Annotated in this window: 50 protein-coding genes (1 of these 50 only partly in view); 39 read left to right on the top strand and 11 right to left on the bottom strand. The window is 75.8% G+C overall.

Annotated features, from left to right (window positions below; genetic code table 11):
• The 9 genes in view from ACHZ99_RS08700 to ACHZ99_RS08660 are tightly spaced (at most 47 nt apart) and all read left to right on the top strand, a layout consistent with a single transcriptional unit that may run on beyond the window.
• On the top strand, positions 1-622 hold the 3' portion of the coding sequence (locus ACHZ99_RS08700; protein WP_420303818.1) for a glucose-1-phosphate cytidylyltransferase. It extends 209 nt beyond the left edge of the window; only the last 622 of its 831 coding nucleotides appear in the window; its start codon lies beyond the left edge, outside the window; its stop codon occupies positions 620-622.
• A complete protein-coding gene (locus ACHZ99_RS08695; RefSeq protein WP_420303817.1) occupies positions 619-1,266 on the top strand; it encodes a PIG-L deacetylase family protein in 648 nt (215 codons plus the stop codon). The genes ACHZ99_RS08700 and ACHZ99_RS08695 overlap by 4 nt, the downstream gene beginning before the upstream one ends.
• A 3-nt stretch (positions 1,267-1,269) precedes the next feature.
• Positions 1,270-2,295, top strand: coding sequence for an NAD-dependent epimerase/dehydratase family protein (locus ACHZ99_RS08690; RefSeq protein WP_420303816.1), 1,026 nt, complete (start codon positions 1,270-1,272; stop codon positions 2,293-2,295).
• Between the two features lie 47 nt (positions 2,296-2,342).
• Positions 2,343-3,596, top strand: coding sequence for a DUF4910 domain-containing protein (locus ACHZ99_RS08685; RefSeq protein ID WP_420304023.1), 1,254 nt, complete (start codon positions 2,343-2,345; stop codon positions 3,594-3,596).
• 5 nt (positions 3,597-3,601) lie between these two features.
• Positions 3,602-4,912, top strand: coding sequence for a hypothetical protein (locus ACHZ99_RS08680; protein ID WP_420303815.1), 1,311 nt, complete (start codon positions 3,602-3,604; stop codon positions 4,910-4,912).
• Positions 4,909-5,859, top strand: a complete 951-nt coding sequence (locus ACHZ99_RS08675; RefSeq protein ID WP_420303814.1) for a glycosyltransferase family 2 protein — start codon at positions 4,909-4,911, stop codon at positions 5,857-5,859. Before ACHZ99_RS08680 ends, ACHZ99_RS08675 begins: the two co-directional genes overlap by 4 nt.
• Positions 5,856-7,085 (top strand): polysaccharide pyruvyl transferase family protein, encoded by a 1,230-nt coding sequence (locus tag ACHZ99_RS08670; protein WP_420303813.1) that lies wholly within the window; start codon positions 5,856-5,858, stop codon positions 7,083-7,085. Before ACHZ99_RS08675 ends, ACHZ99_RS08670 begins: the two co-directional genes overlap by 4 nt.
• The gene (locus ACHZ99_RS08665) at positions 7,082-7,642 is read left to right on the top strand and encodes a dTDP-4-dehydrorhamnose 3,5-epimerase family protein (protein ID WP_420303812.1); all 561 of its coding nucleotides are present in this window, start codon (positions 7,082-7,084) and stop codon (positions 7,640-7,642) included. The genes ACHZ99_RS08670 and ACHZ99_RS08665 overlap by 4 nt, the downstream gene beginning before the upstream one ends.
• A gap of 6 nt (positions 7,643-7,648) precedes the next feature.
• Positions 7,649-8,974: a glutamate-1-semialdehyde 2,1-aminomutase gene (locus tag ACHZ99_RS08660; RefSeq protein WP_420303811.1), complete on the top strand. Its 1,326-nt coding sequence runs from the start codon at positions 7,649-7,651 to the stop codon at positions 8,972-8,974.
• 27 nt (positions 8,975-9,001) lie between these two features.
• On the opposite strand, the gene ACHZ99_RS08655 is transcribed toward ACHZ99_RS08660, so the two are convergent.
• Positions 9,002-9,697 carry a phosphatase PAP2 family protein gene (locus ACHZ99_RS08655; RefSeq protein ID WP_420303810.1) on the bottom strand — a complete coding sequence of 232 codons (696 nt, stop codon included), beginning with the start codon at positions 9,695-9,697 and terminating at the stop codon, positions 9,002-9,004.
• Positions 9,698-9,849: 152 nt separating this feature from the next.
• Between ACHZ99_RS08655 and ACHZ99_RS08650 the strand changes: the two genes are divergently transcribed.
• Positions 9,850-11,301 carry a WGR domain-containing protein gene (locus ACHZ99_RS08650; RefSeq protein ID WP_420303809.1) on the top strand — a complete coding sequence of 484 codons (1,452 nt, stop codon included), beginning with the start codon at positions 9,850-9,852 and terminating at the stop codon, positions 11,299-11,301.
• Between the two features lie 138 nt (positions 11,302-11,439).
• Here the strand turns inward: ACHZ99_RS08650 and ACHZ99_RS08645 are convergent, their stop codons facing one another.
• Positions 11,440-11,913 (bottom strand): hypothetical protein, encoded by a 474-nt coding sequence (locus tag ACHZ99_RS08645; protein WP_420303808.1) that lies wholly within the window; start codon positions 11,911-11,913, stop codon positions 11,440-11,442.
• 69 nt (positions 11,914-11,982) lie between these two features.
• Positions 11,983-12,843 carry a hypothetical protein gene (locus tag ACHZ99_RS08640; RefSeq protein WP_420304022.1) on the bottom strand — a complete coding sequence of 287 codons (861 nt, stop codon included), beginning with the start codon at positions 12,841-12,843 and terminating at the stop codon, positions 11,983-11,985.
• A gap of 325 nt (positions 12,844-13,168) precedes the next feature.
• Between ACHZ99_RS08640 and ACHZ99_RS08635 the strand changes: the two genes are divergently transcribed.
• The 13 genes from ACHZ99_RS08635 to ACHZ99_RS08575 all read left to right on the top strand — a co-directional run bounded on the left by ACHZ99_RS08635 (position 13,169) and on the right by ACHZ99_RS08575 (position 25,888).
• Positions 13,169-14,191, top strand: coding sequence for an ArsR/SmtB family transcription factor (locus ACHZ99_RS08635; RefSeq protein WP_420303807.1), 1,023 nt, complete (start codon positions 13,169-13,171; stop codon positions 14,189-14,191).
• Between the two features lie 123 nt (positions 14,192-14,314).
• Entirely contained in the window at positions 14,315-14,677 is a 363-nt protein-coding gene (locus tag ACHZ99_RS08630) for an NADH-quinone oxidoreductase subunit A (RefSeq protein WP_420303806.1), read from the top strand.
• Positions 14,668-16,176 carry a hypothetical protein gene (locus tag ACHZ99_RS08625; RefSeq protein WP_420303805.1) on the top strand — a complete coding sequence of 503 codons (1,509 nt, stop codon included), beginning with the start codon at positions 14,668-14,670 and terminating at the stop codon, positions 16,174-16,176. The genes ACHZ99_RS08630 and ACHZ99_RS08625 overlap by 10 nt, the downstream gene beginning before the upstream one ends.
• Positions 16,169-17,104 carry an NADH-quinone oxidoreductase subunit H gene (locus tag ACHZ99_RS08620; RefSeq protein WP_420303804.1) on the top strand — a complete coding sequence of 312 codons (936 nt, stop codon included), beginning with the start codon at positions 16,169-16,171 and terminating at the stop codon, positions 17,102-17,104. Before ACHZ99_RS08625 ends, ACHZ99_RS08620 begins: the two co-directional genes overlap by 8 nt.
• An 18-nt stretch (positions 17,105-17,122) precedes the next feature.
• On the top strand, positions 17,123-17,704 hold the full coding sequence (locus ACHZ99_RS08615; RefSeq protein ID WP_420303803.1) for an NADH-quinone oxidoreductase subunit J: 582 nt from the start codon (positions 17,123-17,125) through the stop codon (positions 17,702-17,704).
• Positions 17,701-18,006 (top strand): NADH-quinone oxidoreductase subunit NuoK, encoded by a 306-nt coding sequence (nuoK, locus tag ACHZ99_RS08610; protein ID WP_420303802.1) that lies wholly within the window; start codon positions 17,701-17,703, stop codon positions 18,004-18,006. Before ACHZ99_RS08615 ends, nuoK begins: the two co-directional genes overlap by 4 nt.
• Positions 18,003-20,078, top strand: a complete 2,076-nt coding sequence (locus ACHZ99_RS08605) for a proton-conducting transporter membrane subunit (protein WP_420303801.1) — start codon at positions 18,003-18,005, stop codon at positions 20,076-20,078. Before nuoK ends, ACHZ99_RS08605 begins: the two co-directional genes overlap by 4 nt.
• Before the next feature lie 8 nt (positions 20,079-20,086).
• Positions 20,087-21,595, top strand: a complete 1,509-nt coding sequence (locus ACHZ99_RS08600) for a complex I subunit 4 family protein (protein ID WP_420304021.1) — start codon at positions 20,087-20,089, stop codon at positions 21,593-21,595.
• Entirely contained in the window at positions 21,592-23,046 is a 1,455-nt protein-coding gene (locus tag ACHZ99_RS08595) for an NADH-quinone oxidoreductase subunit N (RefSeq protein WP_420303800.1), read from the top strand. The genes ACHZ99_RS08600 and ACHZ99_RS08595 overlap by 4 nt, the downstream gene beginning before the upstream one ends.
• A gap of 118 nt (positions 23,047-23,164) precedes the next feature.
• Positions 23,165-23,551: a hypothetical protein gene (locus tag ACHZ99_RS08590; RefSeq protein ID WP_420303799.1), complete on the top strand. Its 387-nt coding sequence runs from the start codon at positions 23,165-23,167 to the stop codon at positions 23,549-23,551.
• A gap of 167 nt (positions 23,552-23,718) precedes the next feature.
• Entirely contained in the window at positions 23,719-24,234 is a 516-nt protein-coding gene (locus tag ACHZ99_RS08585) for a hypothetical protein (RefSeq protein ID WP_420303798.1), read from the top strand.
• A 17-nt stretch (positions 24,235-24,251) separates the two neighbouring features.
• Positions 24,252-25,049 (top strand): DsbA family protein, encoded by a 798-nt coding sequence (locus ACHZ99_RS08580; protein WP_420303797.1) that lies wholly within the window; start codon positions 24,252-24,254, stop codon positions 25,047-25,049.
• Complete coding sequence (locus ACHZ99_RS08575; RefSeq protein WP_420303796.1) at positions 25,046-25,888, top strand: cytochrome c biogenesis CcdA family protein; 843 nt, start codon at positions 25,046-25,048, stop codon at positions 25,886-25,888. Before ACHZ99_RS08580 ends, ACHZ99_RS08575 begins: the two co-directional genes overlap by 4 nt.
• A gap of 125 nt (positions 25,889-26,013) precedes the next feature.
• Here the strand turns inward: ACHZ99_RS08575 and ACHZ99_RS08570 are convergent, their stop codons facing one another.
• A complete protein-coding gene (locus ACHZ99_RS08570) occupies positions 26,014-27,873 on the bottom strand; it encodes an alpha-L-fucosidase (RefSeq protein WP_420303795.1) in 1,860 nt (619 codons plus the stop codon).
• Positions 27,874-28,220: 347 nt separating this feature from the next.
• Positions 28,221-29,381 (bottom strand): ScyD/ScyE family protein, encoded by a 1,161-nt coding sequence (locus ACHZ99_RS08565; protein ID WP_420303794.1) that lies wholly within the window; start codon positions 29,379-29,381, stop codon positions 28,221-28,223.
• A gap of 682 nt (positions 29,382-30,063) precedes the next feature.
• Between ACHZ99_RS08565 and ACHZ99_RS08560 the strand changes: the two genes are divergently transcribed.
• Genes ACHZ99_RS08560 through ACHZ99_RS08550 form a run of 3 tightly spaced genes read left to right on the top strand, consistent with a single transcriptional unit; the run spans position 30,064 to position 32,266 of the window.
• Positions 30,064-30,684, top strand: coding sequence for a dihydrofolate reductase family protein (locus tag ACHZ99_RS08560; protein ID WP_420303793.1), 621 nt, complete (start codon positions 30,064-30,066; stop codon positions 30,682-30,684).
• Positions 30,685-30,713: 29 nt separating this feature from the next.
• Positions 30,714-31,037 (top strand): YciI family protein, encoded by a 324-nt coding sequence (locus tag ACHZ99_RS08555; protein ID WP_420303792.1) that lies wholly within the window; start codon positions 30,714-30,716, stop codon positions 31,035-31,037.
• A complete protein-coding gene (locus ACHZ99_RS08550) occupies positions 31,034-32,266 on the top strand; it encodes an RNA polymerase sigma factor (protein WP_420303791.1) in 1,233 nt (410 codons plus the stop codon). Before ACHZ99_RS08555 ends, ACHZ99_RS08550 begins: the two co-directional genes overlap by 4 nt.
• A gap of 34 nt (positions 32,267-32,300) precedes the next feature.
• Here ACHZ99_RS08550 and ACHZ99_RS08545 read toward each other — a convergent pair whose 3' ends face one another.
• The 3 genes from ACHZ99_RS08545 to ACHZ99_RS08535 form a co-directional block, all read right to left on the bottom strand.
• Positions 32,301-32,837 carry a hypothetical protein gene (locus tag ACHZ99_RS08545; RefSeq protein WP_420303790.1) on the bottom strand — a complete coding sequence of 179 codons (537 nt, stop codon included), beginning with the start codon at positions 32,835-32,837 and terminating at the stop codon, positions 32,301-32,303.
• A gap of 117 nt (positions 32,838-32,954) precedes the next feature.
• Positions 32,955-33,521, bottom strand: coding sequence for a hypothetical protein (locus tag ACHZ99_RS08540; RefSeq protein WP_420303789.1), 567 nt, complete (start codon positions 33,519-33,521; stop codon positions 32,955-32,957).
• Positions 33,509-33,970 carry a hypothetical protein gene (locus tag ACHZ99_RS08535; RefSeq protein WP_420303788.1) on the bottom strand — a complete coding sequence of 154 codons (462 nt, stop codon included), beginning with the start codon at positions 33,968-33,970 and terminating at the stop codon, positions 33,509-33,511. The genes ACHZ99_RS08540 and ACHZ99_RS08535 overlap by 13 nt, the downstream gene beginning before the upstream one ends.
• Positions 33,971-34,297: 327 nt before the next feature.
• On the opposite strand from ACHZ99_RS08535, the gene ACHZ99_RS08530 reads away from it, so the two are divergent.
• The 4 genes from ACHZ99_RS08530 to ACHZ99_RS08515 all read left to right on the top strand — a co-directional run bounded on the left by ACHZ99_RS08530 (position 34,298) and on the right by ACHZ99_RS08515 (position 46,281).
• Positions 34,298-42,007 (top strand): amino acid adenylation domain-containing protein, encoded by a 7,710-nt coding sequence (locus tag ACHZ99_RS08530; protein WP_420303787.1) that lies wholly within the window; start codon positions 34,298-34,300, stop codon positions 42,005-42,007.
• Positions 42,008-42,085: 78 nt separating this feature from the next.
• Entirely contained in the window at positions 42,086-44,551 is a 2,466-nt protein-coding gene (locus ACHZ99_RS08525; protein WP_420303786.1) for an ATP-binding cassette domain-containing protein, read from the top strand.
• A gap of 96 nt (positions 44,552-44,647) precedes the next feature.
• Positions 44,648-44,872 carry an MbtH family protein gene (locus ACHZ99_RS08520; protein ID WP_420303785.1) on the top strand — a complete coding sequence of 75 codons (225 nt, stop codon included), beginning with the start codon at positions 44,648-44,650 and terminating at the stop codon, positions 44,870-44,872.
• Positions 44,869-46,281, top strand: coding sequence for an acyl-CoA dehydrogenase family protein (locus ACHZ99_RS08515; protein WP_420303784.1), 1,413 nt, complete (start codon positions 44,869-44,871; stop codon positions 46,279-46,281). The genes ACHZ99_RS08520 and ACHZ99_RS08515 overlap by 4 nt, the downstream gene beginning before the upstream one ends.
• Before the next feature lie 7 nt (positions 46,282-46,288).
• Here the strand turns inward: ACHZ99_RS08515 and ACHZ99_RS08510 are convergent, their stop codons facing one another.
• Positions 46,289-46,474 carry a hypothetical protein gene (locus ACHZ99_RS08510; RefSeq protein WP_420303783.1) on the bottom strand — a complete coding sequence of 62 codons (186 nt, stop codon included), beginning with the start codon at positions 46,472-46,474 and terminating at the stop codon, positions 46,289-46,291.
• A 226-nt stretch (positions 46,475-46,700) separates the two neighbouring features.
• On the opposite strand from ACHZ99_RS08510, the gene ACHZ99_RS08505 reads away from it, so the two are divergent.
• The 7 genes from ACHZ99_RS08505 (at position 46,701) to ACHZ99_RS08475 (ending at position 53,453) form a co-directional block, all read left to right on the top strand.
• Positions 46,701-46,913, top strand: a complete 213-nt coding sequence (locus tag ACHZ99_RS08505) for a DUF5132 domain-containing protein (RefSeq protein WP_420303782.1) — start codon at positions 46,701-46,703, stop codon at positions 46,911-46,913.
• 312 nt (positions 46,914-47,225) lie between these two features.
• Positions 47,226-48,389, top strand: coding sequence for a sensor histidine kinase (locus ACHZ99_RS08500; protein WP_420303781.1), 1,164 nt, complete (start codon positions 47,226-47,228; stop codon positions 48,387-48,389).
• Entirely contained in the window at positions 48,386-49,039 is a 654-nt protein-coding gene (locus ACHZ99_RS08495) for a response regulator (RefSeq protein ID WP_420303780.1), read from the top strand. The genes ACHZ99_RS08500 and ACHZ99_RS08495 overlap by 4 nt, the downstream gene beginning before the upstream one ends.
• 205 nt (positions 49,040-49,244) lie before the next feature.
• Positions 49,245-50,753, top strand: coding sequence for a DUF6851 domain-containing protein (locus tag ACHZ99_RS08490; RefSeq protein ID WP_420303779.1), 1,509 nt, complete (start codon positions 49,245-49,247; stop codon positions 50,751-50,753).
• Between the two features lie 185 nt (positions 50,754-50,938).
• Positions 50,939-51,913, top strand: coding sequence for an ABC transporter ATP-binding protein (locus tag ACHZ99_RS08485; RefSeq protein WP_420303778.1), 975 nt, complete (start codon positions 50,939-50,941; stop codon positions 51,911-51,913).
• Entirely contained in the window at positions 51,910-52,710 is an 801-nt protein-coding gene (locus ACHZ99_RS08480; protein WP_420303777.1) for an ABC transporter permease, read from the top strand. Before ACHZ99_RS08485 ends, ACHZ99_RS08480 begins: the two co-directional genes overlap by 4 nt.
• Positions 52,707-53,453 carry a DUF2306 domain-containing protein gene (locus ACHZ99_RS08475; protein ID WP_420303776.1) on the top strand — a complete coding sequence of 249 codons (747 nt, stop codon included), beginning with the start codon at positions 52,707-52,709 and terminating at the stop codon, positions 53,451-53,453. Before ACHZ99_RS08480 ends, ACHZ99_RS08475 begins: the two co-directional genes overlap by 4 nt.
• On the opposite strand, the gene bla is transcribed toward ACHZ99_RS08475, so the two are convergent.
• On the bottom strand, positions 53,356-54,321 hold the full coding sequence (gene bla, locus ACHZ99_RS08470; protein ID WP_420303775.1) for a class A beta-lactamase: 966 nt from the start codon (positions 54,319-54,321) through the stop codon (positions 53,356-53,358). The genes ACHZ99_RS08475 and bla overlap by 98 nt on opposite strands.
• A 70-nt stretch (positions 54,322-54,391) precedes the next feature.
• Positions 54,392-55,276, bottom strand: a complete 885-nt coding sequence (locus ACHZ99_RS08465) for an EamA family transporter (RefSeq protein ID WP_420303774.1) — start codon at positions 55,274-55,276, stop codon at positions 54,392-54,394.
• A gap of 98 nt (positions 55,277-55,374) precedes the next feature.
• Between ACHZ99_RS08465 and ACHZ99_RS08460 the strand changes: the two genes are divergently transcribed.
• Together ACHZ99_RS08460 and ACHZ99_RS08455 are read left to right on the top strand one after the other, a co-directional pair.
• Positions 55,375-55,818, top strand: coding sequence for a MarR family winged helix-turn-helix transcriptional regulator (locus ACHZ99_RS08460; RefSeq protein ID WP_420303773.1), 444 nt, complete (start codon positions 55,375-55,377; stop codon positions 55,816-55,818).
• A gap of 101 nt (positions 55,819-55,919) precedes the next feature.
• Positions 55,920-56,831 carry an NAD(P)H-binding protein gene (locus ACHZ99_RS08455; protein ID WP_420303772.1) on the top strand — a complete coding sequence of 304 codons (912 nt, stop codon included), beginning with the start codon at positions 55,920-55,922 and terminating at the stop codon, positions 56,829-56,831.
• Positions 56,832-56,843: the final 12 nt, after the last annotated feature.

The raw sequence follows: 56,843 nt of genomic DNA, 5'->3' as shown, positions 1-56,843 counted from the left end.
GACGGCGTCCAACGACTTCGTGCTGCGCAACGGGCGGGCCGAGCTGCTGTCCAGCGACATCTCCTCCTGGACGATCACGTTCGCGCAGACCGGCGTCGAGTCGCCCATCGGGGAGCGGCTGCGCCGGGTGCGGCACCACCTGGACGGCGACGAGATGTTCCTCGCCAACTACGCCGACGTGCTCACCGACGCCCCGCTGCCGGAGATGATCGACCGGTTCGCCCGGCGCGACGCCGGCGCGTCCCTGATGGTGGTGCCGCCGCAGTCCTCGTTTCACTGCGTGGACCTGGGCGAGGACGGCCTGGCGGGCGGCATCACCGCGGTGAGCGAACTGCCGCTGTGGGAGAACGGCGGCTACTTCGTGCTCCGCCAGGAGGTCTTCGACCACATCCCGGAGAACGGCGACCTGGTCGCGGACGGCTGCGCCCGGCTGGCCAAGCGCGGCCGGCTGGTGGCGTACCGGCACCGCGGCTTCTGGAAGCCGACCGACACCGTCAAGGAGCGGGCCGCGCTCGACGCCGCCTACAGCCGCGGCGACCGCCCGTGGGCCCTGTGGGAACGGGATGTCACCGGCACCGCCGCCGGCGGCGGTGGGGTCGGCGCCGGGGCGGGGACCGCGTGATCCGGCTCGGGGCCGGGCCCCTGGACCGGATCGCCGCCCTGGGCGCGCACTGCGACGACATCGCCATCGGCGCCGGCGGCACCCTGCTGACGCTGTGTCGGGCCCGGCCGGGCCTGACCGTCGACGCCCTGGTGCTCTCCGGCGGCGGCGGCGAGCGGGAGCGGGAGGAGCGCGCCGCGCTCGCCGCCTTCTGCCCCGGCGCCGACCTGCGGCTGACCGTGGCGGAACTGCCGGACGGCCGGCTGCCCGCGCACTGGGCACAGGCCAAGGCCGCGGTCGAGGAGCTGCGCGCGCGGAGTGAGCCGGAGCTGGTGCTGGCGCCGCGCACCGACGACGCGCACCAGGACCACCGCGGCCTCGCACGGCTGGTCACCACCGCCTTCCGCGACCACCTCGTGCTCGGCTACGAGATCGTCAAGTGGGACGGCGACCTCGGCCGCCCGGTCGCGTACGGGCCGCTGACCCCCGGCGTCGCCGAGCGGAAGGCCCGGCTGCTCGCCGAGCACTACCCCTCGCAGCGGCACCGGCCCTGGTACGACCGCGAGGCGTTCCTCGGCCTCGCGCGGATCCGCGGCATCGAATGCCACGCGCGCTACGCCGAGGCGTTCGCCGTCACCAAACTCACTCTCGACCTGGGGGGTTGAACCGTGCGCGTACTGCTCACCGGACACCAGGGCTATCTGGGCAGCGTCATGGCCCCGGTGCTCGGCTCCGCCGGACACGAGGTCACCGGCCTCGACGCCGGCCTGTTCGCCGACCGCGTGCTCGGCCCGGCCCCCGCGGACCCGCCGGGGCACCGGGTGGACCTGCGGGACGTCACCTCCGAGCACGTGGCCGGGGCGGACGCCGTGATCCACCTGGCCGCGCTCTCCAACGACCCGCTGGGGTCGCTGGCGCCGGAGCTGACCTACGACATCAACCACCGCGCCGCCGTACGCCTCGCCCGGCTGGCCCGCGACGCCGGGGTGCGGCGCTTTCTGTACGCCTCGACCTGCTCGGTCTACGGCGCCGCCGGCGGGGGCGACCTGGTGACGGAGGACGCGCCGCTGCGGCCGGTGACGCCGTACGCGGAGTCCAAGGTGCGGGTGGAGGACGACCTGCACGCGCTGGCCGACGGCGACTTCAGCCCGGTGTACCTGCGCAACGCCACCGCCTTCGGCTTCTCCCCCCGGCTGCGCGCCGACATCGTGCTGAACAACCTGGTGGGCCACGCGCTCCTGAGCGGCGAGGTGCTGGTCCTCTCCGACGGCACCCCCTGGCGCCCGCTGGTGCACGCCGCCGACATCGCCCGGGCCTTCACGGCCGCGCTGACCGCGCCGCGGGCCGCCGTGCACGACCGGGCGTTCAACATCGGCGACGAGGCGAACAACGTCACGGTCGCCGAGATCGCCGGGCAGGTCGCGGAGGCGGTGGCCGGCGCGAAGGTGGTGATCACCGGCGAGACGGGGGCCGACCCGCGCTCGTACCGGGTGGACTTCTCCCGGTTCCGCGCGGCCGTCCCCGGCTTCGGGTGCGAGTGGACGGTGAAGCGGGGCGCGCTCGAACTCGCCGACGCCTACCGGAGGTTCGGCCTGACCCGGGAGGACTTCGACGAGCGCTTCACCCGCCTGGCCGTGCTCCGCGCGGCGGTCGGCTCCGGCGCCGTCGACGGCACGCTGCGGCGGCGCCGGTGACCGGGGCGGGGGCCGGGACCGCGGCCGGGGCCGGGGTGGGGGAGGAGATGTACGCGCTGGTGGAGCGGCTGTACCCGCTGTGCCGGAGCATCACCGGCGACGGGGTGCGCGCCACCCTGGACATCGTCGGCGAGTACGTTCCGCTCCAGGTGCACGAGGTGCCGACCGGGACGCGGGTGCTCGACTGGACGGTGCCGCAGGAGTGGAACATCCGGGACGCGTACGTCGCCGACGCCGCCGGGCGCCGCGTCGTCGACTTCCGCGCGTCCAGCCTGCACGTGCTCGGCTACAGCGTGCCGGTGTCGGCGACCCTGCCGCTGGCCGAACTCCGCGCGCACCTGCACACCCTGCCGGACCACCCGTCGTGGGTGCCGTACCGCACCAGCTACTACCGGCCGGAGTGGGGCTTCTGCCTGGCCCAGGAGACCCTGGACGCGCTGCCGGACGGCGACTACGAGGTGCGCATCGACTCCACCCTCGCGGACGGCCACCTCACCTACGCCGAGCACGTGGTCCCCGGGCGGGTCGCCGACGAGGTGCTCGTCTCCAGCCACGTCTGCCACCCGTCGCTGGCCAACGACAACCTCGCCGGCATCGCGGTCGCGACGTTCCTGGCCCGGGCGCTGGCGGAGCGGCGGCCGCACCACACCTACCGGTTCCTCTTCGCGCCCGGCACCATCGGCGCGATCACCTGGCTGGCCCGCAACGCCGAGCGGACGGCACGGGTCAAGCACGGGCTGGTGCTCGCGTGCGCCGGCGACCCGGGCGGGCTGACGTACAAGCGCAGCCGGCGCGGCGACGCCGAGATCGACCGGGTGCTGCGGCACGTGCTGGCCGCCTCCGAGCGCCCGCACCGCGTCGTCGAGTTCACCCCGTACGGCTACGACGAGCGGCAGTTCTGCTCGCCCGGGTTCGACCTCGGCGTCGGCTCGCTCACCCGGACCCCGTACGCCGGCTACCCCGAGTACCACACCTCGGCGGACGATCTGGACTTCGTCTCCGCGGCGGCGATGGCGGACACGCTCGCCGTCTGCCGCGAGGCGTTCGCCGTGCTGGACGGGAACCGGCGCTACGTCAACCTCAGCCCCTACGGCGAACCGCAGTTGGGCCGGCGCGGGCTGTACGGCTCACTCGGCGGCCGCAGCGACGCCGAGCAGGCCCAGCTGGCCATGCTCTGGGTGCTCAACCTCGCCGACGGCGGGCACAGCCTGCTGGACGTCGCCGAACGGGCCGGGCTGCCGTTCGCCACCGTCGCCGCCGCGGCCGCCGCCCTGGCGGACGCCGGGCTGGTCCGGGAGTGACGCCGATGGCCGCCGGGGGAGAGGGGACGACGGCCCCGCCGGGCCGGGACCGGCCCGCCCGGCCGGGCGCCGGGCGTGCCCTGGCCGGCCGGCTGTCCTGGGGGCTGGCCGACCAGGCGGCCTCCAGCGCGTCCAACTTCCTGGTGGGGATGTACGCGGCGCGCTCGCTGGGGCCGGCCGCGTTCGGCGTGTTCAGCCTGGCGTGGGTGACGTACGGCGTGGTGCTCGGCGTCTCCCGCGGGCTGGCCACCGACCCGCTCGTGGTGCGCTTCAGCGGCGCCCCGGAGACGGCCTGGCGCGCGGCGACGGCCCGGGCGTCGGGCACCGCGCTCGGCGTCGGCGCCGTCTGCGGCGCCGCGTGCCTGGCGGTCGGGCCGGCGATCGGCGGGCGGACGGGAACCGCGTTCGCCTGCCTCGGCGTGGTGCTGCCGGGGCTGCTGCTCCAGGACGCCTGGCGGTTCGCGTTCTTCGCCGCCGGCCGCGGGCGGAAGGCGTTCGTCAACGACGTCGTCTGGGGCGCCGGGTGCGTCCCGGCGCTGGTGCTGGCGGCCCGCGCGGGCAGCGTGGCCGGCTTCGTGCTCGCCTGGGGCGGCTCGGCGGCGGTGGCCGCGGCGTACGGCTGCCTGCAGTCCGGCATCCGGCCCCGGCCGGGCGGAGCGCGCGCGTGGCTGCGCGGCCACCGCGACCTCGGCTACCGGTACCTGGTCGAGAACGTCGGCGTCAGCGGCGCGGCGCAGCTGCGGATGTACGGTCTCGGCGCGCTCGCCGGGCTCGGCGCGGTGGGCGTGGTCCGGGGCGCCGAGCTGCTGCTCGGCCCGTTCCTCGCGGTGCTCATGGGCCTGTCGCTGGTCACCGTCGCGGAGGCGGCGCGGCTGCTGCGGCAGGCGCCGCACCGGCTGGCCCGGTTCTGCCTGCTGCTCGGCACCGGGCAGGCCGCCGCCGCGCTGCTCTGGGGCGCGGCGCTGCTGCTGGTCCCCGACCACGCCGGCGAACACGTGCTCGGCTCCGTCTGGTACGCCGCCGCGGAGCTGATCGTCCCGGCCACCCTCGGCGTCGCGGGCGCCGGGCTCGGCGCCGGCGCGGCCGCCGGGCTGCGCGCGCTCGCCGCGGCCCGGCGCAGCCTGCGCGCCCAGCTGTTCGCCTCCGCCTGCTACGCGGGCGGCGGGCTCGGCGGGGCCGCCGCGGCCGGCGCGGTCGGCTCGGCCTGGGGCGTCGCCGCCGCCACCACCGCCGCCTCGGCCGTGTGGTGGCTGCACCTGCGCGCCGCGCTGCGCGAGCGCCGCCACCACCGAATCCCCGAAGTGAGGACACCATGACCGCCCGACCCCGGCTGAGCATCGGCCTGCCCGTCTTCAACGGCGAGGAGTACCTCTCCGAGTCGTTCGACGCCCTGCTCGGCCAGACCTACGAGGACTTCGAACTGGTCGTCTCCGACAACGCCTCGACCGACGCGACCGAGGACATCTGCCGCCGCTACGCCGCACAGGACCCGCGCGTCCGGTACCACCGGCTGCCCCGGAACATCGGCGCCGCGCCGAACCACAACCACGTCTTCACCCGGTGCCGCGGCGAGCTGTTCAAGTGGGCCTCGCACGACGACCTGTACGCCCGGGACCTGCTGCGCCGCTGCGTGGCGGCGCTGGACGAGCGGCCCGAGGTGATCCTCGCGCACGCCGGCCAGGCGGTCGTCGACGAGGCCGGGCAGGTGAAGGTCCCGTACGAGTACACCCTCGCCACCGACTCGCCGCACCCGCCGGTGCGCTTCCGCAGCCTGCTCTTCGAGCCCGGCGGCGACGACTTCTACGGCGTGATGCGCGCCGACGTGCTGCGCCGGGTGAAGCCGCACGACAGCTACCACCACGCCGACCGCACCTTCGTCGCCGAGATCGGCCTGCACGGGCCCTTCCACCAGGTGCCGGAGCTGCTGTACTTCCGCCGCGACCACCCCACCCGCGCCGAGCGCGCCCACCCCTCCAAGCGCTCCCGGTGCGTCAACCTGGACCCCCGCCGGGCGGGCGCGCTGCACCCGACGCCCCGGCTGCTCGCCGAGTACGTCGCCGGCTACGTCGCGGCGATCCGGCGGGCGCCGCTGTCCGCGGCCGACCGGCGCGCGTGCTACCGCCACCTGGCCGCCTGGCTGGCCAGCCGGGCGCGGCCGGGCGGCGCGGGCGAGCGCGTCGAGGACCGGGCCCCGGCCGGCGCGGAGGGGCCGGCCGTCCGTGTGGACGACCTCGTCGCCGGGCGGGCGGGGCGGCGCCCGTGAGGCCCGCGCCCGGATCCCCGCCGCGCGTCGGGCTGTTCGGCCTGCTCGGCTCCGGCAACCTCGGCAACGACGGGTCGCTGGAGGCCGTCCTCGGATACCTCCGCGCCGCGCATCCGGAGGCCGTCGTGGACGCGCGGTGCGCCGGCCCCGGGACCGTCGCGACCCGGTACGGGATCCCCGCCACCCGGCTGCACTGGTACCGCGGCGAGTACCGCACCGCGGCGCGCCCGGGCACGATCGCGGCGAAGGGCCTCGGCAAGCTCGTCGACGCCGCCCGCACCGCCGCCTGGGTACGCCGGCACGACGTGGTGATCGTGCCCGGCATGGGCGTGCTGGAGGCCACGCTGCCGCTGCGGCCGTGGGGCTTCCCGTACGCGCTGTTCCTGCTCTGCGCCGGCGGGCGGCTGGCCGGCACCCGGGTCGCGCTCGTCGGTGTCGGCGCGGACGTGATCGGCGACCGGCCGACCCGGGCCCTGGTGCGCTGGTCGGCGCGGCTGGCCGCGTACCGCTCGTACCGGGACGGGCTGTCCCGCGACGCGCTGCGCTCGATGGGCGTGGACACCGCGCGCGACGAGGTCTACGACGACCTCGCGTTCGCCCTGCCGGCCCCGCCGCCGGGCGGCCCGCCGGGCGGACCGCCCGGCCCCGTCTGCGTCGGCGTCATGGACTTCCACGGGGGCAACGACGACCGCGCCCGGGCCGGGGCGATCCACCGGCGCTACGTCGACGGCACGACCCGCTTCGTCCGCGCGCTGGCCGCCGAGGGCCGCGGCGTCCGGCTGCTCACCGGCGACGCCGCCGACGCGCCGGTGGCCGCCGCGATCGCCGGCGCCGTCGACTCGCCGCTGGTCACCGTCGCCGAAGCGGCCTCGCTGACCGCCCTGATGAAGGAGACCGCGGCCGCCGACGCCGTCGTGGCGACCCGCTACCACAACCTCGTCTGCGCGCTCAGGACCGGCACCCCCACCCTCGCCCTCGGATACGCGGCCAAGAGCGCCGCGCTCATGGACCGGATGGGCCTGGGCGCGTTCTGCCACCCCGCCCGCGAGGTCGACCCCGGCCTGCTGCTGGAGCAGTTCCGGGCGCTGGAGCGGCGGTCCGCGGAGCTGCGGCGGACCCTCGCGGAACGGAACGCGGCCGTCGACCGGCGCCTCGCCGACCAGTTCACGGCCCTGACCGCGGCCCTGTTCCCGAAGCCCGGACACGCCCCGCGGGAGGACTCATGAAAGCGACCGAGGTCCCGGAGATCGCGGGCGCCTACCTGTTCGAGCCGACGCCGCACGCCGACGAGCGCGGCTTCTTCTGCCGCACCTTCGACGCCGGCGTGGCCCGCTCGGTGGGCCTGGACCCGGACGCCTTCGTCCAGGACAGCCTGTCCCGGTCCGCCCGGGGCGTGCTGCGCGGGCTGCACCTGCGCGCGGGCGCCGGCGAGGCCAAGCTGGTGCGCTGCTCGTACGGGCGGGTCTTCGACGCCGTCGTGGACCTGCGCCCGCACTCGCGCACCCGTCTGGGCCGGGCCTTCTTCGAGCTGTCCGGGGAGACGCAGGCGACCCTGTACGTCCCCGCCGGATGCGCGCACGGCTTCCAGGCGCTGACCGCGACCGCGGACGTCTCGTACCGGATCGACCGCCCGCACGACCCGGCCGAGGACGTGACGATCGCCTACGACGACCCGGAGCTGGCCGTCCCCTGGCCGCTGCCGGTCACGGCGATGTCCCGGCGGGACCGGGAGGCGCCGGGCCTCGCCGAGGCCGTGGCGGCCATGACGCGGCGGGAGGGGTGAGCCCGCGTGGACGGCGAGGAGTTCCGGCTGCCCCGGTCGCGGCGGGCGAACGAGCGGCTGCACGCGCTGGTCCCGGGGGGCGCGCACACGTACGCCAAGGGCGACGACCAGTACCCCGAGGGGCTCGCCCCGGTCATCAGCCACGGCCGCGGCGCCCACGTGTGGGACGTGGACGGCAACCGCTACGTCGAGTACGGCTCCGGCCTGCGGTCGGTCAGCCTCGGCCACGTCCACCCGCGCGTGACCGAGGCGGTGCGGCGCGAACTGGGCCGCGGCGGCAACTTCGTCCGGCCGTCCGTCGTGGAGGTCGAGGCCGCGGAACGGTTTCTGGCCACCGTCCGGACCGCCGAGATGGTGAAGTTCGCGAAGAACGGCTCCGATGCCACCACCGCCGCCGTACGGCTCGCCCGCGCCGCGACCGGGCGCCCGCTGGTGGCCGTCTGCGCCGGCCAGCCGTTCTTCTCCACCGACGACTGGTTCATCGGCACCACGCCGATGTCCGCCGGGGTGCCGGCGGCGACCGCCGGGCTCACGGTGGCGTTCCCGTACGGGGACCTGGCGGCCACCGGGGACCTGCTCGACCGGCACCCGGGCGAGGTCGCCTGCCTCGTCCTGGAACCGGCCACCCACACCGAACCGGCGCCCGGCTACCTCGCCGGCCTGCGCGAACTGGCCGACCGGCACGGCTGCGTACTCGTCTTCGACGAGATGATCACCGGCTTCCGCTGGTCCGAGGCGGGCGCGCAGGGCCTGTACGGGGTCGTCCCCGACCTGTCCACGTTCGGCAAGGCGCTGGGCAACGGGTTCGCCGTCTCGGCGCTCGCCGGGCGCCGCGAGCTGATGGAGCGCGGCGGGCCGCGGCACTCCGGCGACCGGGTGTTCCTGCTGTCCACCACGCACGGCGCGGAGACGCACGCGCTGGCCGCGGCGATGGCGGTGCTCGACACCTACGCCGTGGACGGCGTCACCGCGCGGCTGCACGCGCTCGGCGAGCGGCTGGCCGCCGGGGTCCGCGAGGCCGCGGCCGCCATGGGCGTCGGCGACCACCTCGTCGTCCGGGGCCGGGCCAGCAACCTGGTCTTCGCCACCCTCGACGAGAACCTGCGGCCCTCGCAGCGGTACCGCACCCTGTTCCTGCGCCGGCTCCTCGAAAACGGGGTGCTGGCCCCGTCGTTCGTGGTGAGCAGCGCGCTCGACGACGCCGACATCGACCGCACCGTCGAGGCGGTGGGCCGGGCGTGCGCGGTGTACCGGAAGGCGCTGGACGCCGCCGACCCCACGCCCTGGCTGGGCGGCCGCCCGGTGCGGCCGGTGTTCCGCCGCCGGGCCTGACGACCCGTCAGCGGCGCGCGACGGCGCTCAGCGGCCCTCCGGCCGGCGGCCGCCGGCCGCGCGGCCGGGCAGCCGGCCGGCGAACCGGTCGCCCAGCCCGTCGACCAGCCGGGCCGTCGGCGGCACCACCGCCAGCGCCGTGCACCAGCCGCCGACCGCGTCGGTCGGGTAGTGCGCGCCCAGGGCGACCTGCGCCCAGCCCATGACGCCGCCGGCGGCCAGCGCCGCGGCGAGCACCAGGGACGTGGCGGCCGCCCGGCCGAGGCCGGTCCGGCCGGTCGCCAGCAGCGCCACCGCCACGGCGAGCGCGGTGACGAAGGCGGTGTGGCCGCTCGGGTAGGCGAGGTTCCCGCCGTGGATGGTGCGCCCCACCAGGGGTTTGAGCGCCGTCGTCGCCGCCACGCTCAACCCGCAGCCGGCGACGGCCAGCACGGCCGCACGCGTACCCCCGGCCGCCAGGCAGCCCGTCACCGCGACCCCGGCCAGCAGCGCCGCCCCGGCGGGCTCACCCCAGAAGTCCGCGGCCAGCGCCACGTCCCGCCACGGCGACCCGGCACCCGCCTCCACCGGCCCGATCCACCGGTCCACCGCGCCCGGCCCGTCGTCGCCGGCGACCAGGATCCCGAGCACCGCGACCACCACCGCGGCGAGGGCCGCGACCGGCCCCAGCCGGGCGCGCGGCGACGGCCGCGGCACCCGGGGCGTCCGTAAGCCGTGCGGCACGGCTGCCTCCCGTCCGGGCCGCCACCGGTGGGACGCGGGCCCTTCCGCGACCCTACCCGCGGGCCGGTCCGGGCTGTCAGTGGCGCCTCCTAGTATTCGGAGGTGCCGGGCGCGCCGGAGGGCGGCGGGCCCACCTCGGGGAGGGGTCAGCCATGCCTGCCGGGTCCACGCTGTCTACGACGTACCTGGAGCTGTCGCAAGAGGGCGGCGGCGCGCACAAGTTCTACGAAGTGAGCGTCGACGGCCCGGTGGTGACGGTGCGTTACGGGCGTATCGGTGCCGCCGGGCAGACGCAGACGACGACGTTCCCCACCGCCGAGAAGGCGAAGTCGGCCGCCGCGAAGAAGGTCGGGGAGAAGGTCCGCAAGGGGTACGCGCCGGCGGTGCCCGGGCAGCGGGCGCCCCGTGCCGTGACCCGGCGGCCGGTGGCCTCCGCCCCGTCCACCGCGCGCCGGGTCGCCCCCGTGCTGTGGCGGTTCCGCACCGGCTCCGCGGCGTTCGGCATCCACGTCGACGACGAGCGCTGCTGGGTGGGCAACCAGACGGGCGACGTCTACACCCTGGACCACGACGGCGGCGTCCTCGCCCGCTTCGGCCTCCCGGACGGCGTGAAGTGCCTCGTTGCCGACGACTTCTGGATCTACGCGGGCTGCGACGACGGCCGGGTCTACGACCTGTCCTCGAAGCTGCCGTTCGCCGCGTACGACATCGCGGCGGACGTCGACATCTTCTGGCTCGACATCCACGAGGGCGTGCTGAGCGTCTCGGACCGCGGCGGTCAGCTCACGGTCATCGACCACGAGGACGAGTACCAGTGGGCCCGCCGCAGCCGCGGCGAGCACGCCTGGCTGGTCCGCGCGGACGACCGGGCCGTCTACCACGGCCACCACCGGGGCGTCACCGCGTACGCGCCCGACGGCAGCGGCGAGCTGTGGCACACGCCGACCCGCGGCGGCGTCCTGTTCGGCTGGCAGGAGGACGACGCCGTGTACGCGGGCACGGCGCACCGGGTGACGCAGCGGCTGTCGAAGGCGACCGGCGCGATCGAGGCCACGTACACCTGCGACAGCGCGGTGTACTCGTGCGCCACCTCGCCCGGCGGCCGGTTCGTCTTCGCCGGTGACGCGCAGTCCTCCGTCTACTGCTTCGACCGCGACGGCACCCGGCTCTGGAAGCTCGGCACGGGCGGCGGTTCGGCCCTGTCGATGCAGTACCGCGACGACCGGCTGTACCTGGTCACCACCGACGGCTCACTGGTGTGCGTGGACGCGAGCGAGGCGGCCGTCGCCGCGGCGGAGCAGGGCACGGTGCCGGTGGCGCGGGACGTCAAACTCGACGCGGCCCTCCCGGCCTACGCGCCGGCCACGGCCGCGGCGGCGGTGGAGAGCGTCGCCCACGTGCCGGCCGGGGCCGTCGTCGTGGAGTGCGTCCAGGACAGCGGCCGCCTCCGGGTGCACGTGGTGTCCGAGGGCTACGAGCCGTCGTGGAACGTCCAGTTCCCGCGCGCGATACGGGAGCCGGGGGCGCGGTACGTCGTGGACGCGCTGCACGCGTCCGCCACCGGGTTCTACCGGGTCCGCGGGGAGATCCGGCGCCTGCTGTGACCACCGGCACGGCGGGGGCGGGCACGGCGGCGGGCACGGACTTCCGTTCCGACCACGGGAGGCCGGGGTTCCATGGTCGCGAAAGTCCGTGCCTGTCTCACTCCGTCACCCCCTCATATCCGGGGCCTGCCACCGCTCCTAGTCCAGGAATCTGGAGCAGCCGCCCGTCACCCACTTGTGCGAGGAGATCCTGTTGTTCACCGGGATGCTGCCGGTGAAGTAATTGCCGCCCAGGTCCCGGTCGTAGGCGTCCGACCGCTTCAGACAGGTGTGGCCGCCACGGTAGCTGGAGAGCCGGAAGAATTTGACGGTCTTGTACCTGCCCTTGTTCAGCACCGACGTGGCCGCGTTGTCGTCGTTGCCCCTGAAGGGCCCCGAACTGTTGCCCCAGTTGGAGTCCCAGGACCCGGTCCTGCCGAGGTAACCGTCACACAAGGTGTACCGGTAGGCGTACACGTAGCCGCGGGTCGCGTCACGCCAGTTGTCGGTGCAGGTGTCCGGTATGCCCGACGGAGCCGGTTCGCTCGACTGCGCGCTGCCGGCCGGCACGATCGCACCCATGCCTGCCAGCACGACTGCCGCGGCTGTGGCGGTGAGTTTCCTCATGCTCATTGTTCCCTTCTCTGTGGAGGTGTGCTCCCCGCGGCCTGAGTGCCGCGGAGGTCTGTGCGCCCTGCGGTCTCAATTCGCCGTCGCGACGATGTCGTGCGCGCGCGCCAGTGCGGTCACGCTCATGTGTTTCCAGGTGGCGATGTCCTCGCGGTAGCGTCTGGTCGCCTTGGCGCGGTGTTCGTCTTCGACGGCGTGTGCCGTGTCGGCGAGCGCGCTGCGCCTGGCGCAGCGGGCCTCGGTGACGGCCAGCTCCACTTCGACCGCGTGTGCTCTGCCGGGGCCGAGTCCGCGGGTCAGGTCGGGGAGCCCGGCGCGGATCTGTTGCGGGTCGTCGTAGTCCTGCCCCGCCTTCCGCATGCACGCCGACCACTTCGCGACGGCGCGTAGCAGGCGCTTGTCCTTCATGAGTTCGTTCGCATACAGCGGCGTCAGGTTCGTGGCGATCCTGTCGACGCGGAACCAGGTGGGGTGGTCGCCGTACAGCTGCTCCTGCGCTTGCGCACTGCACGACTCACGCGGGGTCCTCATGGTCCCGCCGGCGGGCAGCTCCACGGTCAGGGTGCCCTTCTCGAAGTCGCCGTCAAGCATGACGTTGTAGCGGATCCGCTCCGCACGCGACAGCGTTTCGAAATAGGCCGAGTTGGGGTCGTTCCGCCGGGCCCTGTCGGCTCGGCGCTGAAGGCGGCCACCGTAGCCGTGCGTCTTGGCCCACTCGATATCGTCGATCACATAGCCGGGCCCCTCGCGCTCGGCCACACCGGGAATCTGCGTCACCCAGTACCGGAATCCCCCGCGTTCCATGCACTTCTTCACCAGCAGCTCTTCCGAGCGGTCGACGAGGTACTGCTCTGCCGCGGTCAGCTCCCGCCCCCGGACCTTCGGATTCTGCTCCGCGGCGGCCGTGCACCCGGCCACGAGAGCGAGGAGCATCCCCACCGCACATGTCACTGAAGCGCGTGCACTCATACGCATCCCCCACGACGCGGAACTCCTTTTCAGCTTCCGGGAGGGTGCAGAGGCGTACGGAGAAGCTTCGGGCTGCGCCGAAAAACCCTGAAGCAGTATTTTTATACTCATGCCATGATAAAAGTATCCGGCACGAAGTACCGTGCCCTATCAGCGACTTGGACATCATCGATCACAAAACAGCTTCGCCGGATCCCGTCACTTCCGCGCCGCCAGCATGGACACGAGTTCAACGAACAGTCCGGCAGCCCCTGCTGCCGGAGCCGGAAGAGAGACGGAGGCGGAGACAATGTGGCGGATTCACTTCACGGCCGAAGACGTGGCCCGTACGCGGCTGGCGGACGGCCCCCGCCCGCTCGTGGAACTGAACGCGGCCGTACGGATGCTCCAGGGCGCCACGCGGAACGTGCGCCTGGGCTCCTGGCGGCGCGACACGCTCAGCCGGCTCCCCCGGCAGACGCGCATGCTCTTCGACCTGATCCCCTTACAGGAGTGGGGACTCGATCTCCTCACTCCCGCGGCGGCAGGCTCTCCCGAAGAACTTCTCGAACAGGTCCGCACGAGCTCCCGGCGCCGCTTACGGCGCGAGTTATCCGCCCTCGCCGAGCAACGTGAGCACCGGCGGCGCCTCCCGCGGTGGGCCGAGCGCATGGAAACGGAGCCGCGCTTCTTCCAGCACGTGGTCGACCTGCTCGGCCACCTGCACACCGTGGCGCTGGCCCCGCACTGGCCTCGGCTCGTCAGCCTGGCCCTGGTCGATCGCGGCATCCGCACGCGGCAGTTCCTCGACGGCGGCATGGACAGCCTGATGTCCGGCCTGATCCCGTTGCGCGCCCGCTGGGAGCCGGCGACGCTGGAGATCTCCAAGCCCGGCGGAGTCGACGTGGACATCCACCTCGGCGGACGCGGGCTGCTCCTGATCCCCTCCCTGTTCGCGACCGACTTCCCCATCATCGACCCCGATGCCAGACCGCAGCCCTGGATCACCTATCCCGTCCACCACGACCACCCCGTCGATCTGCTGATACCACCCGCACCCCCGGGGGCCCTCAGCCCTCTGTCCACCCTGCTGGGCCGCACCCGCGCCGCGGTGCTGTACGCGATAGGGGAGCACCCCGCCAGCACCACCGGCGAACTGGCCGCCCACCTCGGCATCGCCCCCGCCAGCGCCAGCGAGCACGCCACGACCCTGCGGACGGCCGGCCTGATCAGCACGGCACGCCACCGGACCAGCGCGATCCACACCCTGACCGTCACGGGCATGGACCTCCTGAACACACCCGCCGCCGGGTTGACGCGCCGCGGTACGTGACGATCCCGCGCCGGGTCGGCGCCGTCCGTTGAAAAGATGGGATGCCGGGTACCCGGCGGCGGTGCTGTTCGCTTCACTCTCCGGCCCGGCCGTGCCGCCCCGCCGCGACGGCGGGTGTCGGGCATGATGCTCGCCATGTCGGCATGGGAGCCGGTGCCGGTGCTGCTCGGCATCGTGACCGGCGGCCTCGCGGCGCTGTACGGGCTGGGCGCGTGGCTGCGGGCCGCGCGGGACCCCCTGGAGACGGGGCCGTTCAGCGGCGGGCTGCCGCCCGGGGAGCACGCGTTCTCGCGGTTCCACGTCCGCTGGTACCCCGTGACGATGATCTTCCTGGCGTTCGACATGGAGATGCTGTTCATGTACCCGTGGGTGCGTGTGGTCGGCGAGATGGGCACGCCGGCCGTGGTCGAGATGTTCCTCTTCCTGGGCATCCTCTTCGCGGCCGTGGCCTACGCCTGGCGCGAGGGCGCGCTGCGGTGGGCCTGAGGAACGCGCTCCTGCGGATCGGTACGAGCCGGCCCGCGGTGCTCCTGGCCGGCTGCCCGGGCGCCACGGAGGCGCGGTTGGCGGTGGAGGCGGAGCTGCGGCGGCGCGGCTGGCCGGTGGCCGCGAGCCCGGCGGAGGCGAGCGCGCTGGTGGTCGCCGGGGCGGGCGGGGACTGGGCGGAGGCCGTGTGGCGGCAGATCCCGTACCCCAAGGCGCGGTCGACGGTGTCCGGGGCGGACGGCGTCGGGGCGGCGCTGGACGCGCTGCGCAGCCCGGCGGCGCCCGCCGCGCACGGCCCCCGCGGGGGCGACGGGGACCACGGCGGTCACGAAGAGCCCGGCGGCGGAGAGCACGCGGGTCACGACGGCCACGACGGCCCTGGCGGGCAGGCGGGTCATGAAGAGCACGCCGGTCACGAAGGGCACGCGGGTCATGAGGGTCACGGCGGCTCTGGCGGGCACGTGGGTCATGAAGGGCATGCGGGTCATGAGGGCCACGGTGGCCCTTACGGGCGCGCGGGTCATGAAGGGCACGCCGGTCATGAGGGCCACGACGGCCCTTACGGGCGCGCGGGTCATGAAGGGCACGCCGGTCATGACGGCCACGGCGGCCCTGGCGGGCACGCGGGTGATGAAGGGCACGCCGGTCACGAGGAGTACGGCGGCCACGGCGGCTCTGGCGGGCACGCCGGTCACGGGGGCCACCACGGCCACGGCGGCGTCGTCGCCGGGCTTCCCATGGCCGGGCGCGCCGACGACCGTGACGGGCTCCGCCTCGACCGGCTGCACCTGCCCCTCGGCCCCGGGCTCGCCGACTGGCCCGCGGGCCTCGTGCTGGACGTCGCCCTCCAGGGGGACGTCGTGCAGCACGCCGCGGTACGCATCCTCGCGCCGCCCGCCCCCGGCGGGCTGCCCTACTGGGACGAGCCCTGGCTGCGCGCGGCCCGCGGCGAGCACGTCGCCCGCGGCGCCGCCCGGCGGCGGCGCTGCGCCGCGCACCTCGACAGCCTCGCGCGCCTCCTCGCGGTCTCCGGCTGGCCGGACCCGGCGGCCAGGGCGCGGCGGTTGCGCGACGCGGTCCGCGGCGGGGCGCCGGTCCGGGAGTGGGGCGCCGAGCTGCGCCGGCTCGTGCGCCGGGTCCGGGGTTCGCGCGTTCTGCGGTGGCAGACCGCGGGGCTGGGCCCGCTGCCCCCCGCCCGGGCGCGGCGGTTCGGCGTGACCGGTCCGGCGCTGGCCGCCGGCGGTGACGCGTACGACCGGCTGCTCACCTGGCTCGACGAGACCGCGCGCTGCGCCGCCGAGGCCGACGACGAGCGGCCCCTCGCCCCGTACGACCAGGACGGCCCGCGCGGTCGGCTCGACGGCCCCCACCCGCCCTCGCGGGCGCTGCTCGACGCCCTGCCGGAGCTGCTGTGCGGCGCGGAGTTCGCCTCCGCGCGGGTGATCGTGGCCAGCCTCGACCCCGATCCCGACGAGGCGGAGGCGCCCGGCCATGGCTGAGACCGCGCCGCTGTGGGCGGTGGTGCTGCTGCCGTTCGCCCTCGTCGCCGCGGCGGCCGTCGTCGCCGGGTTCGACGCCGTGCTGGCCGCCGCCGCGGAGCGCGGCCGCGCCGGCCGGCCGCTGCGCGCGGCGCCGGCGCCGCTGCGCGCGGGGCTGCGGCTGCTGGGCGGGCAGCCGCGACGTACCACCGCCGGCGACCCGTGGCTGGGCCGCCTCGGGATCGCGCTCGTCCCGGTCGGCGCCGTGCTGGCCGCCGCCGTGCTCCCGTGGGGGTTCCGGGCCGTCACCGACCCGGTCGTCGGCGTGGTGTGGTTCAACGCGATGGAGGCGCTGGCGTGGGCGGCGGTGTGGCTGGCCGGCTGGGGGCCGAACTCGGCGCTGTCGCTCATCGGCGGCTACCGCTTCCTCGCCCAGGGCCTCGCGTACGAGCTGCCGCACATGTTCGCGCTCACCACCGCGGCGCTGGGCGCGGAGTCGCTGCGGGTGGGCGAGGTGGTGGCGGCGCAGCGGGGGCTGTGGTTCGCGGTGTGGATGCCGGTGGCGTTCGCGGCCTTCCTGCTGAGCGCGCTGGCGATGGCCTTCTGGGGCCCGTTCGACCACCCGCTGGGCCGGGACGCGGCGGGCGGCGCGGCGGCCGAGTACGCGGGGGTGGACCGGCTGGCGCTGCTGGCCGGGCGGTGGCTGCTGCTGGTGGTCACCGCCGGGTTCAGCGTGCCGCTGTTCCTGGGCGGCGGGCACGGCCCGTGGCTGCCGCCGTGGACGTGGACGCTGCTGAAGACGGCCGGGGTGCTCGGCCTGCTGGTGGCCGGGCGGCGGCTGCTGCCGACGCTGCGCATGGAGCGCTACCTGGAGTGGGCGTGGCTGGTGCTCGTGCCGCTGACGCTGGTGCAGGCGATGGCGGTGGCCGTCGTCGTAGTCGCGCGATGAGGAAGGAGGGCCGGACGGTTGCCCGATGACGTGGTGTTCTGGGTGCTCGCCGGGCTCGCCGTGGCGAGCGGGGTCATGGTCTTCCGCTACGACTCGATGGCGCGGGCGACGTACGCGCTGCTGCTGTCGCTGCTCTGCGTCGGCGGCCTGGTCGTCCTGCTGGGCCTCGACTACCTGGGCGTGGTCGTCGTGCTGATGATGACCATCGAGATGGCCCTGATGGCCGTGTTCATGGTGATGTTCATGATGAATCCGGCCGGGCTGATGCCCATGTCCATGCTGCACAACAGGCGGGGCGCGGCGGTGATCTGCGCGGGCGTCTTCGTCCTCCTGACCGCCGGCGTCCTGCTGGCGCCCTGGCCGCGGCGGCGGGGCAAGCCGCCGCCGGACCCGACGAAGGCGCTGGGCGAGTCGCTGATGGGCCCGCACATGCTGACGATGATGACGCTGGGCCTGGCCCTGTTCACCACCATCGTGGCCGCCGTCGTGCTCTCCACCGGCCGCGGCCGGTACGACCGCTTCGGCGACGACCTGCGCGGCGGCCGCGCCCGGCGCGATCGCCGCGGCGCCGGTCCCGTACGTCCGGGGGCGGGCCGGTGACGCTGGAGGCGTTCCTGCTGGTGGCCACCGCGCTGTTCTGCGTCGGGCTGTTCGGCGTGCTCACCCAGCAGTCGGTCGTGATGCTGATGATGGGGCTGGAGCTGATGCTCGGCGGCGTCATCCTCGCCGCCGCCGCGGTCTGGCACTTCGTCGCGCCCGCGGCCGCCGACGGGCAGGTCCTCGTCGTGCTGGCCGTCACCGTGATGGCGGTGGAGATGGCCGTCGGCTTCGCCGTGGTCACCGCCCTCTTCCGGGCCCGCGAGGCCGACACGGCCGACGAGGCCGCGGAGTTGCGGGGGTGAGCGCGTCGCTGTGGGCGCTGGCGGCCGTGCCGCTCGCCGCCGGCGCGCTGCTCGCCGCGGGCGGGCGCCGGGCGGACCGGTACGCGCCCGGGGTCGCCGTCGCGGCCTCCGCCGCCGCGCTGGCCCTGGCCGTCCGCGTCGCCGTGGACCGGCCGTCGGCGCGGGCGCCGCTGCTGGCGGAGCTGCCGTTCGGGCTCGGCGCGGACGGCCTGTCCGGGCCCGCGGCGGTGACCGTCGCCGCCGTCACCCTGGCCGTGCTCGTCTTCAGCGTCGCGGACGTCGGCGCCGGCGAGCCGCGCGCCCGCTTCTTCGGCCTGATGCTGCTGTTCGGCGGCGCCATGCAGGTCACGGTCACCGCGACCACGCTGCCCGCGCTGCTCATGGGCTGGGAGGTGATGGGCGCGACGTCCTGGGCGCTGATCGGCTACCGGTGGCGCGATCCGGTACGGGTGGAGGCGGCGGGCGTCGCGTTTCTGACCACCCGGGCCGCCGACCTGGGGCTGTACGTCGCCGCGGGCGCGGCCCTCGCCGGCGGCGGGGCGGGGGTGCCGGGGCTCGACGGGCTGGCGGCCGTGCGGGGCCCGTGGCTGCACGTGCTCACCGCCGGCGTGGTCGTCGCGGCGCTGGGCAAGTCCGCCCAACTGCCCTTCAGCTTCTGGCTGTCCCGCGCGATGCAGGGCCCCAGCCCGGTCTCGGCGCTGCTGCACTCGGCGACGATGGTCGTCGCCGGGGCGTACCTGCTGCTGCGGCTGCGGCCGCTCCTCGCCGCGTCCGGCTGGGGCGACGACGCCGTGGCCTGGACCGGCGCGGCCACGGCGCTCGCCCTCGGCCTGGTCGCGGTGGCGCAGAGAGACCTCAAGCAGCTGCTCGCCGCCTCGACCTGCGCGCAGATCGGCTTCATGGTGCTCGCCGCCGGCGCCGGCGCGACCACCGGCGGGGCCCTGCAACTCGTCGCGCACGCGGCCGCGAAGAGCCTGGCGTTCCTGGTGGCGGGCTTCTGGCTGACGGCGTACGGGGCCCGGACCCTGCCCGCGCTCCGCGGCGCGGCCCGCCGCCCGCGGGCGGCGGGAGCGGCGTTCACCGTGGCCGCGCTGAGCCTCGCCGGGGTGCCGCCGCTGGCGCTGTGGGCGGCGAAGGACGTCCTGCTGGCCGGGGCGCTGGAGTACGGCCCGGCGCTGTACGCGGCGGGGTCGGCCGCGGCGGTGGTCTCGGCGGTCTACGGCGTGAAGGCCCTGTGGTACGTCTGGCACCCGCCCGGCGCGGCGGACGCCGCCCGGGTGCCGCCCGCCGAGGGCGCCCCGGTGCCCGCGGGGGAGGAGCCCCCGGCCCGGCCCGCGGAACCCGGCCACGCCCCGCCCGGCAAAGCCGCCCCCGCACGGGCGGACGCGCCGGGCGGTACGCCCCCGGGCGCGCCGCCCGCCCGGCCCCGAGCCCCGCGGGCCGCCGCCACCGCCACCGACACCGCCGCCAACGCCGGCCGCCCGGACCGCGGCCCCGGCGCGCCCGCCGTTCCGCTCCCCGCGGCGCTCGCCTTCGCCGCGCTCGCCCTCGCCGCCGCCGGCCTCGGCGTCCTCGCGCTGCCCGGCCCCCGCGCCGCCCTCGCCGGCCGCCTCGGCGCCCCCGGCGAAGCCGCCCCGCACGCGTGGGAGTTCGCGCTCTCCGCCGCCCTCGCCCTGGCCGCCTCCGCCGCCGTCTGGGCGTGGGGCGACCGCCGGGCGCCCGGGCCCGCCCGGCTCGCCTCCGCCGCCGCCGCCTGGCTCGGCCTGGAGGCCGCGGCCCGCGCCCTCCTCGTACGCCCCGTGGGGCGGCTCGCCGCCGCCCTGGCCGCCTTCGACGACCGGGTCCTGGACCGCGCCGCCGACGGCCTCGCCCGCGGCACCGTCCGGTTCGCCGGGGGTGTCGCCCGCGGCCCGGAGGCGGCGGTCGACGGCGCGGTCGAGCGCGTCGGGGCCGCGAGCCGCGCGCTCGGCCGGCTCGCCCGCCGCCCGCAGACCGGCCGGCTGCACACCTACCTCGCCCAGGCCGTCGCCGCCTTCACCGTCCTCGCCGCCGTCTTCGTCCTCGTGAGGTGACCGCCGCCGTGCTCACCGCCCTCGTCTTCCTTCCGGCCGCCGCCGCGGGCGTGCTGCTCTGCCTGCCGCGCAGCACCGGCCGCCGGGTCTTCCTCGCGGTGTGGACGGCCGTGTCCGCCGCCGTGCTCGCGCTGACCGCCGTGCTGTGGGCGGGCTACGACCACGGCGGCGGCATCCAGTACGCCACGTACGCCCGCTGGATCCCGAGCGCCGGCATCGGCTACCACATCGGCGTCGACGGCCTGTCGCTGCCGCTGCTGGCCCTGACCGCCGTGCTCTTCCTCGCCTGCGCGCTGTACGCGCTGCGCGAGACCCGCCGGGTCCGGGAGTTCGCCGCCCTGTTCCTGTTCCTGGAGACCACCTGCCTCGGCCTGTTCGCCGCGCTCGACCTCATCCTCTTCTTCGTCTTCTTCGACCTGTCGATCGTGGCGATGTACTTCGTCATCGCCGGCTGGGGCCACGCGGGCGCCGCGCGCGCCGCGCAGAAGTTCTTCCTCTACACCTTCACCGGCTCGCTCGCCCTCCTCCTCGGCTTCATCGGCCTCTACCTCGCCGCCGACCCGCACACCTTCGACATCGTCGCCCTGACCGCCCGGGACCCGCTGGCCGGGCGGTCCGCGTACGGCGCCCTCGTGCTGCTGGCGATCTGCCTCGGCCTGGCCGTGAAGACGCCCACGGTCCCGTTCCACACCTGGCTGCCGCCGGCGCACACCGAGGCCCCGGCGGCCGGCTCGGCGATCCTCGCCGGGGTGCTGCTGAAGATGGGCACTTACGGGTTCCTGCGCCTCGCCATGCCGCTGCTGCCGGAGGCGTGGCGCACGTACGCGCCCGTCCTCGTCGTCGTCGGCGTCGTCTCCGTGCTCTACGGGGCGCTGGTGGCGCTGGCCCAGACCGACTTCAAGCGCATGATCGCGTACACCTCGGTCAACCACATGGGCTACGTCCTGCTCGCCGCCGGCGCCGCCGCCGCGCTGGGCGCCGACACCGCCGACGCCCGCCGGCTCGCCGTCACCGGCGCCACGTACCAGATGGTCAGCCACGGCCTGCTGACCGGCGCGCTGTTCCTGCTCGCCGGGGCGCTCCACGAGCGCGGCGGCACCTACGCCATGGACGCCTACTCCGGCGTCGCCGCCCGCGCCCCGGTCCTCGCCGCGCTCACCGGCGTCGCCTTCTTCGCCTCCCTCGGGCTGCCGGGCTTCTCCGGCTTCATCGCCGAGTTCCAGATCCTCGCCGGCAGCCTCGGCCCGCGCCCGGTGGCGACCGCGCTCGCCGTACCCGGCATCCTGCTGACCGCCGCGCTGCTGGTGCGCGCGCTGCAACGGGTCTTCACCGGGCCGCTGCGGCTGCCCGGGACAGGCCCCGGCCCGCCCCGGCCGTTCCCCGACCTCCGGGCGCACGAGACGGCGTCGATCGTGCCGCTGCTGGTCCTCGCGGTCGTGCTCGGCGTCTTCCCCCGCTTCGTCCTCGACGTCATCGAGCCGTTCTCGCGCACCGTGCTGGAGCTCGCCGCCCGATGACCGCGATGACGAGCGAGATGCCGGGCGGCATGGACGAGAACCCGCTCGACCTGCTGCCCGAAGTGCTCCTGGCCGCGTCCGCCGTGCTCGGCCTGCTGCTCGGCGCGTGGCTGCCGCGGCGGCGGCAGTGGCTGGTCGGCGCGCTGGGGGCGGCCGCCTGTGCGGCGGGGATCGCGGCCGCCGTCGGCCAGGGCGCGGCCGTGGCGGACGGCGGGGCGACGACCGCGTTCGAGGGGGCCTTCGCCGTCGACGCCGTGACGTCGGCCGTGCGGGTCGTGGTCCTCGGCGGCACGCTGGTCGTGCTGGTCCTCGCCCGCGCCGGGTTCGGGGGTGACCGGCGCGAGAGCGAGTTCCACGTCCTCGTCCAGCTCGCCGCCCTCGGCGCCCTGATGCTCGCCGGCGCCCAGGACCTGCTGCTGCTCGCGGCCGCGTACCTGCTGGCGAGCGTGCCCGCGTACACCCTGGCGGGCTTCCGCCGGGACGGCCCGGGCACGGAGGCGGCGCTGAAGTACTTCGTCACCGGCGCGCTCCTCGGCGTCGTCATGCTCGCCGGGATCACCGTGCTGTACGCGGCCGGCGGCGCCACCGCGTACCCGGACCTCGGCGCGGAGCTGCCCGGCGCCGCGGCGGCCCTCGTCACCGCCGGCACCGTCGGGCTGCTGGCCGGGCTGCTCTTCAAGGCCGGCGGCGTGCCCGGCCACTTCTGGGTGCCCGACGCGGTCGAGGGCAGCAGCCCGGCCGCCGCCGCGCTGCTGACCACGCTGCCCAAGGCGGGCGCCCTGGCCGCGCTCTACCGCGTCGCCGCGGTGCCGCTCGCCGGCACCGCGGTGCCCTGGGCCGAACTGATCGCCGTGCTGGCCGCCGCCTCCATGACGCTCGGCAACCTCGCCGCGTTCTTCCAGAGCGACGTCCGGCGGCTGCTCGCCTACTCGACCGTCAGCCAGGTCGGCTACCTGCTCCTGCCGGTCGCGGTGGCCACCCGCGCCGACGACGCCCGGCCCGCGCTCCTCTACTACCTCGCCGCGTACGCGCTGACGAACCTCGGCGCCTTCGCCGTCGTCTGCGCCCTGCCGCACGCCCGCACCACCGACGACTACGGCGGCCTGCTGCGCGCCCGCCCCGCGCTCGCCGCCGCCCTCGTCGTCTGCCTGCTGGGGCTCCTGGGCACCCCGCCCACGGCCGTCTTCCTCGGCAAGCTGGAGGTCTTCACCGCGGCCGTCGACGGCGGCTACGCCTGGCTCGCCGTCCTCGCCGCGGCCAACACCGTCGCGTCCCTCTTCTACTACCTGCGCTGGATCCGCCCGGCCGTCTCCGCCGCCGCGGCGCCCCGCGCCCACCCGGTCGTACGGCCCGCGGCCCTGACGGCCTGCGCCGCCGCCACCGCCTCCGTCGCCCTCGGCGTCGCCGCCGGCCCGGTCCTCGCGCTGCTCGACGGCCCGCTCGCCCGCTGACCGGTGAAAACCCGCTTCCCGCGGCGCGCCGGGGGCCACCGCGGGAAATACCGGTAGCGGGTATGAGTACGCCCGTTCCTGTGTTTTCATGGGTGGTCCCCGGACGTTGAGGATCAGCATGACCGCCACCCTGCCCCGCGCGGCCGTACGCGCGCTCATGGTGACGCTGGCGGCCCTCATCTCCCTGTCGTGCGCACAGCTCGCGGCGGCAGCCGCCGCCGACCCGGGCGGCGGCACCCGCGGCGCCGCGAGTGCGCCGCGCGCGGCGGCGGACCCGCAGCTGCCGGACTCCGGCGAGGCGGACACCCCCGGGTGCCGCAAGTCGGGCAAGGCCGTCCAGCAGCCGGCGCCGGGCGTCCGCCCGGGCGCCGACCAGGCGGTTCTGCCGCCGGCGGGCCACGACTCCGCGGGTCGCGCGACACCGGCGGATGCCGCGGGGACGGCGGCCCAGGGCCGCACCCCGCCGGGCCCGGACATAGCGCAACTCTCCGTCCTGCGGCTGTAGCAGACGTCACCCACGGCCGGCTCGCGGCCACGGTCCCGTAGCGGGGACCCGGCCCCCGCGAGCCGTCGCCCACGCCTGCCCGCACGCGCCCGGCCGCCGGCCACCCGGCGGCAGCCGTACGCGCGTGAAAACGCCCCGCGTTCCACGAACCGACCTCAGGACACCCCATGCCCTTCCTCCGTGCCCACACACGCCTGGCGATGCGCGCGCTCGCCCGCTGGGGCGCCGCCCGCCGGGCCACCGCCGCCGCCCTGGCCACCGCCACCGCCCTGGCCGTCGGCCTCCCGACGGCGCTCATCCCCAACCCGGTCTTCGGCCGCGAGATCGCGCCGGAGTGGTGGAGCTACCCGCTGCTCGCCGCCACCGCGCTGCTCGCCGGCGTGGTGCTGGCCACGTACGTCCGCCGCCCGGCGGCCCCGCCCGCCCCGGAGCGCGTCTCCCGCTGGGGCGCGGCCGGCGGCCTGCTGTCGTTCCTCGCCGTCGGCTGCCCGGTCTGCAACAAGCTCGTCCTCGCCGCCCTGGGCACCTCCGGCGCGATGGCCTACTGGGCGCCGCTGCAACCCCTGGTCGGCGCGGCCTCCCTGGCGCTGCTGGCCGTGGCCGCGGTGCAGCGCCTGGCCGGCGAGGCGGCGTGCCCGGCCGACCGCGCGGCGTCCGCCGCCGCCGCCCCGTCCACGAACTGACCCCGGGGAGCACCCGCATGAACACCAGTGACAGCCGCAAGCGCAGCCGCAGGGCGACCACCGCGGTCGTCGCCCTCGTCCTCGTCGCCGCCCTCGGCCTGGGCGCACTCTCCCTCTTCGCCGGCTCGGACTCCGGCTCCGGCTCCCGCTCCGGCAACGGCACGGGGGCGGACGCCGGCGCCGGGTCCGGCGGCCGGGCAAAGCCCCCCTCCGCGCAGGAGAGGGCCCTGACCGCCTTGCAGCGCCGCGCCGCCGGCGACCCGGCGGCCCTGGGCGAGAAGGACGCGCCCGTGGTGCTGATCGAGTACGCCGACTTCCAGTGCCCGTTCTGCGGGAAGTTCGCCCGCAACACCAAGCCCGAGCTGATCGAGAAGTACGTGGCCGAGGGCGTGCTGCGGATCGAGTGGCGGCACTTCCCGGTCTTCGGGGACGAGTCGCGGGCCGCCGCCCGGGCGGGCTGGGCCGCCGGGGAGCAGGGCCGGTTCTGGGAGTTCCACGACGTCGCCTTCGGCACGGAGCGGCGGAAGAACAGCGGCGAGTTCGCCGACGACCGGCTGGTCGCCATGGCGGAGGAGGCCGGGGTGCAGGATCTGGAGCGCTTCCGGCGGGACATGAAGAGCCCGGCGGCCAAGGAGGCGGTGGCCCGCGACGCGGCGGAAGGCCACCACCTCGGTGTCACCAGCACCCCCGCCTTCCTGATCAACAGCACACCGGTGCTGGGCGCCCAGCCGGCCGAGGTCTTCGAGGACGCGATCGACCGGGCCCGCGCGGCGGCCGGGGACTCGGCCGGGGACGGTGCCGGGGAGAAGGAGTGACCGCGGACATCGGCTACCTCACCGCGTTCCTCGGCGGACTGCTCGCCCTGCTCAGCCCGTGCAGCGCGCTGCTGCTCCCGTCCTTCTTCGCGTACTCCGTCAGCGGCGCCGGCCGGCTGCTCGCCCGGACCGGCATCTTCTACGCCGGGCTGTGCACCACGCTGGTGCCGCTGGGGGTGGCCGGGTCGTTCGCCAGCAGGCTCTTCTACGGCCACCGGGAGCTGCTGATCGCGGTCGGCGGCTGGACGATCGTCGCGCTGGGCGTGGCGCAGATGTTCGGCTTCGGCTTCGGCTCGCGGCGGATGCAGCAGGCGGCGGGGCGGATCCGGCCGGAGTCGGCGCTCAGCGTGTACGCGCTGGGCGCGGTGTACGGCTTCGCGGGCTTCTGCGCCGGGCCGATCCTGGGGTCGGTGCTGACGGTGTCGGCGCTCGGCGGTGACTCCGTGTACGGGGGCGCGCTGCTCGCCTTCTACGCCCTGGGCATGGCGGCTCCGCTGTTCGTCCTCGCCCTCCTGTGGCACCGGTTCGACCTGGGCGGCCGGCGGTGGCTGCGCGGGCGGCCGGTGCGCGTGGGGCGGCTGGAGCTGCACTCCACGCAGCTGCTGTCCGGTGCCCTGTTCGTCGTCCTGGGCACGGTGTTCCTGGCCTTCGACGGCACCAGCGCGCTGCCGGGGGCGGTCTCGGTCGACGAGGAGTTCGCGCTGGAGCAGTGGACCAGGGACATCGGATCCACGGTGCCGGACGCGGTGCTGATGTCCGCCGTGGCGGTGGGCGTCCTCGGGGCCGTGGCCGTGGGCCGCCGCAGAAGCCGCGCCGGACGGAACTCCCCGGACGCGTGACCGCCGGGGCCGGGACCACCTGGCCGGCCCGGACTCGGGACCGGCCGCCGCGCCCGCCGCGGCGGCCGATCTGCCGGGCCCCGCCGCGTCGTCGGCGCGGCGGGACGTCCGCGGCGGCACCGGGGTCAGTTCGGGTACAGCTGCCGCCGCGGCACGATCTGCTGGTCCTGCCCGGGGCTCGACCACAGCAGCTTCATGTGCGCGTCACCGGTCTGCTCCACGTACTCGACCCGGATGGCGTGGCGGGTGCCCGCGGTCAGCTCCACCTGCCCCTTGTCGACGGACACGGTGTGCGGGGTCCAGTTGTCGATGACGAGCTCGCCGTCGATCCAGACGCGTACGTTGTCGTCCGAGACGGTGGTCAGGGTGTACGTCTCGGAGCGGCGCGGCTCGATGGCGCCGGTCCAGCGGACGCTGAAGCCGTCGGCCGGGATGGTCTCCGCCGGCGAACCGGTGAACTTCCAGGAGTGGTTGACGTCCGGGTCGGTGCGGGTGACCTTCGGCGTGCCGGACAGGTCGGGGTTGTCGAAGACCTCCTGCGTCAGGCCGGTGCCGCTGCCCGGCGCGGCGGTCGGCCCGGCGTCGACGGTCAGCTCGATGACCGTGGCGGCGCCGTTGGTGGCGGCGCCGGCGGGCGTGAGGTCGTAGCCGTCGCCCGCCTCGGTGACGGTCACCTCCTGGCCGGAGCCGAGCACCCGGGCGCCGGTGACGTCGAAGCCGGTGCGGGCCGTCAGGTGCAGCGAGCCGCCGGCCTGGGGCCAGGCGGTGACGGCCGCGTACAGCTTGTCGCCCTTGCGGCTGACCGTGCCCCACTCCGGCTTCTCGACCAGCCCGGCGTGGCCGGCGCCGTGGACGGCCTCGCCCTGGCCCGCGGTGCGCAGCCAGTCGCCCATCGCGCCGAGCCGCCTGACGGAGGGGGCGGGGATGCGGCCGCGGGCGTCGGGGCCGACGTTGAGCAGGTAGTTGCCGCCGCCGGAGGCCGTGGACAGCAGGTTGCGCACGAGGGTGTCGGCGGACTTCCAGTTCCGGTCGTAGCGGGCGTACCCCCAGTGGTCGTTGAGGGTCATGCACGACTCCCAGAGCTGACCGTCGACCGGCGTGCCCGGGATCTCCTGCTCCGGGGTGCCGAAGTCGCCGTCGGTCACCCGGCGCTTGCCGACCCGGTTGTTGACGACGAGGTCCGGGTCCAGGCCGCGCAGGTACGTCTCCAGCCGCTCGCCGTCCCGCGCGGTCCAGGGGTTGTGCGGGTTGTCCGTGGCCCACTCGCCGTCGAACCACAGCAGCGCCGGGTCGTACTTGTTCACCAGCTCCTTGAGCTGGGCGTACATGCGCTTCTCGTAGCGGGGGAAGGTGGCGGGGTCGGCGAAGTCCGGGTCGTGCCAGTCCCAGATCGAGTAGTAGAAGCCGAGCTTGATGCCCGCCTTCTTCGCGGCCTTCTTCAGCTCGGCCATGATGTCCCGGCGCTTGTCGAAGGCCGAGTGGTCCCGCAGGTTCCAGGAGTTGACCTTCGTCGGCCACATCGCGTAGCCGTCGTGGTGCTTGGACGTGATGACGATGTAGCGCATGCCGGCGTCCTTGGCGGCGGCGACCACGGCCTCGGCGTCGAAGTCGGCGGGGTTGAACGTCTCGGCCTGTCGCTCGTACTCCTCGGCCGGGATGCCGCACTGCCGCTGGATCCACTCGGCGTCGCGGCAGACGGTGCCGTCGGGGCGGGTGTACTCGCCCTCCAGGTGGGAGTAGGCGCCGAAGTGGATGAACATCCCGAAGCGGTCCTGGCGGAACCAGCTGGTGCGGTCGGACGTGAAGGGGTCGTCGACGGCGTGGTCGGTGCCGGGGCCGGTCGCCGCCGGCGCCGCGGCCGCCGCGCCGGCGGCGGACAGCGTGGCGGGCACCGCCGCCGGCAGGGCGGCGGCCGCGAGTGCGGTGGCGACGATCAGGGGCAGTGCGGTGACTCTCCGCCGCGTACGGGGTCGAGGGGTGTGCATCGCAGCTCCAATTCATCGGATGACCCGGAAAGTAAGGACGGATACATCGGATGTCAATGGCTCTCGTCGGGGTCAAATCCCGGCAGAAGCCGCGGGGTTCGCTGCGAATATCCGATGTATCGTCGACGGCGAGGTTTCCGATAGAGCGCACGGGGCGCCGGGGCCACCCAGGCAGTGGAGCGGATGAGTCACGGGAAGGACGTGGACTGTCATGGGCGCGAGCAGGGACTCCCCGCCGCACCCCCTACGGGCGGTGACGGGCGGGCGCGTGCGGCCGGCGGTGGCGTACCCGCCGGCCGCACGCGCGGCCGCCGTCCGGCTCCGGGGTCCGGTTGCCGGGGGCCGGGTCAGCCGATCTTGACGACCTGGCCGTCGGTGGCCTGGCCGCGGGGCCACATCTGGGAGTTGTTGGCCACGTAGACCGAGCCGTCCGGGCCCGCCAGGAAGCCGTGCGGGGCGAGCAGCTCGCCCTCCGCCAGCCGGGTGCGGGTGCCGTCCTTCGCGATCTGGACGACGTCGCCCTTCGGGTCGCCGGTCCACGGCAGGCCGGTGGTCGCGAACTCCGTCACGTAGAAGTCGCCGTTGACGCCGAAGCCGCAGCCGGTGATGGTGCTGAAGCCGGACTCCCAGACCTCCCAGTCGCCGACGGCCGGGTCGTAGCGGTAGACGTTCGCCGCCGTGGCCGAGTTGCCGTAGCCGGTGAGCTGGCCGATGTACAGCGCGCCGTCCGGGCCGGTGTCGATGCACGTGGGCACCGCGTCGGTGCCGGCCGGGGTGTACGGCATGAAGTCGAGCACCTCGACGTTGCCGCGGCGGTCGATGGAGCTGAGGGTGTTCGACGCGGAGTCGATCACGTAGAGGCCGCCGCCGGGCTTCGGGGTCATGTCGTAGACGTTGGCGTCGAAGCCCGGGCCCTCGAAGTACTCCGGGTGGTTCTCCCGCATCCACCCGTAGTTCGCCCGGCCGGGGTTGGACTTCACCACGGAGCGCCCGCGGGTGATGTCGAGCAGCGCGCCGTACTCCCTCGTGAGCTTGCGTTCCAGGTTGTCGGAAAGCCAGTCCGGTACGCCCTGGGGCGAGCCCGGCGACAGCACGTACAGCCTGCCGTCGAGGTACTTCACGCCGTTGGGGCCGACGGACTCGCCGGTGTTGAAGTGCGTCGGCAGCCCCGTGACGATGCGGTCCGGCTTGCCGGAGGTCACGTCGGCGACCGAGCCGCGCAGGCCGTGGCAGACCAGGGAGTCGAGGTCGGGGCCGTCGCACGCGCCGCCGGGGGTGCCGGCCTCGGCGACCAGCAGCCGGCCGCCGGGACCCCAGGTCAGGCTGCGCGGCTCGTGCAGCTCGTTGGCGACGACGGTGACGGGGGAGTCGGCGGTCAGGGTGCCGGCGCCGCCCGTGTCGCCGGCGGCCTCCGCGGCTGCCGGTCCCGGGGCCCCCACCCCGGCACCGGTCAGCGCCAGGACCGCCGCGGCCGCGCCCGCTAACCGGCTCTTGTTCAGACGTCTCATGTGGCTCTCCGTTCTCTCTTCGTCGAGATGACAGTCGCGAGGAAAGCCGATCCGGGACCTCGTGGGGGAACGGAGAGGGCACGGTGGGCGCCACCGTCGGACGATGGCGTTCCGTACCTCCGCGAGCTACCCGGGTCCGGTGGCCGGAACTGTTCCCCACCGGGCTTGTGGCGCGCTTGGTGGGGACTTGGGATTTACCATACGTAAGCGGTACCAAACGGACGGATCACTTCCGGCCACTCGGCGTGCGTGGCGGACCGCTCGGCCGGCCGGTTCGCGGAGGCCCGCGGCCCGGCCGAGCAGCGCGCTGTCCCGCGACGGGCGGTCCGGCCGGCGGTCCGCCCAGGTCACACCGCGGGCGATGACGCAGGCCCGCCGGAGGCCCGGCTGCGGCCAGACAGGCGCCGTACGCCGGTGGGATCACGCCGAACCGGCCGGAAAGCACCGCCCGCTCGGGCGCCGTGGCCCGGCGGAGAGAGACCCGGCCGAGATCATTCCAGGCGGAAATGCGCCACAGTCCGCGGAAGGGCGCCAACGGTCCCGGGACCCGCGGGCGAGCAAAACACCGGCTTCGCCCGGTTCCTTCGTCACGAGGTCGCCGAACGGTGTCGGATCCGGGCCGCCGCGTTCGTAGCAGAGGTGAGAGGGCGCCCGCGAGGGGCGCCCGGAGAAGGGGACGACCATGAAGCTGACGACCGTCACGAACATCTCCGTCGACGGGGTGATGCAGGGCCTCGGCGGTGCGGACGAGGACACCAGGGGCGGATTCGAGCGCGGCGGCTGGGCGCTGCCGCTGTTCGAGGGGGAGGCCGAGGCGTACCTCGGCGAGGTGTACGGGCGCGCCGGCGCCTTCCTCTTCGGCCGGTGGACCTACGAGGTCTTCGCCGGCTCCTGGGGCGTCCTGCCCGACCCCGACGACAACCCCATCGCCGGGCCCCTGCACCGGCGGCCCAAGTACGTCGTGTCGAACACGCTCACCGAGCCGCGGTGGGCCGGCACCCGCGTGCTGTCCGGGGACGTCGCGGCCGCCGTACGGGAGCTGAAGGCCGGGGGCGACGGCGAGCTTCAGGTGCACGGCAGCGGCAGGCTGGTCCGCGCGCTCCTCGCGGCGGGCCTGGTCGACGAGATCACCCTGTTCACCTATCCGGTGGTCGTCGGCCAGGGCACCCGGCTGTTCCCCGACCGCGGGCCGGACGCGGCGCTCGACCTGGCGGACCTGCGGGCCTTCCCGGGTGGTATCACGGTTCAGGTCTACCGGCCCGCCGGGCGTCCCCGGTACGCCGGTCCCGCCCGGGCGTCGTAGCCGTACCGAGCACCAGGAGAGGAACCGGGATGCAGTACCTGTTCTCCGTGATCGACCACCGGACCGCCTCCGCCACCGAGGAGGAGAGGGCCGCCATCGACGCCTTCAACGACCGGCTGCGGGCCGGGGACAACTGGGTCTTCGCCGGCGGCCTCGCCGCGCCCGGCACGGCCACGGTCGTCGACAACCGCGGCGAGCGCGCGCTGTTCACCGACGGCCCGTTCCTGGAGTCCAAGGAGTACCTGGCGGGCTTCTGGATCGTCGAGGCCCCCGACCTCGACGCGGCCCTCGCGCTCGCCGCCGAGGGGTCGCGGCACTGCAACCGCCGGGTCGAGGTACGGCCCTTCCTGTGAGCGGCGCCGACGCCGGCGACGCCCTCGCCCGCGCCCACCGTACGGAGTGGGCGCGGGTGGTCGCCGCGCTGACCCGCCGCTTCGGCGACCTCGACGTCGCCGAGGAGGCGGCGGCCGACGCCTTCGCCGCGGCCGTGGAGCGCTGGCCGGCCGACGGCGTACCGCCCAACCCGGGCGGCTGGCTCACCACCACGGCGCAGCGCCGGGCGATCGACCGGCTGCGGCGCGAGAGCCGGCGCGACGCCAAGCAGCGGGAGGCCCGGATGCTCCACGACGACACCCCGGCCGAGCCCGCCGGCGCCCTCGACGACGACCGGCTGCGGCTGCTCTTCACCTGCTGCCACCCGGCGCTGGCGCCGGAGGCCCGCGTGGCGCTCACGCTGCGCCTGGTCGGCGGGCTGACCGTGCCCGAGATCGCCAGCGCCTTCCTGGTGGGGGAGTCCGCGACGGGACAGCGGATCACCCGGGCGAAGGCCAAGATCAAGGCCGCCCGCATTCCCTACCGGGTGCCCGCGGCGGAGGACCTGCCGGCGCGTGTCTCCGGGGTCCTCGCCGTGCTCTACCTCGTCTTCAACGAGGGCTATCTGCCGACCGGCTCCGGGTCCGGCCCGCTGCGGCCCGAACTGACCGCCGAGGCGATCCGCCTGACCCGGCTGCTCCACGGCCTGCTCCCCGCGGACGGCGAGGTCGCCGGGCTGCTGGCGCTGATGCTCCTCACCGAGGCCCGGCGCCCCGCGCGGGTCTCGGCGGGCGGCGAACTCGTCCCGCTCGGCGAGCAGGACCGCGGCTCCTGGGACGCGGAGCTGGTCGCCGAGGGCCACCGGCTGGTGCGCGAGCGCCTGGCCGCGGGGGAGGCCCCGGGCCCGTACCAGATCCTCGCCGCCGTCAACGCCGTGCACACCTCGGCCCGCGACGTCCGCGACACCGACTGGGCGCAGGTCGTCGCCCTCTACGACCAGCTCGTCCGCCTCGACCCCTCGCCGGTCGTCGCCCTCAACCGGGCCGTCGCCGTCGCCGAGACCGACGGTCCGGACGTGGCGCTGGCCCTCGTCGAACGGCTCGCGGACCGGCTCGCCGGCTACCACGCCTTCCACGCCACCCGCGCCGACCTCCTGCGCCGGGTGGGCCGCGGCGGCGCGGCGCGGGCGGCGTACGACAGGGCCGTCGAACTGGCGGGCAACACCGCCGAGACCGCCTACCTGAAGCGCCGCCGCGACCGGCTGCCGTAGCGCCGCGCGCGGCTCCGTGCCGGGGCGGGGCCGGTCAGCCCGTCTCGTGGGCGGTGAAGGCGTCGCTGATCATGCGGCTGGCGAAGTCGGGGTCGTCGGTGAGGCGGTTGATGTACTCCGCGAGCAGCAGGGCCGTCGCCTCCAGGGGGTTCATCTCCCCGTCGGACCAGTCGCCGAACTGCCGGCGCCACAGGCTGGGGCTGAGGCCCGTGGCCGCGGCGACCAGCAGGGCGGACATGGTCGGGATCGTCTCGGGGCGGATGCTCGCGGGCATCATGCGCAGCGAGGCCACGAGGTTGGGCACGACGTACTCCACGACGTCCTTGTCCTGGTCCTCGTGGGCCATGCGCAGCCACTTCATGAACATGAAGATCAGCGTGCACGTGCCGTCGAGCACGTCGTCGACGCCCTTCGGGCCCAGGGCGCCGGACAGCTGGCCGACGAGCGCCCGCTGCTCGTCGTCGGTCCCGGTCCGGCCGTCGCGGATGCCCTTGAGCTGGGAGTCGACCAGCATGAGGGCGGCGCCGACATCGCCGGCGGGCGCGTACCGGGGGTCGCAGGGCGAGGTCATGGGGCTCCCTCATCGGATCATCTGCCAATGTTGCTCTACGTATGTCTACCGCAGACCCTCCGTGAGAGGGGGAGTTCGGGGTTCACTCGTTGGGGTGGCGCCCCCGGCGGGCCCGGCCTAGCGGGCGACCGCGCCGTCCTCAAGGCGCGTCTCGCCCAGGGGCGTCGCGTCGCGGAACTGCGGGAGCGTCATCGGCTTGTCGTAGAGGAAGAAGCTCTGGTTGCTGCCGACGGTGAACTCGATGTACGCGCCGGTGGTGGCGTCGAAGCCGTAGTACGCGCTGCACTGGGCGCCGGAGTAGTAGACGCCGTCCATGCCCGGCGCGGTCTTCGTCACCATCCCGCTGTTCGAGGAGTCGACCTCCTCCGGCGGGGTGAGCATGGCGCAGTACGAGACCGGCAGCCCTTCGAGGACGAAGTAGCCGTACTCCCCGTTGGCGTTCTGCAGATAGACGTACGACAGCTTCCCCGGCTTCTCCCAGTTGTTCACCCACTTGTTGATCGTCTCCCGCGTCGGCGAGTACGTCATCGCCTCCGCCGGCTGGCGCTCGACCATCCGGTCGTACCCGGACTGCTTCGTCCGCGACTCCCTGGCCTGGGAGGAGTCGTCCGTACAGGACGCGGCGGTCACCGCCAGGGCGGCGGTCGCGGCGAGGGCGGTGAGAAGGCGGGTCAGGCGGCGCACGTGGTCTCCTTCGCGTCGGTGCTCAGCTCGGCGGGCAGCCCGGCGTCCTTGAACGCCTTGCGGTGCTCCTGCCGGGACTTGGCGTTGTAGTCGTTGACCAGCTCGGACCGCGTGGCGCGGAGCGCGGTCAGGGAGGCGTTGATCTGCTCGGTGCGGTACTCGGACGGCCGGGAGTCCAGCTCGTCCCGGAGCGCGCCGATCTCGTCCTCCTTGGTCTCCACCGCGGCGCACAGGTCGAAGAACTCCTCGTACGTGGAGATGCGGAACTCGCCGGAGCCCACGGTGCGTTCGCGGGCCTCCCGCTCGCCGCGGAACGGCGCGGTGGACCAGGCCGCGCCGCCCCAGGCGAACACGCCGGCGACGTAGACGAGTGCGAGCAGCACGATCCCGGCGACGGTGTAGCGCAGGGCGCGGCCGGCCTCGGAGAACACTCGGGAGTCGGTGGGCACGGGGACCTCCTCGCGGTCGGGGCGGGGCGGCGAACGGGGGCCGGAGCAGCCGGTACGGTTCCTGAGCGCCAGGTCACCGCCGCCGTGTGACTTTGTACCGCCGGGGTTTCGGTACCCCTCCCGGGCGCGCGCCCGGCGGGTGCGCCGCGGAGGCCGCCAAATCCGTCTATCAGACCGCAGATCATTCCTTCGAGTGTTATGCACGGCCGGATGCGGGAATGCCCCGTGCCCGCTGGCACGATGATCCACAACTTCCGCCCCCGGGCCGAGACGCCCGAAGTCACCGTTCTCCAGCAGAGATTGCCGGCCCCAGCAGGAGGTACGTCGTTGTCCCGAAGCCAGGTCTCCGCAGCGCACGGCGGCGGCGCCCCGCCCCGCGACGAGCCGGGGGGCGGTGATCCGGCGGCCACCCTGCCGGTGACCGCCGGGCAGCGGGAGGTGTGGCTCGCCGAGCAGCACTCCCCGCGGCACCGCTCGGCCCTGCGGCTCGGCGAGTACCTGGAGATCGACGGGCCGGTGGAGCCGGGCCTGTTCGAGGCGGCGCTGCGCCGGGTCGTCGGCGAGGCCGACGCGCTGCGGGTGCGGCTGGTGCCGGGTCCGGACGGGCCCGTACAGGTGCTGGCGCGCGAACTCCCCTGGACGCTCGCCTTCGTCGACCTGAGCGACGCGCCCGACCCCGAGGCGGCCGGCCGGGCGTGGGCCGACGCCGACGTGGCCCGGCCCATGGACCTCGCCGCGGGGCCGCTGTTCAGCTTCGCGCTGCTCAAGCTCGCGCCGGACCGGTTCTGGTGGTATCACACCTACCACCACGCGGCCGTCGACGCGTTCGGCTACGCGCTCGTGGCCCGCCGGGTCGCCGAGGTGTACACGGAGCTGGTGCACGGCCGGGACCCGGGCCCCTCGCCCTTCGGCCCGCTGGCGGCGCTGGTCCGGTCCGACCGGGAGTACCAGCGGTCCGCGGAGCGGGCCGCGGACGGGGCGTACTGGACCCGGCGGCTGGCCGGGTGGACGCCGGGCGCCTCGTCCGCGCCCGCCGCCACGCCGTCGTCCGCCGCCGCGGATGGCACGGACGGCGCGTCCGCCGCGGACGGCTCGGACGGTACGGACGACGCGGCCGACGAGAGCGCGCGGCTGCCGAAGCAGCGGTCCACCTCCGCCGCCCCCGCCGCCGGGGACGGCGCGCCCGGCGGCCCGCTCGCCGCGCACCCCGCGCCCCAACCCGTCCCGCACACCCCGCTGCTGCCCCTGCTGCGCCCGCAGGCGCTCCGCGCCGCGGCCCGGCGCGCCGGGATCTCCCGCTTCCGCCTGGTGTTCGCCGCCGTCGCGCTCCACGAGCACCGCCGCACCGGCGCCCGCGACCTCGTCATCGGCCTGACCGTCGCCGGCCGGGTGGGCGAGGGCTCCCGCGCCACGCCCGGCATGCTGGCCAACAGCGTCCCGGTCCGCCTGACCGTGCGGCCGGACATGCCGCTGCGCGAGCTGCTGGCCCAGGTCGACCAGCGGATGCGCGAGGCGCTGGAGCACCAGCGCTACCGCGCCGAGGACCTGCACCGCGACCTCGGCCTGTCCCGCGGCCCCGGCACGGCGTACACGCCCATGGTCAACCTCATCGGCTTCGACTACGACATCTCCTTCGCCGGCCACCGCGCCACCGCCCACAACCTGTCGTTCCCGCTCGCCGCCGACCTGGTGGTCATGGTGTGGGACCGCCGCGACGGCACCGGGCCGCACATGCGGCTGCACGCGCCGCCCGGCGCCCCCGGCGCCGCGGACCTCGCCGGCACCCAGCGCCGGCTGCTCGACCTTCTCGCGTACGTCGCGGACGCCGACCCCGCCCTCCCCGTCGGCAGGCTCGCCACCCTCCCCGCCGACGAGCGCCGGCGGCTGCTCGCCCTCGGCGACGCCACCGCGGCCGCCGCGCCCGCCGCCCCGGTGGGCGCGCTCTTCGCGGCGCAGGCACGCCGGACGCCGGACGCGCCCGCGCTGCTGTCCGGCGCCACCACCGTGTCGTACGCGGAGCTGAACGCCCGCGCCAACCGGCTCGCGCACGCGCTCGCCGCCCGCGGGATCGGGGCCGAGGACGTCGTCGCCCTCGTCCTGCCGCGGTCGGTGGACCTGGTCGTCGCCGAACTCGCCGTGCTCAAGGCCGGCGCCGCCTACCTGCCCGTCGACCCCGGATACCCGCCCGCGCGGCGGGACTTCATGCTCGCCGACGCCCGCCCCGCCCTGGTCCTGGACGACCCGGGCGCCCTCGACGGCCTCGCCGCCGGGCGGCCCGCCACCGACCCGGCCGTCGCCGTCGACCCGCGCCGCCCGGCGTACGTGATCTACACCTCCGGCTCCACCGGCCGCCCGAAGGGCGTCGTCGTCCCGCACACCGGCGTCGCGTCCCTCGTCGCGTTCCACGCCGAGCGGCTGCGGATCACCCCCGGCGCCCGCTTCCCGCAGCTCGCCTCGCCCAGCTTCGACGCCTGCACCTGGGAGACGTGCGTCGCGCTGCTCACCGGCGCCGCGCTCGTGCTCGCCCCCGAGGACGACCCGCTCGCCGTCCTCACCGACCCCGGCCTCGGCGTCACCCACGCCTTCGTGCCGCCGTCCGCCCTCGCCGCGGTGCCCGACCCGGACCGCAGCCGGGTGACGACGCTCGTGTCCGGCGGCGAGCCGGTGCCGCCGGGGCTGGTCGCGCGGTGGGCCCCCGGCCGCCGCTTCATGAACGTCTACGGGCCGACCGAGACCACCGCGATCGTGACCACCAGCCGCCCGCTCACCCCCGACGGCACCGCCCCGCCGATCGGCCTGCCGCACGCCGGCACCCGCCTCGCCGTCCTCGACGGCGCGCTCCAGCCCGTGCCCGTCGGCACCGCCGGCGAGCTGTACATCGCCGGGGTGTCCCTGGCCCGCGGCTACCTGCGCCGGCCCGGGCTGACGGCGCTGCGGTTCGTGGCCGACCCGTACGGCCCGCCCGGGACGCGGATGTACCGCACCGGCGACGTGGTGCGCTGGCGCGCCGACGGGCAGCTCGACTACCTCGGCCGCGCCGACCGGCAGGTCAAGATCCGCGGCTTCCGCATCGAGCAGGAGGAGGTCGAGGCGGCGCTGTGCGCCTGCCCCGGCGTGGCCCGGGCCGCGGTCCTCGCCCGCCGCGACCCGCCCGGCGGCGAACTCCGGCTCGTCGCCTACGTCGTACCGGCCGAGGACGGGCTGCGGGCGCCCGCGCTGCGCGAGCGGCTGCGGGCCCGGTTGCCCGACTTCATGGTGCCCGCGGCGTTCGTGCTCCTCGCCGACCTCCCGCTGAACGCCAACGGGAAGGTCGACCGCGCCGCCCTGCCGCCCCCGGAGCCGGACCCCGGCGAGACCGCGGGCGCGGCGCCGCGCAGCGAGCGCGAGCGGGTGCTGTGCGGGCTGTTCGCCGACGTGCTCGGCGTGCCCCGGGTCGGCGCGGACACCGGCTTCTTCACCGCCGGCGGGCACTCGCTGCAGGCGATCCGCCTGGTCGCCCGGATCCGCGCCGCGCTCGGTGCCGACCTCGCCCTCAGCGCGCTCTTTGAGGCGCCGACGCCCGCCCGGCTCGCGGCCCGGCTGGACAGCGCCGCGCCGGCCCGTCCCGCGCTCACCCCGGACCCGGAGCCGCGCCCGGCGGCGGCCGTGCCGCTGTCGTACGCGCAGCAACGGCTGTGGTTCCTGCACCGCGCGGAGGGCCCCGGCGCCACGTACAACATCCCCCTCGCGCAGCGGTTCACCGGCGAGCTGGACCGCGAGGCGCTGGAGCGGGCGCTGGGCGACGTCGTGGCCCGGCACGAGAGCCTGCGCACCGTCTTCCCCGACCCCGACCCCGACACCGGCGGCGGCGCGCCCCGCCAGCGGATCCTCGGCGCCGCCGCGGCCCGGCCCGCGCTGCCCGTCACCGAGGTGGCCGGCGAGACGGAGCTGCGGCAGCGGCTGGCGGAGGCCGTACGGTACGCCTTCGACCTCGCCGTCGAACCGCCGCTGCGCGCGGAGCTGTTCGTGCTCGGCCCGGCCGAGTCCGTCCTCTGCCTGGTCATCCACCACATCGCCGCCGACGGCTGGTCCATGGCCCCGCTCACCCGCGACCTGGCCACCGCCTACGCCGCCCGCCGCCGCGGCCGGGCGCCCGACTGGGCGCCGCTGCCCGTCCGCTACACCGACTACACCCGGTGGCAGCGCCGGCTCCTCGGCGGCCCCGGCGACCCGGACGGCCTGCTGCACCGCCAGCTCGCCCACTGGACCGGCGCGCTCGCCGGCCTGCCCGACGAGATCGCGCTGCCCCGCGACCGGCCCCGGCCCGCCGCCGCCTCCTACCGCGGCGGCCGGGTCACCCTCCGCGTCGACGCCGAACTGCACACGGCGCTGGCGGCGCTGGGGGACCGCTCGGGCGCGAGCCTGTTCATGGTGCTGCACGCGGGCCTGGCGGCGCTGCTGACGAAGCTCGGCGCGGGCACCGACCTCCCGGTCGGCACCGTGATCGCCGGCCGCACCGACCAGGCGCTCGACGACCTGGTGGGCTTCTTCGTCAACACGCTGGTGCTGCGCACCGACACCGCCGGCGACCCGGCCTTCACCGAGCTGCTGGGGCGCGTACGGGACACCGCGCTGGCCGCGTACGCCCACCAGGACGTGCCCTTCGAGCGCCTCGTCGAGGCGCTGGGCCCGCCCCGGTCCCCGGGCCGCCACCCGCTGTTCCAGGTCGCGCTGTCCGTCGACGCCGACGACACGTCCGGGTTCACGCTCCCCGGGCTGCGCACCGAACGGCTCCGGGTGCCCACGGGCACCGCCAAGTTCGACCTGGACATCGGCATCGGCGAACGGCGCTCCGCGACCGGCGAACGCCTCGGCCTGACCGGCACCCTCGACTACGCCACCGACCTGTTCGACCACGGCACGGTCCAGGACCTTGCCGACCGCTGGGTCCGCCTGCTGCGCGCGGCCGCCGCCGCGCCGGAGCTGCCCCTCAGCCGCCTCGACGTGCTGTCCACCGGCGAACGCCGCGCCCTCACCGGCGGCGGCACGGACCCCGCCCCGGCCCCCGCGCCGCCGCCCGCGCGCACGCTCCCCGAGCTGTTCCACGCGCAGGTACGGGCCACGCCCGGGGCCGTCGCCGTCGCGGCGGGGGCGGCCACGATGACGTACGCCGAGCTGAACGTCCGCGCCAACCGGCTCGCGCACGCCCTCGCCGCCCGCGGCGCCGGCGTCGAGGACGTCGTCGCCCTCGCCCTGCCGCGCTCGGCCGACCTCGTCGTGGCGCTGCTCGCCGTCCTCAAGGCCGGCGCCGCCTACCTGCCCCTCGACCCCGGCCACCCGGCCCCCCGCCTCGCCGCCACGCTCGCCGGCGCCCGGCCCGCGCTGCTCCTCACGGACACGGACACGGCCGCCGCCGGCGTCCTCGGCACCGGGACCCCGCGGCTGCTGCTCGACGCGCCCGGGACCGCGGCGGAGCTGGCGGCCCTGCCCGGCACCGACCCCGCGCCCGCGCTGCGCCCCGGGCACGCGGCGTACGTCATCCACACCTCCGGCTCGACCGGCGCGCCCAAGGGCGTCGTGGCCCGGCACGCGGGCGTCGCCGCGGTCGCCGAGCGGTACCGGGAGCGGGTGTTCGGCCCCGCCGCGCGGCGTGCCGGCGGCCGCCCGCTGCGGGTGGCGCTGACCGCGCCGGTGTCCTTCGACGCCTCCTGGGGGCAGCTCGCCGCCCTCACCGGCGGCCACGAGCTGCACGTACCCGACCACGCCACCTACACGGACGCCGACCGCTTCGTGGCGTGGCTGACCGAACGGCGCATCGACGGCGTCGACGTCACGCCCTCGTACATGCGGGTCCTCTGCGACCGCGGGCTGTTCACGAACGAGCGGTGGCGGCCCGGGCTCGCCGTCCTCGGCGGCGAGGCGCTGCCGCCGGAGCTGTGGCGCGAACTGCGCGCGGTGCCCGGGCTGACGGCCTTCAACATGTACGGGCCGACCGAGTGCACCGTCGACTGCGTGCAGGCGCGGCTCGACGACGCGGACACGCCCGTCCTCGGCCGCCCCGTCCCCGGCGCCCGCGCGTACGTCCTGGACGCCGCGCTGCAACCGGTGCCGCCGGGCGCGACCGGCGAGCTGTACGTCGCCGGGGCCGGCCTGGCCCGCGGCTACCTGCGCCGCCCCGGCGAGACCGCCCGGCGGTTCGTGGCCGACCCGTACGGCCCGCCCGGGGCGCGGATGTACCGCACCGGCGACCTCGCCCGCCGGCGCGGCGACGGCCGGCTCGACTTCGCCGGCCGCGCCGACGACCAGGTGCAGGTACGCGGCCACCGCGTCGAGCCCGGCGAGGTCGAGGCCGCCCTCGCCGCCCACCCCGCGGTCGCCCGCGCCGCCGTGGCCGCCCGCCCCGACCGCCACGGCGGCACCCGGCTCGTCGCCTACGCCGTACCCGCCGCCGGCGCCCCCGCCGGCACCGGCACGGCCGTCGACCCGGCGGCGCTGCGCGCCTTCCTCCGCGAGCGGCTGCCCGCCCCCGCCGTGCCCGCCGCGGTCGTGACGCTGCCCGCGCTGCCGCTGACGCCGAACGGCAAGCTCGACCGCAACGCGCTGCCCGACCCCCCGGCCGCGGCCGGCGACGGCGCCGGCCGCGCCCCGCGCACCCCGTACGAGAAGACCCTGTGCGGGCTCTTCGCCGAGACGCTGGAGCTGCCCGCGGTCGGCGCCGACGACGACTTCTTCGAACTCGGCGGCCACTCCCTGCTCGCCACCCGGCTCGCCGCCCGCATCGGCGAACGGCTCGCCGTCCCCTTCCGCCTCTCCACGCTCCTGGAGGCCCCCACCCCCGCCGGACTCGCCCGGCAGCTCGGCGCCGACGGCCCGCGGGCCGCCCCCGCGTGGGTGCCGGAGACGGAGGCGAAGCTCAGCCCCGCGCTGCGGTTCGCCGCCGCCGCGCCGCCGGCCGGCGGCCCGCGCGAGGTGCTGCTGACCGGCGCCACGGGGTTCGTCGGCGCCTTCCTCCTCGCCGAGCTGCTGCGCGGCACGACGGCCCGGGTGCACTGCCTCGTCCGGGCGGGCACCGCCGCCGGGGCGCGCGAGCGGCTGGCCGCCGCCCTGCGGGCGTACGGCGCCGGCGCCGCGGCCGACGACCCGCGGATCGTGATCGTCCCCGGCGACCTCGGCGCCGTCGACCTCGGCTGTGACCCGGCGGTCCGGGCCCGGCTGCGCGACGGCGTCGACACGATCGTCCACGCCGGCGCCAGCGTCCACCACCTCTCGCCGTACGCCCGGCTGAAGCCGGCCAACGTCGAGGGCACCCGCACGTTGCTGGCGCTGGCGGCGGAGGGGCGGCCCAAGGCGTTCCACTTCCTGTCGACGCTCGGGGTGTTCCGGGCGGCCGGGCCGGACGCCGCGCCCGTCACCGAGCAGACGCCGACCGGCGGCGAACAGCACCCGTACGGCAAGGGCTACTCCGCGAGCAAGTGGGTCGCCGACCGGCTGGTGGAGCGGGCCTTCGCGCGCGGCGCGAGCGGCGGCATCCACCGCCTCGGCCGCATCTGGGCGCACTCCGCGACCGGCGCCGTCAACCGCGGCGACATGTTCTCCCGGCTCCTCGCCAGCTGCGCCGCCCTCGGCTGCCACCCGGCGGAGCCGGCGCTCGACGAGGCGCTGTTGCCCGTCGACGTCCTCGCCCGCGCCCTCGTCGCGCTGGTGCTGAGGACCGACGGCGGCCCCGGCTCCGTCCACCACCTCCACCACCCGCGCCGTACCGCCCCCGGCACCTTCATGGCCGGCCACGACCGGCTGCACGGCACCCGCTCCGCCGGGGTCCCGCTCGCCGTCTGGCTGGAGCGGCTGCGGGCGGCGGGCGAGGGCGGCCGGGAGCTGCCGATCGAGCCGTACCGCGAACACCTGGAGGGCCTCGCCGGGACGGCGCCGGGAAGACGGCCGCCGCAGCCGGCCTTCGACAACGGCGCGACCGTCCGGCGGCTGCGGGAGTACGGGATCGACATCCCGGACGTCGACGAGGCCGCCGTCGCCGCGTACTGGAGCTTCGTGCACCGCTGACGCGCGCCCGCCGTACGAGAACCGATCGTCCGCGCCGCCGCGGCGGCGCACCGCTTGAGAGAACCGGTGGTTGTCCCGATGACCTCGACGCTGGCCGCAGGCCCGCACGCCAACGGCGTGGCGGTGGCGGCACCGCACCCCCCTGCCCGCACCCGCGCCGCGGGCGCGAGACCGCGGCCGCGGTCGATCCTGCCCGGCCGCCAGCGCTGGGAGGTCGACCTCTTCCGCGGCAGACCCGGACTGGCCCGGGTCGCGGAGGCGTCGCTGCGCCAGGCCCCGGGCATCGAGGACGTGCGGGTCAACCCGGTCACCGGCCGGGTGCTCCTGCGGCACGACCGCAGCATCGGCCCGCGCGACGCCGCCCGGCTGCTGCACCTGGCCGTCGACCGCGTGCTCACCGCCCTGCACACCCCCTCCGCGGACCTGCTGGGCCGCGACCCCGGCGCCCCGCCGGACGACCCCGATGCGGCGGCCGGGCACCTGCCCGCGGCGCGCCCGCGCCGGAGTCCCGAAGGCGTGGCCCGGCGGCTGCCGAAGATCCTGGGCGCCGGCTGCGCGGCGGCGGCGGCCCTCGCCGGCGGGCCGCTCCTGCTGCGGCTCCTGCGGCGCCCGCTGCTCACCCTCGGCGCGGCCGCCGCGGCGACGGCCCTCGTCGTCCGGCGCGCGTGGGGCAGAACCGACCGGGCCCGGGAGGGCCCCGCGGGGGCCGGCCCGCGCGCGCACGCGGTCCGGCGCATCGTCGGCCGGCACCGGCGCAAGTTCGGCATCGCGACGCTGCTCTCCGCCCTGTCCACGCTGTCGGAGATGGCGCTGTTCGCCCTCACGCCCTCGATCGTGCTGCTGATCGCGCGCGGCGGCAGCGCCACCCTCGCCCGGAACGGCATCGTCGGCCTGCCCGCCCAGCTCGGCGTCCTCGCCGGCGCCGGCGCGCTCACCTGCGCCGTCATGGCGGGCACCGGCTACGCCGCCGGAGTCGCGTGGCGCAGCGTGGCCCAGGACGTCGAGGACGACTGGCGTACCCGCACCTACGCGCACGTGCAGAACGTGGCGCCGGCCGACCTGGAGAACGAGCGCGTCAGCCGCGTCAACGCCGTGCTCTCCGAGGACATCGGGCAGCTCGGCACGTTCGTCGGCACGAACATGCACGACGTCGTGCAGATGGGCGCCAGCCTGGCGCTGGTCGTACCGATGTTCCTGCTGCTCGCGCCGCAGCTCGCCTGGATCGCCTTCGCGCCGATCCCGCTCGTCGCCTGGCTGTCGTTCCGCTTCCACGAGCGCGCGGTGGCCGACACCGCCGACTGCGGCGAGCGCCGGGCGCAGCTGAACAGCCGGGTGAGCGAGAACCTGTACGCCCACACCACCATCAAGTCCGCGACGACGGAGGCGCACGAGATCGCCTGTATCGGCGAGCTGAACAGCCGGTGCAGCGAGGCCAACCGGTCCGCGGGCCGCAGCGCCGCGCTGCCGCCGCAGATCCTGCGGCTGGCCGGCGGCTCGGCGCTGGTCGGCACGGTGCTGCTGGGCGGCCGGGCCGTGCTGCGGGGCGAGCTGGCGATGGCGGCGTTCGGCCCGTTGATCGAACTCCCGGGCATCGCCATGCTGAAGCTGTCCCGCGTGGGCAGCGCCTCCGACCACTACCAGCGCACGCTGGCCGCGCTGGACCGGGTCGAGCGGCTGCACGAGCTGCCGGTGGAGCCGGCCGGGCCGGTCGTGGAGCCGGCCGGAGCGGCAGGGGCCACCGGAGCGACCGGGGCGGACGGACCGGCCGCGGCGGGCCGCGCGCTGCCGTCCGGCCGCGTGCGCGGCCGTATCGAGCTGCGGAAGGTGACCTTCGCCTACCCCGGCCGCCCGCCCGCGCTGCGCGACACCTCGCTGGTGATCCCGCCCGGCCGGACCACCGCCCTGGTCGGCACCACCGGCGCGGGCAAGACCACCGTCGCCAAGCTCCTCATGCGCTTCCGCCACCCCGCGCACGGGGAGGTGCTGCTCGACGGCGCCGACGTGCGCAGCCTGGCCCTGCCCGACCTGCGGCGGGCCATCGGGTACGTCACGCAGGAGCCGTTCCTCTTCGACGCGACGATCGCGGAGAACATCCGCTACGGCACCTTCCACGCCACCGACGCCCAACTCGTCGCCGCCGCCCGGACGGCGGGGGCGCACACCTTCATCGACAGCCTCCCCGACGGCTACGACACCAGGGTCGGGGAGCGGGGCGCGGCGCTCTCCGGCGGCCAGCGTCAGCGCGTGGCGCTGGCCCGTACCGTGCTGCGCGACCCGCCCGTCGTCATCCTCGACGAGGCCACGTCCGCCGTCGACAACGAGACCGAGGCCGCCATCCAGCGCGCGCTCCAGGTCTTCGGCGCCGACCGCACGATGCTCGTCATCGCCCACCGGCTCTCCACCGTGCAGGCGGCGGACCGCATCTACGTCATGGGCGCCGGGGGAGCGGTCGCCGAGCGGGGCACCCACGACGAACTCGTCGCCGCCGGCGGGGTCTACAGCTCCCTGTGGAAGCTACAGGCCGGCGGGCCGGGGGCCGGATAGCAGGTGGTCGTTCCTCCGGGTGGCAACGACACGCGAGCCCCCGAGCAAGCAGCTGAACCGAGACAATGGACGCCCGTTGAGAACCAGGAGCGTGGAATGACGCACGCGACCAATCCGTTCGACGACGACGAAGCCCGATTCCTGGTGCTCGTCAACGACGAGGGCGAGTATTCGCTCTGGCCGGCCTTCGCGGAGGTGCCGGAGGGCTGGAGGGTCGCCCTGCCCGAGGACTCCCGGCAGGCGTGCCTGGAGTACGTCGAGAGAACGTGGACCGACATGCGGCCGCGCAGCCTCGCCGAGGCCGCGGAGGGCGGCCGATGACGCCGCCGACCGCGCCGGCGCCGGCGGGTGCCGAGCGCGGACTCCCGCCCGCCGGCCCGCCGTACGCGACCTCCCCGGAGCTCCGCGCCGTGCTCGCCCGCCACCCCGCGCTCGCCGGCTTCGCCGCCCGCGTCACCGGCTTCCTCGACCGGCACCTCGCCGAACCCGGCACCGGGGACGCGGCCCCGCCGCCCTGGCTCGAACTGCGCGGCCACGCGGCCCGGGCCGGGCTGACGGGGTTCGACGTGGCGGCCCCCGGGGGCGGGGACGGGCACGGCGCCGGGGACGGGGCCGTGCCGCCGGGGCTGGAGCGGGTGGCACAGGGGGTCGCGATGTTCCTGGCCGGCCGGCGGGACTGCGACGCGCGCGAGGTCTTCAGCTCGGGCCACGGCGCGATGGCCCTGCGGTACGGCCCGCCCGCCGTCGCCCTCGCGGTACGCGACCGGGTGGTCGGGCGCGGCGAGCTGGCCGGCGTCGCCTCCTCCGAGCCGCACTCCGGGTCGGACCTGCGCGGCCTGCGCACCGTGGCGGTGGACCACGGCGACCACCTGGTGCTGTCGGGCACCAAGGGGCTGGTCAGCAGGGTCGAGGAGGCCGTGGGCTTCGTGGTCTTCTGCAAGGTGGTCGAGCCCGGCCACCCCGCCGCGCGGGCGGTCGGGGGCAACGGCGCCGACCGGGCCGCCGGGACCGGTGGGGCCGGTGGGGACGGAGCCGCCGGCGGCGACGGCGGCGACGGGGACCGCGCCGGGCTGCGCGACGTGCCGCTGTCGGCGCTCTGGCTGCCCATGGACGCCCCCGGCGTCCGCACCCGGACCGCCGCCCCGCTGGGCCTGCGCGGCTGGAGCCTGGGCCACCTGCACTTCGACGGCGTACGTGTCGCGCGCGGCCGGCTGCTCGGCGCGCCGGGCGACGGCCGCCGCATCTTCGACGCGCACTTCGCCGGCTGGCGCCTGATGATGGCGCTGGTCTGCCTGGGCGCCGCCACCGCCGCGGTCGACGAGGCGGTGGCGCGTACCCGCCGGCGCAGCGTCGGCAGGACGCCGCTCGCTGCCATCCCGTCCGTGGCCTCCCGGCTCGGCACCGCGACGGCGGAGCTGCAAGCGGCCACCGCGTGGTGCTTCTCGCTGCTGGAGAGCCTCGACCGGGACGCGGACGGCGCGGACGTGGCGGCCTGTTCCGCCGCGAAGGCGCTGGCCACGGACGCGGCCTACCGCGCGGTGGACCTCGGGCTCCAGCTCCACGGCAGCGACGGGTACACCTGCCACACCCCGATGGAGAAGCGCCTCCGCGACATCCGCGGCCTCCGGATCGCCGACGGCCCCAACGACGTCCTGTACAGCGTGCTGGCGCACTCCCTGCTCGAAGGGGCGCGGGCGGGGGCGCGCGTGGTGCGGCAGCGGCGGACGTGAACGGCGCTCAGGGGAGTTTGCTCCGGAGCGCGGAAAGATAGAAGGGGATTCTCTTCACGGCTTTGGGGGACACCGGGAAGGCCTCGATTTCGCCGAGCCGGTGGTCGTTGATGGTGAGCAGGTAGGCACCGTCCGCGTGGCGCAGTTCTGCGGAATAGAGGATTCCGTCGTCCCGGTTTTCATCTTCCTTCACCCGGGAAACAATAGATCACCCGGGGAAGCGGAAGATCACCTCAATCATGCGGCACTCGAAAGAGTGAATATTGGCTGGTCAGGGTGGTGACGAGGTATTTCGTCCGCTAAGCTCGGGAATGGCAGACGGGGGACGTGAACGAATTCGAGAGGGGCGGGCACCGACAATGCTTCCTGTGCTTCCCGTGTTTCTGGTTGGAGCGGCGTCCGCGCCTCTTATCAAGAAAGTGGTCAGGCCCGTCGTGCGCGGCACCATCAAGACCTCGGTCAAGCTGGCGGTCGATGTGAAACGCGCCGCGCACGAGTTCAATGAGGACATCAGCGATATCGCCGCCGAGGCGAGCGCGGAGGCATTCGCCTCGGACGTCCGGGGCGACGCGGACGTGCCGCGGCAGGGCACCAAGAAGACGCGCGCGAGCAAGGCGGTCGCGACCGACTGAGGCGGCGGAGCCGCCCCCGCGCGGGGTCCGCTTTCCCGGCGCCGACGCGACGCCGCGGGCCGGGGCGAGCGCGTGCTCCCCGCGTCCGCGGACGGCCCCGGCGCAGTGGTGGCCCGCGCCGGGGGCGTCCGCCGGGGCCGCCGGCGCCGGCCGCCTCGCCGCCGCCGAACTCACCATCGGAGAGCCGCCTCCCGAGCCGCACCGCCGCCGCCCCGGGGCGTAGGACCGGCCGGGGACGTACGCACATCCGAGTAGCCCGGGTGTCTCCCCGCGTACGACGCGCGCGCGCCGCCCCGCCGCCAGGCTGGCCGGGTGAGGACGACCGGCGGTGGGCGGGTGCCCAGTGGACACGGACCGACGAGGATCACCGGAGCGCAGCTCGGCGACACCGCCCTGGCCGCCGCGGTCACCGTGGCCGGGGCCGCCGGCACCCGGGTCGCCGGCGGCCCGGAGCGCGCGGACGTCGCCGTCGACGCCCGCGGGTACGCGCTGTTCGTCGCCGCCGCGCTGGCGCTCGCGGTGCGCCGCCGGTGGCCGGTCGCGGCGTTCGCGGCGGCGGCCGGGTGCACCGCGGCGTACGTGCTGCTCGGCTACCCGTACGGGCCGATCCTCGCCGTCTTCATGATCGCCGTGTACACCCTCGCGCGGCACGTCCCGCTGCCGGCGGCCGGCCCGTACGCGCTGGCCGCGCTGCTCGCGCTGCTGCCCCACCTGCTCACCCGCGACCACGGGCTCGGGCTGTCCGGGGCGGTCCCGGTCTCCGCCTGGGTCGTCGTGCCGTTCGCCCTCGGCTACGCCCTGCGGCTGCGCCGGGAGGCGGCGGTCAGGGCGCGGGCGGAGGCGGTCCGGCGGAGCGCGGACGAGGAGCGGTTCCGGGTGGCCCAGGAGGTCCACGACATCGTCGGCCACGGGCTGGCCGCGATCAAGATGCAGGCCGACGTCGCCCTGCACGTGCTGGTGAAGAAGCCGGCCCAGGCGGAGGTCGCGCTGGAGGCGATCAGCCGCACCAGCAGCGAGGCGCTGGAGGAGCTGCGGGCGACGCTCTCGGTGCTCCGCCGCACCGGCGACGGCGCCGAGCGCGGCCCCGGTCCGGGCCTGACCCGGCTGGCGGAGCTGCGCCGGCGGATGGCCGAGGCCGGCGTGCACGTCCACCTCGACGTCTCCGGCCGCGCCCCCGCCCCGCTGCCCGCCGCGGTCGAGCTGACCGGCTACCGCATCGTGCAGGAGTCCCTGACCAACGTGCTGCGGCACAGCGGCGCCCGGCAGGCCGCGGTGCGCATCCGCTACGAGCCCGGCGGCATCCGGATCGCCGTCTCCAACCCCGTCACCGGCGGCACCGGAGACACCGGCGCCGGATCCGGCATCGCCGGCATGCGCGACCGGGTCCTCGACCTGGGCGGCGAGTTCGCCGCCGGGCCGGTCGCCCCGGACACCTTCGAGGTGCGCGCCCGTCTTCCCACCGGAGGTGCCCCGTGATCACCGTGCTGATCGTCGACGACCAGGAGCTGGTACGCCTCGGGCTGCGTGCCCTCATCGAGAACGAGGACGGCATGGCCCTGGCCGGCGAGGCCGCCGACGGGCTCGCCGGCGTGGCCCTGGCGCGGCGGCTGCGGCCGGACGTCGTCCTGCTGGACATCCGCATGCCGGGCATCGACGGCATCGCCGCGCTCCGGCGGATCACCGCCGAACCGGACCTGGCCGCCGCCCGGGTGGTCATGCTCACCACCTTCGAACACGACGAGTACGTCTTCGACGCGCTGCGCCACGGCGCCAGCGGCTTCCTGCTGAAGGACACCCGGCCGGCCGACCTGCTGCGGGCCGTCCGCGCCGCCGTGGACGGCGGCACCCTCATGTCGCCGTCGGTGACCCGCAGGGTCGTGCGCGAGTTCGTCACGAAGGCGCCGCGGCCGCTGAAGCCGCATCCGCGGCTGGGTGACCTCACCGGCCGGGAGCGGCAGATCCTCGCCCTGGTGGGGGAGGGGCTGAGCAACGAGGAGATCGCCGGCCGGCTGGTCATCAGCCCCGCCACGGCCCGCACCCACGTCAGCCGGACCATGAACAAGCTGGGCGCGCGGGACCGGGCCCAGCTCGTCGTCTTCGCCTTCCGCGCGGGCCTCGCCGACTGAAGCGGCGAGGATGCGCGCGCCGACGCGGCGATCTGTGGCATGAACGTGCCATGCAGGACGGAGGCCGTCCGCGGGTACATTCGGCGGCGGCAGGGCTGAGCCGCCCCAACTTGCCTGATTCACCTGTGTGTTCATCCCCCACCGCGCCGAGCACCGCACCGAGCCGGGTGGCCGTTCACGCGAATGCGAGCCAGGAGGCCGACACATGTCCGAACGTTCCGCAGCCACCGCCGGCAGACACCTCTCCCGCCGGGGGCTCGTCGCGATGGGCACCGCCGCGGCCGCCGCTCCGCTGCTTCCCCGCGGCGCGGCAGCGGCGGACCGGGCGGACGCCGCCGCCGACTTCGACTTCGACACCGGCAACGCCCTCGGGTACATCTTCCCGTTCATCCAGGGGTCGCTCCGGGAGGCCATCACGCCCCTGGGCAACGACGCCACGGTGTTCGTCCACTTCTCCTCGATCGAGTGGGCGGCGTTCTTCGACGCGTACGCCCCGTACCACCCGACCGCCGTCGGCCTCTACTCGGACCTCGGGCGCCGGCCCGCCTCCGAGCGGACCACCAACAAGAACGGCAACATCGCGCTCTTCTACGCCATGCACCGGGTCCTCAACACCGTCGTCCCCTCGCATGCCGGCACCTGGCGCGACCTGCTGACCAGTGTCGGCCTGGACCCGGACGACGACCGGGAGAACACCACCACCCCCTCCGGCATCGGCAACCTCGCCGCCAGGCGGGTGATCGAAAGCCGCGTCGGGGACGGCATGAACCTGCGCGGCGACGAGGGCGGCCGCCGGTACCACCGTCGGCCCTACGCCGACTACACCGGCTACGAGCCGGTGAACACCGCCTACGAGCTGCGCAACCCGTCGCGCTGGCAGCCCGGCTTCACCACCAGCGGAAACGGCATCTTCCGCATCCAGCAGTTCGTCACCCCGCAGATGGGCCGGGCCAGGCCGTACGGCCCCGATCCGCGGAGGTTCGGCGCCCCGCCGCCGTCCGACAGCGACCACCGCGACCTGCGCGCGTACCGGAAGCAGGTCGACGAGGTCCTGGAGATCTCCGCCGGCCTGACGGACGAGCAGAAGATGCTCGCGGAGTCCTTCGACGACAAGTTCGACGGCCTCAACGTGGGCCTGGGCCTCGGACTGCGGCTGGAGGAGCTGGATCTCGGCGAGTCCGTCGTCCGCGCCACGACCGCGAACCTCGCGATGTTCGACACGCTGATCGCCATCTTCCGGGACAAGCGCAGGTACGACGCGGTGCGCCCGTTCACCGCCATCCGCCACGTGTACGGCGACCGCCACGTCACCGCCTGGGGCGGCCCCGGCGAGGGCACGGTCACGGACATGCCCGCGAGCCAGTGGAAGAGCTACCTGAACACGGCGGACCACCCCGAGTACCCCTCGGCCTCCGGCAGCCTCTGCGCGACGGGCGCCCGGATCGGCCGCCGCTTCAACGGCACCGACGAGGTGGACATCACCTACGTCTTCCCCCAGGGCTCCTCGGAGATCGAGCCCGGCCTGACCCCCGGCAGGGAGCTCACCCTGAGCTGGGACAACTGGACCGACTGGACCCGGCAGTGCGGCATGAGCCGGGTCTGGGGCGGCGTCCACTTCGTCCCGGCCGTCCTGGCGGCGGAGCAGATCGGCCCCCGGGTCGCCGACCAGTTCTACGACTTCTTCACGCACCGGCACATCCGGGGCCGCGGCTGAGCCCGGCCCGCCCGGCCGGGTGACGCGCCGGGGCGGGGCCGGGACACCCGGCTCCCGCCCCGGCGGCACGCGTTCACCGGACTCCTCCCCGCGTACGACGGGCCGGTCGCGTACGCGGATCCGCGTACGCCGGCGGCCGCTCCGCGCCCGACGCCCCGCGGCGCCGGCGCACCGACCATGAGCGCATGGTCACTCCACACACCGGCGCACCCGGGTCGCCCCCGGGCACGTACGCCGTCGACGTCGACGGGCTGACGAAGAGCTACGGCGACCACACGGCCGTGGACGACGTCAGCTTCGGCGTCCGCCCCGGCACCGTGACCGGCTTCCTCGGCCCGAACGGCGCCGGCAAGTCGACCACGATGCGCATGCTGGTCGGCCTGACGCCGCCGACCGCGGGCGGCTGCACGGTCCTCGGCCGCGCGTACCGGCGGCTGCCGAACCCCGGGCGGCACGTCGGCGTGCTGCTGGACGCCTCCGCGCAGCACTCGGGACGTACCGGACGCGAGATCCTCACCCTCGGCACGATGATGATGGGCCTGGCCGCCGCGCGCGTCGACGAGGTGCTCGACCTCGTCGGCCTCACGCCCGCCGAGGCCCGCCGCCGCACCGGCGACTACTCGCTCGGCATGCGCCAGCGGCTCGGCGTGGGCCACGCGCTGCTCGGCGAGCCGCGGGTGCTCATCCTGGACGAGCCGGCCAACGGCCTCGACCCCGCGGGCATCCACTGGATGCGCGGCCTGCTGCGCGACTTCGCCGACCGCGGCGGCAGCATCCTGCTCTCCTCGCACCTGCTGCGCGAGGTCGAGGTGATCGCCGACGAACTCGTCGTCATCGGCCGGGGGCGGATCGTCGCGCAGGGCACCAAGCGGGAACTGCTCGCCGCCGCGGGCACGTTCGTCCGCGCCGCCGACGACGGCGCGCTCGCGGCGGCGCTGACCGGGGCGGGCATCGGCCACACGCCCGCCGACGGCGGCGGCTTCCACGCCCCCGTGCCCGCCGACCGGGTCTCCCGCGCCGCGGCCGGCGCCGGCGTGCAGGTCGTCGAGCTGCGCGACGCCGGAGAGACGGGCCTTGAGGACATGTTCCTGCGGCTGACCGCCGACCACGCCAGGGACGGGGACGCGACACGGACGACGAAGGGCGGAGCGCGACGATGACGACCCACCACCTCACCGACGCGGGCCGTCCGCCCGCGTCCGCCGCGGAGCGGACCGGCATCCCCTTCGGCCGGCTGCTCCGCACCGAACTGCGCAAGCTCCGCGACACCCGGGCGGGCCGGTGGCTGCTCGTCGCCATCCTCGCCGTGACCCCGGTGATCGTCGCCGTCATGGTGGTGACCGCCGACCCGGGGGACCTGACGTACGAGGACTTCGTCAACGTCACCCAGACCCCGCAGAAGCTCCTGCTCCCGGTCGTGGGGATCCTCACCGTGACGACGGAGTGGAGTCAGCGCACCGGGCTGGTCACCTTCACCCTGGAACCCGACCGCCGGCGGGTGCTGCTCGCCAAGGCGTGCGCGACGCTGCTGCTGGGCGTGCTGGTGCTGGCCGTCACCTTCCTGTCGGCCGCCGCGGGCAACCTGCTCGGCGCGGCCCTGCGCGACGGCGACGGCAGCTGGGCGTTCGGCGCGGGCAGCTACCTCGACATCGCCGTGGTGCTGCTGAGCGGGCTGATGATGGGCTTCGCGTTCGGGATGCTGCTGCTGGTCAGCGCGCCCGCGATCGTCGCGTTCTTCGTGCTGCCCAACCTCTCCAGCGTGCTGTTCAACCAGGTGCCGGCGGCCGAGGAGGCCGGCTCGTGGGTGGACTTCAACCTGGCCCTCAGCGAGCTGTACGACCACGGGCTGACCGCCGGCGAGTGGCTGCGGGTGCTCACCGCGGACCTGGTCTGGGTCGTGCTGCCGGCCGCCGCCGGCGCGCTCCGCGTGCTGCGCAGCGAGGTCAAGTCCGGTTGACCGGGCCCGGGTCGAGGCCCGCCCCCGGCCCCGGTACCGCCCGGTCCCGGCCGCGCTCCCGCCGGGTCTGGGCGCTGCCGGTCGTCGCGGTGGCCGCCGGGACGGCGCTCGTCGCCACGTACCTGACGTCCGGCCCCGGCGGGGCCCGCTCCGGCGCGCGGGACGGCCTCCACCACGCTCTGCTCACCGGCCACGTCCTGACCGCGTTCGTCGCGCTCGTGCTCGGCCCGCCGCAGCTCGTCCCCGCGCTCCGGGCCCGCCGCCGCGTACACCGCGCGCTCGGCCGCGCCTACCTCCTCGCGGGGGTGCTGCCCGCGGCGCTGACCGGCGTTCCGGTGGCCCTGCTGTCCGGCCGTACCGTCACCCAGGTCGGCCTGACCGTCCCGGCCCTCGGCTGGCTGGTCACCGGCTGGCTCGCGTACTGCGCGGCCCGCGGCCGGGACTTCGAGGCGCACCGCCGCTGGATGATGCGCAACTACGCGCTCACCTTCCTCGCCGTCACCGCCCGCGCCGTCGTCCCGGTTCTGCTGATCGCCGGCGCGCCCTTCCGGGACGACGCGGCGGGCGGCGGGGCGGTGGACGACGTGATCCCGGTCGGCCAGGTCCTGGGCTGGGTCGTCAACCTGGCCGTGGCCGAGGTGCTGATCAGGCGGCGGGCGGCAGGGCGTCGGCGACCGCCGCGGCGGCGTCGGCGAGGAGCGCGTCGTCGGGGGTGGCGTCCCGTTCGGGACGGTGGGACATGACGGCCATGACGAGGGGCGGGCGGCCCGGGGGCCAGACGACCGCGATGTCGTTGCGCGCGCCGTAGGTGCCGCCCGTGCCGGACTTGTCGCCGACCTCCCAGCCCTCCGGCACCCCGGCGCGGATCAGGGTGCCGCCGGTGGTGCTGGTGCGCAGCCACGTCGTGAGCTGCGCGCGGCCGGGCCGGTCGAGCGCGTCGCCCAGGACGAAGGCGCGCAGGTCGCGCGCCAGCGTGCGCGGCGTGCTCGTGTCGCGGGTGTCGCCCGGGGTCCAGCGGCTCAGTTCGGGTTCGTCGCGCACCATGCGGGTGACGTCGTCGCCGACGGCCTCCAGCTCGGCGTCCATGCCCGCGGGACCGCCCAGCTCGGCGAGGATCAGGTTGGCGGCGGCGTTGTCGCTGAAGCGGACGGCGGCGGCGCAGAGGTCGCGGAGGGTCATGCCCGTCGCGACGTGTTCGGCGGTCACCGGGGAGTGGGCGACGAGGTCGTCCGCGGAGTACGTGACCACCGTGTCCAGCTCCCGCTCCGAGCGCGTGCGCAGCACCACGCCCGCGGCCAGCGCCTTGAACGTCGAGGCGTACGGGAAGCGTTCGCCGGCGTGGTACGCGACCTCCCGCCCCGTGCCGGTGTCGACGGCGTAGACGCCGAGGCGCGCGCCGTACTCGCGCTCCAGGGCGGCCAGCTCGCGTACGTACGGCGCCGGGGACGGCGACGGCGACGGAGACGGCGGCGGAGACGGCGCAGCGGCGGAGCCGCTCGCCGGCGGGGGCTTCGCGGCGGGGCCGCCGTCCCCGCCGCAGGACGTCAGCGGGACGAGGACGAGCGCGCAGAGGGCGCCGACCGCGGCGCGGTGGGTGCGGGTGGGCCGCATGCTCCGGGAACCTCCGGGTTGGTCTGTGCCGCCACCACCCTCACCCATCCGGCGATCACCCGTCCACCGGTCACGCCGCGGACAGGGCCAGCACCCCGAGCAGCGAGGTCGCCACGCCCGCCCGCTGGGTGCGGGCGAGCCGTTCGCGCAGCACGACGCGGGCCATGGCGATGGTGACGACGGTGTGCAGCGACCCCAGCACGGCGACCACGCCGACCAGGCCCCGGGTGGCGGCGAAGGCGTAGAGGGAGTCGGCGGTGACGACGAGGACGCCGATCAGGGCGATCGCCGGGAGGTCGGTCTTCGCCACGGCGACGCGCCGGCCGCGCGCCACCAGGGCCGCCGCCACGGCCGCCGCCACGAAGAGCACCGCCGTCAGCCGCGCCGTGAACAGCGCCCAGCCGACGTCCCCTTCGGTGGCGGAGCCCATGGTGAAGAAGAAGGTGCCGAAGCCGAGGGCGGCGGTCCCGCCGTAGAGCAGGCTGGGCAGCAGCCGGGCGCCGGCCGGGCCGTCCCCGTCGCCGTCCCCTTCGCCGGTGCCGGGTGCGCCCGGCGCGTACGCGGTGACGACCAGCCCGGCGAGCGCGAGCCCCAGCCCGGCGAGGTGCAGCGGCCCCGGTACCTCGCCGGCGGCGAGCCCCGCCAGCAGCGGCACCACCGGGGCGAGCGCGGCCACCGGCGCCACGATACTCATCGTGCCCACGGCGAGCCCGCGGTACAGCGCGGCGATGCCGACGACCTCGCCGAGCCCCGCCAGGGCGGCGAGCGCGAGGGTGCGGGTGTCGGGCAGGGGCGCGGCCCGGACGACGGCGGTGGCGGTGAGCACCGCGAGCGAGACCCCCTGGGAGACCAGCAGGACCAGCGGCAGCGGCACGGTCCGGCTCTTCAGCCCGCCGACGAAGTCGGAGATCCCCCAGCCCACCGCCGCGCCGAGGGCGAGGAGGACGGCGATCACGGCGCATCCGTTCGCATGAGTTCCCTCCAAATTCGTTACGTGTAACTAATACGCCGAGGTTCGTTACATGTCAACAACCTTCGGCTAGGCTCGGCGGCATGGACCGAGCACAGGAAGCGTGGACCGCCTACCGCCGGCTGCGGCTGCTCGTGGACGCCGAGGTCGCGCGCGACCTGGAGCGGCGGACCGGCCTCTCCATGCCCGACTACGACGTGCTCGAAGCCGTCGCCGAGCTGGGCGCCGAGGAGCAGTGCGTCCGGGTCGGCGGCCTCGCCGCCCGCATGGGCTGGGCGCACGCCCGCCTCTCCCGCCAGCTGGCCCGGATGGAGCGGCGCGACCTCATCGCCCGGGAGCCGTGCGAGCGCGACGGCCGGGGCGACGACGTGCTGCTGACCGAGGCGGGGCGGCGCGCGTACGAGACCGCCCGCCCGGGCCATCTCGCATCGGTCCGGCGGCACTTCACGGGGCCGCTGTCCGCCGCCCAGCTCGACCAGCTGGCCGCCATCGCGCGGACCCTCGCCGCCGGCCGCGAGCCGCGCTGACGCCCCGGCGCCGCGCGCCCCGAGCGCCCGCGAAGGAGGCCGGGAACTGTCCTCATTTGCGGCTACGGTGACGGGAAGCCGCCGACCGAGAGGCACTGCCCATGACCATCGTCGTCACCACCCCCACCGGCCGCGTCGGATCCCGCGCCGTCCGCCTGCTGTTGCAGGCCGGCGTACGCCCCCGGGTGCTCGCCCGCGACCCCGCCCGGCTGGACCCGGCGACCCGCGAACTCGTCGACGTACGGCGCGGCGACCTGACCGACGCCGCGTTCGTCCGCGAGGCGACGGCCGGGGCCCGGACCGTCTTCTGGGCCGACCCGACCCCGCCCATCGGGGCCGACCCGGTCGCGGACTCCGAGCGGACCGCGGCGGGCCTCGTCGAGGCCGCCCGCGCCGGCGACGTCGCGCGGGTCGTCCTGCTCAGCAGCGTCGGGGCCGAGCTGCGCCGCGGCGCCGGGCACATCGACGCGCTGGGCCGGATCGAGGAGAGCCTCGACGCCACCGGCGCCGACACCCTGCACCTGCGCTGCGGCTACTTCTTCAGCAACCTCGCCATGTCCCTGGACGACCTGGCCGGCGGCGTGCTGCCCACGCAGTTCCGCCCCGAGCGCCCCCTGGCGTGGGTCGACCCGCGCGACGTCGGCGACGTCGTCGCCGCGCGGCTGCTCGCCGGGGACTGGCACGGGCGCGTGGTGCAGGGCGTGCACGGGCCCGAGGACCTGAGCTTCGCGCGGGTCGCGGAGATCCTCACCGGGGCGCTGGGCCGCCCGGTGCGGGTGCGGGCCGTCGGCGACGACGACGTACGCGCCGCGCTGGCCGGGGCGGGGCTGCCGCCGGGCGCCGTGGAGAGCGTCGTCGGCATGGCCGCGGGCACCCGGGACCTGGTCCCCGAGCAGCCGCGCGACGTGGTCACCACGACGCCCACCACGCTCGCCGCCTGGGCGTACGCCCACCTGCGGCCGCTGGTCGACGAGGCGGTGCGCGACGGGGCGGGGAGCGGCGCCGCCGCCTGACCGCATGCCCCC

The sequence above is a fragment of the Streptomyces sp. MAR4 CNX-425 genome (assembly GCF_048656465.1).
In the GTDB taxonomy this organism is placed as follows: Bacteria; Actinomycetota; Actinomycetes; order Streptomycetales; family Streptomycetaceae; genus Streptomyces.
The sequence above is the reverse complement of the archived record's forward strand: the minus strand, read 5'-3'. Positions and strand labels throughout refer to the sequence as shown.

Coding starts and splice junctions, on each gene's coding strand:
- ACHZ99_RS08460 (WP_420303773.1), top strand. CDS start 55,375: ATGGACCGAGCACAGGAAGCGTGGACCGCCTACCGCCGGCTGCGGCTG.
- ACHZ99_RS08545 (WP_420303790.1), bottom strand. CDS start 32,837: ATGACCTCGCCCTGCGACCCCCGGTACGCGCCCGCCGGCGATGTCGGC.
- ACHZ99_RS08480 (WP_420303777.1), top strand. CDS start 51,910: ATGACGACCCACCACCTCACCGACGCGGGCCGTCCGCCCGCGTCCGCC.
- ACHZ99_RS08590 (WP_420303799.1), top strand. CDS start 23,165: ATGACCGCCACCCTGCCCCGCGCGGCCGTACGCGCGCTCATGGTGACG.
- ACHZ99_RS08485 (WP_420303778.1), top strand. CDS start 50,939: ATGGTCACTCCACACACCGGCGCACCCGGGTCGCCCCCGGGCACGTAC.
- ACHZ99_RS08490 (WP_420303779.1), top strand. CDS start 49,245: ATGTCCGAACGTTCCGCAGCCACCGCCGGCAGACACCTCTCCCGCCGG.
- ACHZ99_RS08640 (WP_420304022.1), bottom strand. CDS start 12,843: ATGCTCCTCGCTCTCGTGGCCGGGTGCACGGCCGCCGCGGAGCAGAAT.
- ACHZ99_RS08520 (WP_420303785.1), top strand. CDS start 44,648: ATGACGCACGCGACCAATCCGTTCGACGACGACGAAGCCCGATTCCTG.
- ACHZ99_RS08565 (WP_420303794.1), bottom strand. CDS start 29,381: ATGAGACGTCTGAACAAGAGCCGGTTAGCGGGCGCGGCCGCGGCGGTC.
- ACHZ99_RS08680 (WP_420303815.1), top strand. CDS start 3,602: ATGGCCGCCGGGGGAGAGGGGACGACGGCCCCGCCGGGCCGGGACCGG.
- bla (WP_420303775.1), bottom strand. CDS start 54,321: ATGCGGCCCACCCGCACCCACCGCGCCGCGGTCGGCGCCCTCTGCGCG.
- ACHZ99_RS08630 (WP_420303806.1), top strand. CDS start 14,315: ATGATGCTCGCCATGTCGGCATGGGAGCCGGTGCCGGTGCTGCTCGGC.
- ACHZ99_RS08555 (WP_420303792.1), top strand. CDS start 30,714: ATGCAGTACCTGTTCTCCGTGATCGACCACCGGACCGCCTCCGCCACC.
- ACHZ99_RS08620 (WP_420303804.1), top strand. CDS start 16,169: ATGGCTGAGACCGCGCCGCTGTGGGCGGTGGTGCTGCTGCCGTTCGCC.
- ACHZ99_RS08645 (WP_420303808.1), bottom strand. CDS start 11,913: ATGAGCATGAGGAAACTCACCGCCACAGCCGCGGCAGTCGTGCTGGCA.
- ACHZ99_RS08515 (WP_420303784.1), top strand. CDS start 44,869: ATGACGCCGCCGACCGCGCCGGCGCCGGCGGGTGCCGAGCGCGGACTC.
- ACHZ99_RS08585 (WP_420303798.1), top strand. CDS start 23,719: ATGCCCTTCCTCCGTGCCCACACACGCCTGGCGATGCGCGCGCTCGCC.
- ACHZ99_RS08525 (WP_420303786.1), top strand. CDS start 42,086: ATGACCTCGACGCTGGCCGCAGGCCCGCACGCCAACGGCGTGGCGGTG.
- ACHZ99_RS08635 (WP_420303807.1), top strand. CDS start 13,169: ATGTGGCGGATTCACTTCACGGCCGAAGACGTGGCCCGTACGCGGCTG.
- ACHZ99_RS08665 (WP_420303812.1), top strand. CDS start 7,082: ATGAAAGCGACCGAGGTCCCGGAGATCGCGGGCGCCTACCTGTTCGAG.
- ACHZ99_RS08675 (WP_420303814.1), top strand. CDS start 4,909: ATGACCGCCCGACCCCGGCTGAGCATCGGCCTGCCCGTCTTCAACGGC.
- ACHZ99_RS08455 (WP_420303772.1), top strand. CDS start 55,920: ATGACCATCGTCGTCACCACCCCCACCGGCCGCGTCGGATCCCGCGCC.
- ACHZ99_RS08570 (WP_420303795.1), bottom strand. CDS start 27,873: ATGCACACCCCTCGACCCCGTACGCGGCGGAGAGTCACCGCACTGCCC.
- ACHZ99_RS08650 (WP_420303809.1), top strand. CDS start 9,850: ATGCCTGCCGGGTCCACGCTGTCTACGACGTACCTGGAGCTGTCGCAA.
- ACHZ99_RS08685 (WP_420304023.1), top strand. CDS start 2,343: ATGTACGCGCTGGTGGAGCGGCTGTACCCGCTGTGCCGGAGCATCACC.
- ACHZ99_RS08580 (WP_420303797.1), top strand. CDS start 24,252: ATGAACACCAGTGACAGCCGCAAGCGCAGCCGCAGGGCGACCACCGCG.
- ACHZ99_RS08560 (WP_420303793.1), top strand. CDS start 30,064: ATGAAGCTGACGACCGTCACGAACATCTCCGTCGACGGGGTGATGCAG.
- ACHZ99_RS08595 (WP_420303800.1), top strand. CDS start 21,592: ATGACCGCGATGACGAGCGAGATGCCGGGCGGCATGGACGAGAACCCG.